Source organism: Mesorhizobium sp. BH1-1-4, assembly GCF_020165665.1.
Classification (GTDB): Bacteria; Pseudomonadota; Alphaproteobacteria; order Rhizobiales; family Rhizobiaceae; genus Mesorhizobium.
This window is the reverse complement of sequence record NZ_JAIUIN010000029.1, coordinates 1-57,671: the sequence shown is the minus strand read 5'-3', so window position 1 is coordinate 57,671 and position 57,671 is coordinate 1. Positions and strand designations below refer to the sequence as shown.

Genomic DNA, 57,671 nt, shown 5'->3' with positions numbered 1-57,671 from the left:
GGTGCAGGCGGCGACGCCGCGCCCGTTGCAGCCCAGCGCCGTGAACAGGCCCGGCGCCAGCATGTGGATATGCGGCATCGTGTCCTTGGTGATCGCGACCTTGCCGCTCCAGACGAACTCGACCGGCGCGCCCGCGGCCTGCGGGAAGATGCGGGCAAGAGCGGCCTTGAGGGGTGCTGCATCGTCCATGGTCGGGTTGTCGTCGACGGGCGAGCGTCCGCCCATGACCAGCCGGCCCTCATGGCCGAGCCGGAAATAGAGCAGGAGCCGCCTGGTGTCGGCGACGCCCTGGCCGCCGGGCAGGATCGTTTTCCTCACCGATGGCGCCAGCGGCTGCGTGGCGATCTGGAAACTGGTCACCGGTATGACGGTCTGGCGCAGGCCCGGCCACAGCTTTCCGGTATAGGCGTTGGTGGCGAGCACGACCTGTCGGGCGCGGATCGAGGCCTGGCCGAGATCGAGCCGCCAGTGGTCGCCGTCCCGGCGCAGCCCAAGCGCCGGCGATCGCGCCAGCACGGTCGCGCCCTCCGCGATCGCGGCCGCGGCCAGGCCGCGCGCATAGCTCAGCGGCTGCAGCACGCCGCCGCGCGGGTCGAACCAGCCGCCATGATAGGCATCGGGCGCCGAGCCGGTGAGCGCGGCCATTTCCTTGACGTCGAGCAGGCGGGCCTCGACGCCCCTGGCGCGCCATTGCCGGAAGCGGGGCGTGACGATGTCGGAAAAAGGTCCCGGCCCGTGCGCGCCCTGGATCCAGCCGGTGCGCCGCGCATGACAGTCGATGCGGTATTTTTCGATGATGTCGAAGACCAGATCGCCGCCGGCGCCGAAGGTCTTGCTGATGGCCGCGCCCAGCGCTTGTCCGAATTTGGCTTCCAGCGTGTCGGGGTCGTGTTTCAGCCCGGCGATGATCTGGCCGCCATTGCGTCCGGAGGCGCCCCAGCCCGGCTCGCTGGCTTCCACGACAATCACCCTCCGGCCGGCTCGCGACAGATGCAGGGCCGTGCTGAGACCGGTATAGCCGGCGCCGACGATGGCGACATCGGCCAGGGCATCGCCCTTGGCCTCGGCATAGGCGGGCGCGGGGGTGGCGGTGGCCGCCCAAAGGCTGGCCGGCAAGGCCTGGGGTGCGTCAGCGGACATGGCCGATCTCCGGGAAAGAATGCGATGCGGCGCCCCGGCCGGTCGTCCGCCGGGGCGCCTGGGCTCGAGCCTGGCGGCTCACTGCAGCATCAGCTGGTTCCATTTTTCCTCATAGGCGACGGAATATTTGTTGGCCTCGCCCTCGTTGAGGATCAGCATGTCCTTGATGTTGTCGGGTGCCATGACGAGGATTTTCTTCGTCTCGGCGTCGGCGCCCGATGTCGCACTGGAAAGGACCGGGCCGTAGATCTTCAGGTCGAGCAGCTTCGCCTGCTGGGCTTCGGCAAGCGCGAAGTCGATCGCTTCATGCGCCAGCTCGACATTGGGCGATCCCTTGGGAATGACCCACCAGTTGGCCCAAGCAATGCCGTCCTTGTAGGTGAAGCCGACCGGCGCGCCTTCCGCTTCCGCCGCCAGCACGCGGCCGCTCCAGGCCGATGACAGCGCCAGCTCGCCCGAGGAGAGCAGCTGCGGCGGCTGCGCGCCGCTGCCCCACCAGACGCTGACATGCGGCTTCAGCTCCTTGATCTTTGCCATCGCCATGTCGGCTTTCTCGGTGGTGTAGGGAAACACCTCGTCGTGCTTCAGGCCCGAGGCAAGCAGGGCCGCCTCATAATTGTAGTAGAAGAAGCGGTAGAGGCCGCGCGGTCCGGGAAAGCGCTTCACGTCCCAGAAATCGGCCCAGGATTGCGGACCGGCGTCCGGGAAAGCCGTCTTCGACCAGGCCATGATGGTGGCGCCTGTCGAGGTGGCGATGCCGTTGGGCGCCACCCAGCCTTTTTCGAGCGCGGCGGCGTTGGGCACCTTGGCGACGTCGATGGGTTCGAGGAACCCTTCATCGGCGCCTTGCCAGACCGTGCGGCCGCCGACATCGACGAGGTCCCATTCGACCGCCTTGGCCTGGACCATGGCCTTGATCTTGGCGGTCTCGGTCGGCGAGGTGTTGACGACCTGGATGCCCTTGAGCTGGCCGAACGGATCGATGAAGGCCGCTTTTTCGGCATTGGACAGCGCACCGCCCCAGGAGGTGAAAGTGAAGGGCCGGCCATCGGCCCGCGCCAGCCGCGGAAGACCCGTCGCGCCGGCCAGCAGGCCGCCCGCTGCCGTCAGAAGGAAAGTACGCCTATGCATCAGCTTTCTCCGTTTTGGTGGGTTTGGATGGGGAATGGGGGACGGCGCGGGCGTGGCCCGGTTTCCACGAGACATGAACCCTGGCGCCGGCCCGCAAGGTCCGGTCGGTGATCTTGCGGGCGGCGAGCGTCTCACCGCCGTCCAGCCGCAAGGTGAGCTGGGTCAGTTCGCCGAGATAGATCACCTCGACGATCTCGGCGGCGACGCCGTCGCCGCCGAGGCCAAGCTCGATATGCTCGGGGCGGATCAGCAGCCGTGCCGGTTCGCCTGTCGCCGTGCCAGGGGCGGCGTCGACGGCGATCGTCCTGCGGAAGGCTTCGACGTCGACCGAGGCCTGTCCGCCCGATGTGGAGAGGACGCGCACCGGCAGCAGGTTGGATTCGCCGATGAAGCCGGCGACGAAGGCGTTGAGCGGGCGGTCGTAGAGGTCGTCGACCATTCCCACTTGCTGGATGCGGCCGCCATCCATCACCGCGATGCGGTCGGAGAGCACCAGTGCCTCCTCCTGGTCGTGGGTGACGTAGATGGTGGTGCGGCCAAGCTTCTGGTGCAGCCGGCGCAGTTCGAGCTGAACCGAGCGGCGCAATTGCTTGTCGAGCGCGCCGAGCGGCTCGTCCATCAACAGCACGTCGGGTTCGATGACCAGCGCGCGGGCCAGCGCCACACGCTGCTGCTGGCCGCCCGACAGTTGCTGGACAGGCCGGTCGGCAAAACCGTCGAGCCGCATCAGGGCAAGGATCTCGCCGACGCGCCGCGCTATCTCGGGCTTTGGCAGCCGGCGTACGCTGAGCCCATAGGCGACGTTCTCGCCGACGCTCATATGCGGAAACAGCGCGTAGTTCTGAAACACCATGCCGATGTTGCGGTGGCGCGCCGGCATATGGGTTACGTCGCGCGCGCCGATGCGGATCTCGCCCGCCGTCGGCTCGACATAGCCGGCGGTGAGGTTGAGCAGCGTCGTCTTGCCCGAGCCCGAGGGGCCGAGCAGCGTCAGGAATTCGCCCGCCTTCACGTCGAGGTCGGTCGGCTCCAGCGCCCGGAAGCCGCCATAGGTCTTCGACACGCCGGCGAGGCGCAGCGACTGTCCCGATTGGATAGGGGTCATCGGCTCGGGCTCCCGGTTTTGCGGCTGAAGATTTGCGCGAGCGCGAACAGGACGATGGCGAGCGCGATCATCACCGTGGCGGCGACCGCGATGACGGGCGTGAATTCCAGACGGATCGATTCCCAGATCTTCACCGGCAGTGTCTTGGAGGCGTAGCCGGCCATGAACACGGCGATGATCACCTCGTCGAAGGAGGTGATGAAGGCGAAGATGGCGCCGCCGACGATGCCGGGCGTGATGTTGGGCAAGGTGACGGTGCGGAAGATCCGCCACGGGCCGGCGCCGAGGCCAGCGGCGGCGCGCAGCCAGTTGTCGTCGACGGCACGAAGCGCGATGCCGACATTGATGACGACGAAAGGCAGCGCCAGGATGGCATGGCCAAGGCTCATGCCAAGGATGGTGCCGCTCAGGCCGACATCGAGTGCGCTGCGGTAGAGCGCCACGGCGGTGACGATGACCGGCACGATCATCGGCGCCAGGAACAGGCCGGTGACCAGGGCGCGCCAGCGGCCGTCGATGCGGCGCAGGCCGATCGCCGCCAGCGTGCCGAGCGCCACCGCGATGATCGTGGCCAACGCGGCGACCTCGACGCTGTTGACGAGCGACGTGCGCCACTCCGGATCGGCGAGAAAGCGCTCGTACCAGACGCCGGACCAGGCGCGCGGCGGCAGATAGATGAAGCTCGCCTTGTTGAAGGAGGCCGGCACCACGGCCAGGATCGGCAGCACAAGGAAGGCCAACACCAGGCTGGCGCCGGCATTGGCCGATATGCGCAGGACGAGCGGCAGCCTGTTCATCGCGCGAACAACCCCCTCTCGATCGGCAGCAGCCGGGCGGTCAGCGCCATCAGCACCAGCACGATCGCCAGCAGCACCAGCGAGCCGGCGGCCGCGAGCGACCAGGCAAGGCGGTCGTTGACGAAGCTGGCGATCAGCATCGACAGCGTGATGGCATTCGAGCCGCCAAGCAGGGCAGGCGTGATGAAGAAGCCGAGCGACAGCAGGAAGACGAAGGTCGCGCCACCGGCGAGGCCGGGCAGGCAGAGCGGCAGATAGATGCGCCGGAAGGTGTCGACGAGGCTAGCGCCGAGCCCGTCGCTGGCCAGCAGCAGGCGGCGGTCGATGCGGACCATGGCACCGTAGAGCGGCAGGATCATGTAGGGCAACAGGACATGGATCATGCCGACCAGCACGCCGACATTGTTGAACAGCAGCGCCAGCGGCGCCTCGGTGATGCCCGTTGCCATCAACAGCCGGTTGATCGGCCCGTTGCGCTCCAGAAGCAGCATCCAGGAAAAGGTCCGCACCAGCACCGAAATCCAGAAGGGGAACAGCACGCCATAGAGGGCGAGGCCGAACCAGACGCCTTCGAGGCGCGACAGGACATAGGCGACCGGCCAGGCGAGCAGCACGCAGAGCGCCGTGACCATGAGCGCGACGACGAAGGTGTTCCACATCACCTGGCGATAGACGGCGCTGTCGGCGAGCACGCCGAAGGTCGCGAACGGACCGGCCGGATCGGTGAAGGCGAGCGAGAACAGACGCCCCAGCGGCACCACGAAAAGCAGCGCCAGCACGACCAGTGCCGGGCCGAGCAGGCATGCGGTCTCCAGATGCCGGCGCGCCATCACGACGGCACGCCCCTGCTGTCTTGGCGGGACGAGGGCATCAGGCGACCTCGCTGAAGACGCCAATGCCGCGCTTGCGGATCTGGCCGGCCACGATCACGCGCTGGATTTCCGAAGTGCCTTCCCAGATGCGGTCGACGCGGATGTCGCGGTAGAGCCGCTCGACCGGGTTCTCGCGCATGTAGCCGCGCCCGCCGAGAACCTGCAGCGCCTTGTCGATGACTCGGCCCGCAGCCTCCGAACAGTAGAGTTTCAGCGCGCTGGCATGGGCGTGCACGCGCTTGCGGTCGAGCCCCTGGTCGATCTCCCAGGCGACACGGTAGAGCATCGACTTGGCGGCGAAGATCTCCACCGCCATGTCGGCCAGCATGAACTCGACGCCCTGGAAATCACGGATCGGCCGGTCGAACTGGTGACGGGAGGTGGCGTAGTCGTTGGCGATTTCGGCGGCGCGGGTCGCGGCGCCCACGGCATGCGAGGCGATCTGCAGGCGGGCCTCGACGAACCAGTCCTTGGTCAGTTCCAGCCCCTGGCCGATCTTGCCCAGCATCTTGTCCTCGCCGACCGTGGTGCCCTCGAAGCGAAGCTCGGCATGGTCGAAAGCGAAATTGTGCATGAATTTCGGCGAGCGCAGATGCACCATGTTGTTCACCGGCTTGTCGACCAGGAACAGTGTCGGCTTGTCGGGGTCGTCGTCGACGTGGGCATGGACGATGACGAAGTCAGAGGCGTTGTAGGAGGTGACGAACCATTTTTCGCCGGTCAGGTGCCACTCACCGTTCTTCAGCACGGCGCTTGTTTTCACGCGCCGTGGGTCGGAGCCGGCCTCCGGCTCGGTGATGGCGAAGGCGCCGCGGCGGTGGCCGTGCGAGGAGGGGATCAGATAGTCCTGCTTTTGCGCCTGCGTGCCGAATTTCAGGCTGACCGGCGGGCGCCAGACGCAGCTCCACAGGCCGTTGGTGACGCGGCCGAGCTGTTCCTCGATCGCCGTCTGCTCGACCATGGTCAGGCCCAGCCCGCCATTCTCCCTGGAGTGGTTGATGCCGGCCAGGCCCCAGTCGCGCACCTGCTGGCGCACGGCCTCGCGGCGCTCCATCGGCAGTTCGCCATGTTCGTCGGTGACGGCTTCCAGCGGCAAGAGCACCTGGTCGCAGAAGTCGCGGCCCTTTTTCGAGAGTTGCTTTTCGCGCGGGCTGAGGTCGAAATTCATGGCAATCCCCTAATGCAATTCATCGTGTTTACGACCGGCATGGCGACCAATCAGAAGCGCGTCGACGGCCATGCAGCCACGGTCTGAAACCATGAGCGGATTGACGTCCATCTCGTCGATGAGGTCGCCGAGATCGGCGGCGAGCATCGAGAAGCGCGCCAGCGCGGTGGCAAGCGCCCGCCGGTCGGCCGGTGGCTGGCCGCGCCCGCCATCGAGCAGCGGACTTGTCTTCAGCCGGCCGATCAGCGCTTGCGCCCGTTCGAGGCTGAGCGGCGGCAAGGCGACCGCGCGGTCCCTCAACACCTCGATCCAGACGCCGCCGGAGGCGACGACCAGATAGGGTCCGAACTGTGGGTCGCGGATCAGGCCGAAAGCGATCTCGACACCCTTGGGCGCCATCTCGGCGACAAGCACCTCCGGGCCAAGCCGCGCCGCCATGCCGGCATAGGCATCCATCAGCGCCGTCGCGTCGCCAAGGCCAAGGCGGACACCGCCGACGTCCGATTTGTGCTGGATGCCCGGGACGGCGGTCTTCAGCGCGACAGGAAAGCCGATTTCCCGCGCCGCGGCGAGAACTTCATCTTGTGTGGCGGCGGCGATGACGCGCGGCGTGGCGATGCCGTAGTCGCCGAGCAGCGCCAGCGCTTCGCTTTCGCCAAATGGCCTGGATTCGCCGAGGCGGCGGCGCCAGCGTTCGCGGACATCGCGCGTCACGGCGGGCGCAAATGTGTGGGTCGCGGCGCGCCGGTCGCGGAACGCCAGCAGGTTGCGGATGGCGTGCAGACCTTCCTCGGTGCCGTCGATGACCGGCACGCCGGCCTCCGTCGTGGCCAACGCCAGCGCGCGATGGTTCACCGTGGCGTAGTTGCTGACCACGGCCACCGGCTTGCCGGTCTTGGCGCTGGAGCGGATCACGGCCCGGGTGAAACCCTCGGCGATGTAGGAACCGTCGCGTATGTCCTGGAACAGCACGCAGATGGCGGTATCGGGATCGGCAAGCATGGCGTCCATGCAGGCCTCGACATGGATTTCGAAATCGAGGCCCGAGCCCCAGACGTCGAGCGGGTTTGCCGGTTGCAGGCCGCTGTCGAGATGCAGCCGCAGCCCCTCGCGGGTGTGCTCGGAGATGGCGGCAAACGGGACGCCGGCCTTGGCCGCGAGGTCGGCGACCATTTCGCGTTCGCCGCCGGAATCGTGCAGGCTGGCAAGGCCGCCTTTCGCCGCCGGCCTGCCGGCCGAGAACAAAGTGAGATTGGCGGCGAGCTGGTCCAGCGTGTCGACGCTGAAGACGCCCCATCTGTCGAACAGCGCCTCATAGGCGGCATTGTCGCCGGCGATTGCACCGCTATGGCTGGCGGCGAAGCCGGCGCTCAGCTCGGTGCGGCCGACCTTCAGCGCCACCACCGGAATGCCGAGGCGGTCGGCCTTTTCCAGGCAGCGGGCGAAATCGTCCGGCCGGCGCGCGGTTTCTAGGAACAGGCCGATGACTGTCGTGTCGGGTTGGTCGAGCGCCCAGTCGACATAGTCGGCCGTCGTCGTCGTCAGCTCGCGGCCGCTGGACACGCAGAGCTGGAACTTCAGCCGCTGGTCATTATAGGCGAGCGCCGAGAAGGCCGAACCCGACTGCGTGACCAGGGCCACACCACCGGGCCTCATGGCGAGATTGGCGGCGAAGCCGGAAACGCGCAGGCCGATCCGCGGGTTGCAGAAGCCCATGCCGTTGCCGCCGCAAATGACGATGCCGGCGTCGCGGGCGATGTCGGTCAGGCGGGCGGCGAGCGGGTCGTTGGCGGCTCCGGTCAGGTCGCAGCTGGCAAAGATGGTGACCGCCCTGGCGCCGTGCCGCGCGGCGGCCAGCAGATTGCTTTCGAGATAGTCGTTGGCGACGCCGAGCACGACATGGTCGACCGTCTCAGACAGGCCCGCCAGATCGGGGAAGCAAGGCACGCCTTCCACCTGATCGTATTTCGGATTGATGGCGTAGACCCGGCCCCGATAACCGTCCATCGCCGCCGCCCGCACCATGGTATTGCCCGGCGTGTTGGGGCGCACCGAGGCGCCGACGAAGGCGATCGATGCCGGCCGCAGCAGCGCATCGAGGCGATGCCCCGTCTGTGTCATGCCGCCAAGGGCGGCGATGGTTCCGGCCAAATGTCTGCTCCCACGGCTCGTTCCCGAAGCCTCTTGCCGCCCCCGCTTGTTCAGTCTTCGCGGGGTTCGGATCGGAGCGACTATAAGGCCGGCAAATGATCGCGCACGGTCCGAATAGTCACGAGCCGATGATCTGTAGTCATGGGGTGCAAGCGGGACAGCGACTTAGCCGGCCAGGATTTCCCGCTTCATCACGGCCATTTCGTCGAGCAGCCAATCGCGCACCAGCACGGCCGGCTTGCGCAGGGGACGCCGTGCCGTTGCCACCAGGTAATAGTGATCGCCGGTGCGCAGTTCATGCCTGGCGCCCTTGACCAGTCCCTTCTGCAGCAATTCATGCGCCACGACATGCCACCAGCCGAGCGCCATGCCACGGCCCTTGATCGCCGCCTGGATGACCAGCGTGTAATCGGAGAATGTCAGGCTGCGGCTGCCCGCCGGCTGCGGATAGTCGAACCGCTGGAGATAGCGTTGCCAGGGAATGCGCAGCGAGCCGGAGAGATGGGCAAGCGTGTGCCGGCCGAGATCGCCGCAATCGTCGAGGCTGCCATGCTCGGCCAGGTAGCCGGGGCTGCAGACCGGCAATACCACCTCTTCCATCAGCTCCCAGCTCTGCTGTTCGGCATTGGACGGCTGGTTGTAGCGGATGGCGAGATCGACATCCTCGATCGGCCCGGTCGGTTCGCCGCGCACCAGCTGGAAGCGCAGGTCGATGCCCGGGAAGGAGGCCTGGAAGCGGTCGAAGCGCGGCATGAACCAGTGCATGGCGAAGGCCGACGAGAGCGACAGCGTCACCGTGCCGGCTTCGCCCTGGCGTGCCCTGATGTCGTCGAGCGCGATTTCGATCTGCTGGAAGCCGCTGCCGACGGCACCGTAGAGCAGGCGGCCGTCGTCGGTCAGGTCGATGCCGGTCGGGGCGCGGACGAACAGCTTGACCTCGAGATGGCTTTCGAGCCGGGCGATCATGCGGCTGATCGCCGACTGGGTGACGTTGAACTCGCGCGCCGCACTGGTGAAATTAAGATGACGGGCGGCGGCCTCGAACATGAAGATGGCGTTGGGGGAAGGCAGAAGCTTGCGCAGAGTCATGGCCGCCAGTCCGTTTCGGGTCCGAAACTTTTCGGAAAGAAGGCGCGGAGATAGGCCCGACAGGTGGCGCGTGCGCGGCTCCAGTCCGCCCCGCCGGGCCCGCCGGTCTGGCTATCGATCCACAGCCCGTCGAAGAGCGCGCTGAGCCCACCGGCGATCAAGCGATGGTCGGTGCATGCCGGCTCGGCGGCGGCGAGTGCCGATATAAGCGGTTCCAGCCGCGCCAGATAGGCGCTGTTCAATTCGCTGAACCGGGTCCTGTAGTCGGGATTGCGCGGCGTCTCGGCCCAGAACGCGGTCCACACCGCGATGTGCCTGCCATCTGCGACATCGGAGCCGAGGTCGAGGTCGATCAGCGCTTCGAGCTTGGCGGCCGGGTCATCATGGGCGTCGCTGCGCGCATGCCATGCCGCCCGGTATTCCTCGACAAGGGCATCGAGCGATGCGAGCAGCAGCCGTTCCTTGGTCTCGAAATGGAACGACACCAGGCCGTAGCCGCAGCCAGCCTCGCGCGCCACGTCGGCCAGCGTCATGCCCGGCAGGCCTTTGCGGGCGATGACGGTGATGGCCGCTTCAATCAGGCTCTGCCGTCGCCTGGCGACCTTTTCGGCATCGCGGGCTTTCCTGTCTGGCGTGCTCACCCGTCCGGTCCTCTTTCCTTAGCCCTGAGGTCCCGCAGCTCGGTCTCGCGCGGCCAGGTCATCATTCGGGGGTGCCGCTCCCTGGCTTACCGGTCGCAGCGACGGTGCTCAGAACATGCAACCACGATTGACTGATCAATCAGTCTACGCGAATATCGGGCCGCCGCAACTCGAAAGACGGGCGACGCGGCGCGCCATAAGGACGGGAAAGACGGACCATGCCCAATGCGCGACTGAAGGGCGGAACCGGCATGGCGGTCCTTGCGTCGGACGATCCGGCCGGCTGGGCCGGACTGATGGCGGCGCTGCCGGCTGATATCGCCGAGCGCCTGGCCGGGCTGCAGGCGATTGCCGGCGTCACATGCATCGCGCAATACGGTGCCGAAGGGCACCCGCTGGCGATCGTGGTTGGACAGCGGCGGCCGGCGGCGGCGATGATGCGCATTGCCTTGGCCTGGACCGCCGGTGGCTTCATGGCGGCCGATGGCCAGCGCCTGCTGGAGGCGCTGGAGACGGACGCCCTCGCGCAAAATGTGTTCTGCCTGCGCGCCGACGAGGACACGGCGTCGCGCCTCGGCGGCCAGTGGCAGCGTCGCGACGGTTTCCTGCAACGCTGGATCGGCATCGAGCCGAGCCGCCGGCAGGATCGGATACCGCCCTCCTGGCCGCAGACGGCGGGCTTCACCTGCGGGCCGTCGGCGCTTGCCATGGCCATGGCCGGCCTCGATCCGGCCTTGCTGCCGGACCGGGCGCTGGAAGTCGAACTCTGGCGCGAGGCGACGACCATCATCGGTCCGAGCGGCCCGGGCGGCTGCGACCCCTATGGCCTCGCGCTGGCGGCGCACCGGCGCGGGCTGCGGACGGAAGTGTTCATGAGCAGCGCCGAGCCGATCTTCCTCGACCGTGCCAGCTCGGAGGAACGGCGCGGCCTGATGGCGTTCGTGCAGACGGGATTCAGGCGCGAAGTCGAGGCCGCGTCGCTGCCCAACGCGGCGCGCGCCTTTGCCGTCGAGGAGCTGGCGCAGGCGCTCGATCGCGGGCTGCTGGCGCTGGTGCTGATCGATCAAGCGCCGATGATGGGCTACACCTGCCCGCACTGGGTGCTCGTCCACGGCCGTGGCGACGGGGTGTTTTTCCTCAACGATCCCTGGATCGAGCCGGACCGGGCAGAGCAGGCAATGGATGTCGTCGATCTGCCGATCCTGGAGGCGGAACTCGACCGGATGGCGTGGTACGGCAATCCGGCGTATCGGGCTGCGGTGCTGGTAGGGTCGGGGACTTTCCGGGCTTAGCGGAGACTTCCCATCGTTTCGTTATCCTGGGGCGGAGCAAGGAGCGAAGCGACGCGGCGCAGACCCCAGGATCCATGCCGGGACCTCAAAGCGCTGCCACGGTGCAGAATTTCGCTCCGCTGCAACCTTCGATGGAGGTCACGGAATGGATCCCAGGGTCTCCGCGACGGAGCTTCGCTCCTGCTCCGCCCTAGGATGACGAAGTTTTGAGGCTTCGGCCAAATGTCCATGCTCATCTACGGGAGCGAACGATAGAACTAGCTTCCCAGCGGATAAGGCATGTAGCCGACGAAGCCTGATATCTTCCAGCCCGCGCCGACCTTGCGGCAGAAATACAGCGTCTGCCATTTCAGCCGGTCGACGCTGCCATCGGCCTTGGCGACGCTGCCGTCGAACTTCTTGTGCAGCACGGCGCGGTCGCCGTCGACATCGATGTCGCGCAGATTGGTGACCCGAAACAGCGCCTCGCGCAGCGGCTCGGCGAATTTGGTCGCCGCCGTCTCCTTAGCCTGACGCAGCCACTCGTCGCGATAGATTTCCAGCCTGGGGAATTGCAGCCGCCAGGCATCGGCATTGGCCAGGAAATGCGCATGCATGCCGAAGAAGCTTTCGGCGATGAAATCGTTTTCGACCATGGCCCAGTCCTGGCCGATAAAGGCATCGATGTCGCGCCGCACCAGCATTTCCCAGAGCGCGTGGCGGTCGGCGTCGCCTGAAGGAAACGGGTTCTTGTCGAAGGTCATCGTCGGGTCTCCGGTCTCGCAATGGCGTCTGTCCGTCGTGGCGCGTCGAGCCCGTCCGGTAAGTCCGCACGATGCAAGCGCTTCTGTAATAAAGCAACACGGATTCTAGAGAATGTTGCTTTCCAACAAGGCCTCTATCGTGATCGCCCCGATCGCGGTAAATCTCCTCGCAAAGCGGGCGCCGCCTCGGTGTCCGACCATGTCGTCGGAGGAGGCCGTCCCTTGCCCAAGCAGACTTTTGGAACATCCCATGTGCCGCTGTCGCCCGCCGTGCGGGCCGGCGATTTCGTCTTTGTCTCGGGCCAGGTTCCGGTCGGCGGCGACGGCATCGTGGTCAAGGGTGGCATCACGGAACAGACCGAGCAGGTGCTGGCCAATGTCGAGGCGGCGCTGGCATTGGCCGGATGCACTCTGGACGATGTGGTGAAGACCACCGTCTGGCTGGAAGATGCGCGTGATTTCGGCGCCTTCAATGCGGTGTATGGCCGGCACTTCCCGAAGAACCCGCCGGCGCGCACCACGGTCGAGTCGCGGCTGATGATCGACATCAAGATCGAGGTCGAGGCCGTCGCGTACCGGCCGGTCTGACAGCAGATCATGAAGGCGGAGGCTGCCATGCAATTCGACCTCCTGGTGAAGGGCGGACGGCTGATCGACCCGGCGGCCGGCGTCGATGCGCCGCGCGACGTCGCCATCGCCAATGGCCGGGTCGCCGCGATCGACGCCGACATTCCAGCGACCAGCGCCGCCCAGGTGATCGACGCCACGGGTTGCATCGTCGCGCCCGGTCTCGTCGACCTGCACAGCCACGTCTATTGGGGCGGCACCTCGCTCGGCGTCGATGCCGACAGGCTCGCCGCCAAGAGCGGCACGACCACCTTCATCGACGCCGGCAGCGCGGGCGCCGGCAATTTCCTCGGCTTCCGCCGCCATGTCATGGAGCGCTCGAAAGTGCGCATCCTGGCCTATGTCAACATTTCCTTTGCCGGCATTTTCGGCTTCTCGCAGACGGTATCGGTCGGCGAATGCGGCGATCTCCGGCTTTGCGAGCCGCGCGAGGTGGTGGCTGCGGCGCGCGAGCACGCCGATGTCGTGGTCGGCGTCAAGGTCCGCTCCGGCAAGCATGCCGGCGGCACCAGCGGCATCGCGCCGGTCGATCTGGCGCTGGAAGCCGCCGACAAAGCCGGACTGCCGCTGATGGCGCATATAGACGAGCCGCCGCCCGGCCGCTCGGAAGTGCTGCCGCGCCTGCGCCGGGGCGACATCCTCACCCATTGCTTCCGGCCGTTCCCCAACGCGCCGGTCTTCGCCTCCGGCGCGGTGCGGCCCGACATGCGGCTGGCGCGCGAGCGCGGCGTCATCTTCGATCTCGGCCATGGCATGGGCTCGTTCGATTTCGAAGTCGCGCGCGCGATGCTCACGGAAGGGCTGGCGCCCGACGTCATTTCGAGCGACGTGCATCTCTACTGCGTCGACGGGCCGGCCTTCGACATTCTGGTCTGCATGTCGAAGCTGATGGCGCTGGGCATGCCGCTGGTCGAGGTTCTGCGCGCCGCCACGCAAGCGCCGGCGCGGGCGATCGCGCGGCCCGATCTCGGCACGCTGGCTCTCGGCACCGTCGGCGATGTCGCCGTGTTACGGCAGCGGACGGGCCGGTTCACCTTCGTCGACGCGGTCGGCGCCTCGCTGGTTGCTGATCAGAGGCTGGTCTGCGAAGGCATCGCCATCGGCGGCACATGGTGGCCGAACGAAGCGGCGAATGATTTGAGCGAGACCGAACGTTTCGAGCCACATGCAAACCATACGCATGTCGAGGTGGCGGCCCGGCATTTCGGACACCGGCATGAGTGATTAGCCGATCTCCCCCAAGAGGGGGGAGATCGGCAGCTTCACCGCCGCGAATTACTGACGGCCCCATAAACCGGCGTCGCAATCCCCTCCATCCGCGCCTTGATCTGCAGCGCCACGTATTTCGAATAAAACCGCGACAGGGCCAGATTGCCGCCATGGAACCATAGCGCTTCCTGCGCCGTCGGTTTCCACATGTTGCGCAGTTCGCCTTGCCAGGGGCCGGGGTCGCCCTTGACGCCCGAGCCAAGGCCCCAGCAAGGGCCGACCTTGTCGGCGACCTCGCGCGAGACGAGTGCCGCGACATTCTCGTTCATCGACTGGTAGCCGGTGCAGGCGATGATGGCGTCGGCCTCAAGCTCGGTGCCGTCCTCGAACAGGATGCCTTTGGCCGTCAGCGCCTTGATCGCCACCCCGCCGCGGATGCCGACCTTGCCGTCGATGATGAGGTCGGAAGCGCCGACGTCGATGTAATAGCCGGAGCCGGTGCGGTAGGCCTTCATCAGCAGGCCGGTCTCGTCGTCGCCGAAATCGAGCGCGAAGCCGGAGGCGGCGAGGCGCTCGTAGAAAGCGGCGTCGCGGGCGCGGATGACGTCGTAGAGCGCGCGCTGGCCCTTGGGCACCAGCGCGAAGGGCGTCGAGGCGACGATCATGTCGGCCTTCTCGGTGGTGATGCCGCGCGCCAGCGCATCCTCCGAGAAGATCTCGAAGCCGACCTGCATCAGCGTGTCCGACTTGACCACGGTGGTCGGCGAGCGCTGGATCATGGTGACCTCGGCGCCGCTCTCCCAGAGATCGACGCAGACGTCATGCCCCGAGCTCGCCGCGCCGATGACGGCGACCTTTTTGCCGCGGAATTTCTCGCCGCTCGCATATTGGCTGGAGTGCAGCAGCTCGCCCTTGAAGTCACCGGCTCCGGCTAGGTCGATCTTGCGCGGCGGCCCATAGGCGCCGGTGGCGAAGACGATGTGCCTCGGCTTCAGCGTGATGCGCTGGCCGACGCGGTCGACCACCACGGTCCAGACCTTCTCCGCATCGTCATAGGAAGCGCTGAGGCACCTGGTGGCGACCCAGTAATTCAGCTCCATCACCCGCGTGTACATCTCCAGCCAGTCGCCCATCTTGTCCTTGGGGGTGAAGACGGGCCAATTGTCGGGGAATGGGATGTAGGGCAGATGGTCGTACCAGACCGGGTCGTGCAGCACGAGCGTGCGGTAACGGTTGCGCCAGGAATCGCCCGGCCTGGCATTCTTCTCGATGACGATGGTCGGCACGCCGAGCTGCCTGAGCCGCGCGCCCAGCATGATGCCGCCCTGGCCGCCGCCGATGACCAGGCAATAGGGCTGCTCCGACGCGCCGAGTTCACGCGTCTCGCGCGCCCGCGCCTCCGACCAAGTCTCGCGTTCCGGGTCGGCCATGTGGCGCACGCCGAGCGGCCGCGCCGCGCCCTTGCGCTCCTCGAACCCCTTCAGGTCGGTCATCGCCGTGAACAGTGTCCGGCAGCGCCCATCGCGCAGCCGCATGATGCCCTGGCCGGACGCCACGGCGGTCTCGAAGGTGAACCAGGCCTCGATGGTGCCTTCATCCGAAGTCGCCTCGCCGGAGAGGCGCCAGGCGGTGGGCTTCGTCGCCGCCAGCGTCGCCTTCAGCATGGCGGCGATGGCCTCGCGGCCTTCCATGGTGGTGACGTTCCAGGTGAAGGTCAGCAGGTCGCGCCAGTAGCAGTCGTCGACGAACAGGTTGCTTGCGGCGGACACGTCGCCGGCTTCGAGCGCCTGCGCCAGGGATTGGAGCCATGCGGCCGCCTGTTTGGATGGTGCCATTTCGAGCATTTCTTCTCTCTTGCTGCATGCGCCCAATTGTATCGGGCGGTATTGTTGAACCCGGCGCTGCCCCTCATCCGCCTGCCGGCACCTTCTCCCCGTGAACGGGGAGAAGGGAGCTAGTCTCCGAGCGGCTCCATTTCCTTGCCCGTGCGGTGGATCTGGGCGTTGTATTTGATGCGGCGGACCGTCTCGCGCGCCGAGCCGTCGAGCTTGTAGGCCGAGGCCACGGCCAGAAGGTCGATCATCGCCAGGAAGGCGAAGCGCGAGGCGGTCGGCTTCAGCGTGTCGGGATATTCGGGCACGGCGACCGTCAGCCTGACGTCGCAGGCGCGGGCGAGTTCGGTATCGGGTGCGGTCACGGCGATCGCGTTGGCGCGGTAGTGCTTGGCGAGTTCGACGGCCTCGATCACTTCGCGCGTGCGCCCGGTCGCCGAGATGGCGATGACCAGGTCGCCGGGCTTCAGGGTCGAGGCGGTCATGCGCATCAGATAGGGGTCGCATTGGGCGCTGATCGAGATGCCATAGCGAAACAGCCGGTACTGGGTTTCCTGCGCCAGCGCCGAGGAGCTGCCGCCGAGCCCGAACACGGTGACCTGGCGCGCCCGGGCGATCAGCTCGGCGGCCTTTTCCAGCTCGCCGGGATCGAGCTGCCGCTCGGCCTCCTGCAAGGCACGGCGCGCCTCGCCGAACACGGCGTTCCAGAACGGCATGCCGGTGCCGCTCTCCCTGGCCGGCGACGTGTCCAGATAGAGCGCGCCGACGACCAGGCTCTGCGCCAGCTTCAGCTTGAAGTCGCGCACGCCCTCGCAGCCGATGGCGCGGCAGAAGCGGGTCACCGTCGGCTCGCTGACGCCGGCGCGCTGGGCCAGCGCCGCATTGGAGGCGTCGACTGCGTATTTGACGTCATCGAGCACGACGTCGGCGACGCGGCGTTCGGCCGGGCGCAATTCCGCGTAGGAATCCTTGACCAGCGAGATGATGTCGGGAATGCGCCGGACAGGCTCGCCCCCGGCTCCCTCTTCGTCCGCGATCGGATGGCTGGCAGCTTCGGTCATGAAGGCGGTCTTCCCTAGCCCGTTTTCGACCTGACCTCTTATCATGTTTGCGCGCTGTCGTTCCATGCGTCCGGCCCTGCTGCAACCGTTACGTGCCGCTGGGGCAGTTGTACATGCACCTGCTCAACTATGTAGGAAAGCAACACAGATTTCAAGCTGTAGAAAACAACTTAAAAACAAACAGATACCGTAAGATCGCAGTTTCCGTGGTACGCTTACCACCGCGAGCGCTTGACAGCAAAGTAGGATAGTTACACACTGATTTCTGGCAGTCTGGTGATCTATTGGATCATCACGCAATCTCCGAGGGGCGGATGAACGCGGGCGAGATAACAACGCCGAAGCTTGGCGTGCAGGCAGCGACCAAGATCTACCACACGGCGTCCGGTGACCTGCTGGCGCTGGACCGCTGCAGCCTCGACGTCAGGGCCAATGAGATCGTCTCGATCGTCGGGCCGTCCGGCTGCGGCAAGACCACGCTTCTATGGTCGATGTCGGGCCTGCACGGCCTGACCAGCGGCGAGATCCGGCTCGATGGTATCAAGATCACCGGACCGCATCCCGATATCGGCATCGTCTTCCAGGAAGCCAACCTTCTGCCGTGGCGCAATCTCGACGCCAACATCCGTTTTCCCTTCGAGATCAAGGGCGAGAAACCCGACCGCGCCTGGATCGCGCATCTCCTGAACCGGGTCGGCCTCGACGGCTTCGGCGGCAAGTTTCCGCGCGAGCTTTCGGGCGGCATGCAGCAGCGCGCGGCGATCGTGCGGGCGCTGGCGCTGAAGCCTTCGGTGCTGCTGATGGACGAGCCGTTCGGCGCGCTCGACAGTTTCACCCGCGAGGAGATGAACCGGCTGGTCGAGGAGATCTGGCTCGACACCAAGACCACCATCGTCTTCATCACCCACTCGATCGAGGAAGCGATATTCCTCTCCGACCGCGTGGTGGTGCTGAGCGCCCGGCCGGGCAGGGTCGCCAAGGAATATCGCGTGCCGTTTCCGCGGCCGCGTTCGCTGGAGATCATGGCGACCAAGGAGGTCTTCGACCTCACAAACCGGATCAAAATGGACATTGTCGGCGAGCGCACCAGGCCGAAGGCGCCGGAACGCCCGAGCGCTGAGATCGTGAGGATCAGGCCGTGAGCGACGCCATCCCGGAATTCTCCAAATCGAAATCAGGCGATGGGCAAGACGTCAGCCTGACCAACCTCTCGGCATTCGCCAGCGGCCCCGGCATCAAGTCCGGGAAAGAGGTGGCGGCCATCCTCGCCGTCGCCGTCATCATCATCGGCGGCATCGAACTGGCGCTGCGGCTGTTCCACGTGCCGCTCTACATCATGCCGCCGCCGAGCTCGATCGCCTACGCGCTGTTCGACGAGTTCCCGCTGATCGCGCCGCATCTCGGCTACACGCTGGTCGAGCTGGTGTCCGGCTTCGCCATCGGTGCCGCCGTCGGACTGGTGCTGGCCGCCGTCATCACCCAGTTCCCTTTCGCGGAAAAGATCGTCGCGCCCTACATATTGCTGCTGGTCACCACGCCGATGCTGGCGCTGGTGCCGCTGCTCATCCTGCGCTTCGGCTTCGGTTACACGCCGCGCATCATCGCGGTGGCGCTGGCCGCAGGGCCGATGGTGATGATCAACGCCGCCACCGGCTTTCGCCGCGTCGACAGCGCCAAGATCGCGCTGGCGCGCTCCTACGGCGCCAGCACCTTGCAAATCTTCTGGAAAATCCGCGCGCCCATGGCGCTGCCGATGATCCTAGTCGGGCTGATGATCGGCGCCATCTTCGGCCTGCTGACCGCGGTCGGCGCCGAGATGGTCGGCGGCGGCTTCGGCCTCGGCAACCGGCTGACCACCTATTCGTCGATGATCCAGATGCCGCAATTCTTCGCCGTGGTGCTGATCCTGTCGATGCTCGGCATCCTGATCTACGTGCTGTTCTTCCTGATCGGCAAGAAATGGGCGAGCTGGGAGGCATAGCCAAAGAGGAAAAAAGCGCCCGGGAGGCGGGCGGCAGACCGACATCAAACAAAAAGGGGAATGCCATGACCAAAGACAATTTCATCCACCAGGCCGAAATGAGCCGCCGTACCTTCCTGCAGGTCACCGGCGCCGGCCTGGTGACGGCGACCGCGCTCGGCGCGTCGGGCCTCAAGGCCAAAGCCGAGGCCTATGGGAAATTCACCTGGATCTCGCCGCGCGGCACGCTCGAAGTGCTCGACGACTATCCCTATTGGGCGGCCAAGAAAGCCGGCTATTTCGACGGGCTCGACACCGACATGCAGCCGGGACCGTCCGACGGCACGGCAACGGTGAAATTCGTCGATGTCGGCCAGGCCGATATGGGCTTTCCCTCGCCCGGCGTGTTCTCCTTCGCCATCCAGAACGGCATGAAGCTCAAATCCGTGTTCCACATGGGCGCGCGCGATACGTTCTCCATCGCCTTTCGCAAGGGCGAAGGCTCGAACGACCTCAAGAAGCTCGAAGGCAAGACCATCCTGCTCGGCTCCGCCGCCTGGCAGTCGATCACCGACCCGCTGCTTGCCGCGCAAGGCGTCGACATCAAGAAGGTCAAATATGTCGAGGCCGGCTGGCCGACCTGGGGCACCGCGCTGGCCGGCGGCCAGGGCGACGCGGCTTTGTCGTGGGAAGGCCTGCGCGCCGAATGGATCGCCAAGGGTCTCGACTTCGAATACTGGCTCGGCGTGAAGAACTCAAAGCTGCCGGCCAACACCTTTGTCGTGCGTGCAGCCGATCTCGAGGATCCCGACAAGAAGGCGTTCCTGGAAAAATACCTGCGCGGTTGGGCGATGGGGCTGGAATTCGGCTACCAGAACCCGCGCGCGGCGGTCGAAGCGGTGTTCGAGCAGTTCCCGACGCTGGCCAAGAACCTCGGACCGGAGCTCGGGACCACCTCGATCCTGCAGCAGATCAACGTCTTCCGTGGCGATATGGACAAGCGCGGCGGCTGGGGCTCGCACGACATGGCGAGCTGGCAGGGCTTCTTCGACGAGATCCATAAGATCGGCCAGATCACCAGCCCGGTGAAGGCCGAGGATGTCTGCACCAACGACCTGATTCCGGCCGCCAACGACTTCGACAAGGCCAAGGTCAAGGCGGATGCCGACGGCGTCAAACTGTCGGAAGGCTTCGCCGCGCTCGATGTCGAGAAGATCAAGGCGCATCTGTTCGATTCGGCGGTGAAGTAGGGGACGCAATTGCCAAGGTCGGCGCTGCCCCTCATCCGCCTGCCGGCACCTTCTCCCCGTATAGTGACGGGGAGAAGGGAAGCGCTCCAACGCTGGCGATTGGCGAAAATCGGTGATGACAGCGTCTTTCTCCCCGTCACTATACGGGGAGAAATGCCCGGCAGGGCAATGAGGGGCTGCGCAAACCTAAGATGATTGCCCGGGCAAGCGATCAACCCGTGCGGCAACTGAGCCGTCGCACATGGTTTTAATGAATAAGGAACGGGAGGCTGAGATGGCCGACAAGGTAAAAGTGCTGGTGGTGGGGTTGGGCAATATGGGTGCGTCGCATGCCAGCGCCTATCATCGCTCGGAGGGTTTTCAGATCGTCGGGATCATGAGCCGCTCGATCAAGAGCAACACGAAAATCCCGGCCGAACTTGCCGGCTATCCGCTCTACGAGGATTTCGACCTGGCGCTGAAGGAAACCATGCCCGATGCCGTCTCGATCAACAGCTGGCCGAACACCCATGCCGAATACGCGCTGAAGGCGATCGCGGCCAATTGCCATGTGTTCATGGAAAAGCCGCTCGCCACCAACATCGAGGATGCCGAGAAGGTCGTGGCGGCGGCGCGGGCGAAAAACCGCAAGCTGGTGCTCGGCTATATCCTGCGCGTCCATCCCTCCTGGATCAAATTCATCGAGGTCGGCAAGACGCTCGGCAAGCCGCTGGTGATGCGCCTCAACCTCAACCAGCAGAGCAGCGGCAGCGCCTGGCACTGGCACAAGAACCTGATCGATTCGCTGATCCCGATCGTCGATTGCGGCGTCCACTATGTCGACGTCATGTGCCAGCTGACCGGCGCCAAGCCGGTGCGCGTGCACGGCATCGGCGCGAAACTCTGGGCAGAGGCCGACAAGCAGAATTACGGCCATCTGCACGTCACCTTCGATGACGGTTCGGTCGGCTGGTACGAGGCCGGCTGGGGTCCGATGATGAGCGAGACGGCCTATTTCGTGAAGGACGTCGTCGGTCCGAAGGGCGCGGTGTCGATCGTCGCCGGGCAGCAGGCAAGCAGTGCGGGTGAGTTGGCCGAAGTGTCGAACTCCGCCGACATCGACCGCCACACAAAGACCGATGCGCTGAAGATCCACTATGCCGCCGTCGACGGCGACAAGAACTTCAAAAAAACCGACGAGATCGTCAGCATGGAGGACGAGCCCGGCCATCAGGAATTGTGCGACCGCGAGCAGGCCTTCTTCCTGCGCGCCATCCGCGAGGACCTCGATCTGACCGAGCAGATGGATGCCGCGGTCAACAGCCTGCGCATCGTGCTCGCGGCCGAACAGAGCATCGAGCTGGGCCGGACGGTCGAGCTGGCCTGACGTTGCGCCAGCCCCCTCATCCGGCCGCTTCGCGGCCACCTTCTCCCCGAGGGGAGAAGAGGGAGGCGCCAGCGCCGGACAGTCTCCTCTCCCCTCGGGGAGAGGTCGGCCGAGCGAAGCGGAGGCTGGGTGAGGGTCACTCAGCCATAGATCCATAAAAGGAGCAATATATGGCCGCCGTCACCGACAGTCTGTTGAAAACCTACGCGGACTCCGACGCGCTCGGCCTCGCCGCCTTGGTGCGTGGCGGCCAGGTTTCGCCGGCGGAACTGGTCGAGGCGGCGATCACGCTGGTCGAGCGGCTCAACCCGGCGCTCAACGCGGTCATCCACCGTCTCTACGACATGGCGCGCGCGCAGGGCGCGACGGTCGACAGATCGGCGCCCTTTGCCGGCGTACCATTCCTGCTCAAGGAACTGGCCTCGTCCTGGACTGGGGCGCCCAACACCAATTCGTCTTTCTACCTGAAAGATGTCGTCGCCGATTTCGACACCGAAGTCGTGCGCCGCATGAAGGCGGCGGGCCTTGTGCTGGTCGGCAAGTCTAACGCGCCCGAAAACGGCTGGTCGATCACCACGGAGCCAAAACTCTACGGCACGACGAAAAACCCCTGGAAGGACGGCATCACACCCGGTGGATCGAGCGGCGGCGCGGCCGCGGCCATCGCCTCGCGCATGGTGCCGATCGCGGAGGCCAGCGATGGCGCCGGCTCGATCCGTATCCCCGCCTCCTGTTGCGGCATTGTCGGCCTGAAGCCCTCGCGCGGCCGCGTCAGCCTGGCGCCCTTCGGCGATTATTGGTATGGGGGCGCCTATTTTCTCTGCTGCTCGCGCACGGTGCGCGATACCGCGGCCTATCTCGACGCGGTGGCCGGCGCGCTGCCGGGCGACCCCTACACGCCGCCGGTTCCCGATAGTTCTTGGCTCAGCCTGTCGGCGCGGGCGCCGAAACGGCTGCGCATCGGCTTCACGGTCACGCCGCCCAATGGCACGGCCATCGATCCGGAGGTGAAGGCGGCGGTGCTGGCAACCGTGGCGACGCTGGAGCGGCTTGGCCATGATGTAGAGGAGCACGACATGCCGCTCGACGCCAATGGCGTGTGGGCGACCTACACCAACATGACCTGCGTGCAGACGGCGGCGACCTTCGATTATCTGGAAACGGTGATCGGTCGGCCGGCGACGTCAGGCGATGTCGAGGCGGTGACCTGGGCGATCATCGAGCGCGGCCGCGCCACCAGCGGCATCAGGCACATCTCCGATGTCGAGCAGCTCAGGCAGGTCGGCCGCGACATTGTCGGCGACCTCAATGGCTACGATCTTTTCGTCACGCCCACCTTGACGCAACTGCCGCGCCCATTCGGCTATTACGACATGTCGGAGACGGACATCGACCGCTACAACGCCAAATGGGCGGACGCCGTCTTTGCCTTCCCCTTCAACATTTCAGGCCAGCCGGCGATCTCGCTGCCGCTCGGCTGGTCGAAAGGCGGCGTGCCGATCGGCGTGCAGCTCATCGGCCGCTATGGCGACGAGGCGACGGTGCTGGCGGCGTCGGCGCAGCTGGAGGAGGCAATGCCGTGGAGGGATAGGCGGCCGCCGGTGAGCGCTTAGGGATGCGCCGATATTCAGGTGATGCCGGCCTGCAAGCGGTGATTTCCTGCGCTTCCGGTGCTCATGTACTTCAAGTACGCTCCGCTCCGGTTCTCGGAAACCACCGCTGTCGTCTCGGCCTGACCCGAATCTCGGCACATCCCGCCGCATGGCGCCAAACTTCACGCAGCGGTTCAGCAACGACTACCCAATCACCTCCAGCCGTCTCGGCAAGCGGTTCATGGCGACCGGTCCATCCGGCGTGATCAGAAACTGGTCCTCCAAGTTAAAGCTGGCGAGGCCGTCGATGTAGAGCGGGATCTCGAAGGCCAGCACCATGCCGGGCTTGATGACGACATCGCTGCCGGCCTCGATGAACGGCCATTGCTCGGAAAAAACCGACTGGCCGACGCCGTGGCCGAAATGACCGCGACGGTAGGAGCGCAGGCCTTGGCGCGCCAGGCTTTCGGTGGCGATGCGATGCACATGCCCAAGCGTGTTTCCAGGGACGAGCTCGGCCAGGCCGTCCTCGAAGGCGCGCTCGGCAATGGCGTGCAGTTCCGCCTGATCCGCCGAGGGTGCTCCAAAGGTGAAGTTGCGCGACATGTCGGAGGCGTAACCGCCAACGGTGCAGACCATGTCGCACTTCAGCGGATCGCCGGCCACGGCCCTGGCGTCGGCGCCCTTGGCCCGGGCGCCGAGCGTCACATATTCGGCGGTGACGACCGGATGCGACAGCCCGGCGGCGGCCGTGGCGACGCCTTGCCGGTAGAGCGCGATGAGGTCGGCCTGGCGCATGCCGGCCATGGCATTGACCTGCAAGCGCAACAGCCCGGCTTCCGAGAGAAAAATGCCTTGCTGCAAGAGATCGCCTTCGCGTTGCGACTTGATCGCCCGCAACCGGTCCAGCACGGCCGAGCCGTCGACCATGGTGCAATCCGGCAGCAGCGCCTGCATCGCCACAAAATCGGCGGCGGGAATGAAGTCGAGGTCGAAGCCGAGCGTGGCGCGCTCCAACCTGAATTCTTTCAGCAAGGCCTGCAACTGCCGCACCGAGCCGGCGAGGTCGAAGGTGGCGGGACGCGCGAAATCCGGCGCGCGGGCGAGCGAAGCGAGGCCGGCCTCGATGCGGCCGGCCAAAGGCAGGTCCTGGGCCCCCGGGTCGAGCGGCGCGGATTCGATCCAGATCGGATGCGAACGTACGACCGCTTCAGGCATGGCGCGCCGCGTCTGCTCCGCATTGAAATCGGCGACGACGACGCCGATCGGCAGGTCCTGTTGGGCCGGAATGACGACGAAGCCGGCGCCGGTGCGCCGGAACAGGCCGGCCGGGCCGCTCGACGCGCCGGTCGCATAGTGGAAAGCTTCGGGTGCCGAGAGCACCAGCGCCCCGATGCCGGCGCGCTGCATCAGCTCAGCGGCGCGCTGGCGGTCGACAAAGCCGGTCATGAAGCGTCTCCATATGCCTGAACCGGCAACGGAGCATTGTGGGCGCTGACAATCAAGCAGCCGGCAAGGGCTACTTGATCGATTCCAGCTTGGTGAGCGCGGCGGTGAAGCCGGCCAGCGACACCGGGATGGTAACCGGTTTGCGGGTCACCGACTCCATGCCGATGTTGAGATTGGTTCCGGCCTTCATCGCCTTGATCAGCTCTGGCGGCAGCGGGGTGGCGGCATAGGCGCCGTTCTGGTCGCTGGTCTGGATGGCGATGGTCGTCTTCTGCCCCTGGTCGATCTGATAACTCGCGCCGGACGGCAGGAACAGGCCATGCGGCAGCGCGAGCAACATGGCGAGGCTGCCATTGGCATTGTCGCGGCGCACCGTCACGGTGAGTACGCGCTGGCCGGTCTTGGCTTCGGTCAGGTTCTGCGACACCTGGCACTGAAGCTCGGTGCTCGCCGAGCCGCTGGAGCAGTTGACCGCCCAAGGATTTGCGTCGGCAGGCTTTGAGGGGGCCGGCTTTGACTGGGCCGATTGGGGCTCGGCCGGTTGGGGCTGGGCCGACTTGGCGTCCTCTGCAAGCGCGGAACCGGTGGCGGACAAGATCAACCACAAGGCGCCCAATCCAGCGGCCAGATCTTTTCTATTAGCTTTCGCTAATCTAGACGTCATGTCTTCCGCGCCCCTTGGGTTTCCAGCTCCGTACATGTATTCGAGCCGGCAAGAGCTTGATACTACACCGGGAACTGTTGTGAAAGGCGAGCTCGGGCGAGACAGTCGGCAAAATTACTGTGACCGTCATGCCACACATAAGAACTTTAGCAGGCAACAACTGAATTCCAGACAATAAGCGCTCGCTATACAATAGAATCTGCGTAAAAATTCCTACACGTGGGACGTGCAAGTCCCGGAAGGACTCGCCAGGGATGGGAACTACCGAGAAGTCTCGGCAAGTTGGTGGGATGGCGGCGCGTGGGGAGGGTTTCCACGTGCGCGCCGGCTATCGCCGTTCGAGCATTGCAAGGCATCTGTGGAAGACGACGGCGCTGACGTCGCTGGCGCTGGCGCTTTCGGGCGCGGCCGCCCATGGCGACGACGCCGGGCTCTGGCAGCCGCAGATACGCGCCATCGTTGGCGCCGACAACAATGGCGGCAACGCCGCGCTCGAGGGCTTCATCCCGATCAAGCAGACCGCCGAATCGGTGCTGTTCCTGGATGTCCGGGCCAAACACGATTTCAGGGATGCCTTCGGCCAGGATATCGGCCTCGGCATCCGCCGCATCGTCAACCCGGACCTGATGCTCGGAGGCTACGCCTATTTCAATGCCGAGAGCTACGGCGGTACCCAGTTCACCGGCGGCACGCTGGGCGTCGAGGCGATCACGCCGAATTTCGACGCGCATGTGAACGTCTTTATCCCGATCAAGGGCGACTCGACCGACCACTCGACCAGCTCGACCCTGTCGATGGTCTCCAACCAGCTGATCGAGCAGATCTCGGTGCTCGACCATCGCGATTACGCGGCCTGGGGCATCGAGGGCGAGGTCGGCGCCAAGGTGCCGATCAACCTGCCCGACAAGCATTCGCTGCGGCTGGACATTGGCGGCTACCATTTCGAGGATCCGCACGGCGATGACGGCAGCGTCACCGGCGCCAAGGCCGGCATCGAATATGAGATCGGCGATGTCTTCGGCACCGGAACGTCGCTGACCTTCACCGGCGAGGTGCGCAACGACAATCGCGACGACACCCAGTTCGCCGGCAGCGTGCGGCTGAACATCCCGTTCAATCCCGGCGGCGGCTCGGACAATACCGCGGCCATCGGGGCGGATCCGGTCTATCCGGTCAGCGAAGGCCTGCGCAAGCGCGTCAACGAGCGGGTGCGCGGCGATATCGGCGTCCGCATCCAGAGCCAGGAACTGACCGGCGGCTCGACCACCCGCGTCGCCATCAACGCCGCCACCAATGCGGCGTTCGGCAAATTCTACTTCGCAGATGGCGGCCTGGCCGGTGCGGGCACGTTGGCCGATCCGACGACGCTTGACGACGCCGTTACCAAGGCCGGCAGCGGCGGCTATGTGGTGGCGCTTGGCGGCAACGGCAATTTGACGACCAATGGCGTGACGTTGGCCACGGGCCAGACCGTCATCGGCGGTGGTGCGAGCGTCACGGCGAAGCTTCTCAACGGTGGCACCACCACCTTCAACCTCGGCGGCAGCGACGGCACCATTCAGGGCACCAACGTCGCCAACAACGTCATCACACTCGGCAATGGCAACACGCTGAACGGCATCACCATCACCGGCGGCGCCGACGGCATCTTCGGCAACAACGTCACCGGCACGACGTTGACCAAGGTCACGGTGACGGGTGCCGGCGGCAACGGCGCCGAGTTCACCGGCAATTCGACCAACGTCAAGGCGTCCGATTTCACGTCCACGAATAACGGTCTCGACGGCCTGCATATCGAGGACAACGGCACCTATAATTTCACCGGCACGACGTTGCTGTCGGGCAATCTCGACGACGGCCTCGATATCACCGGCCAGGGCACCTACACCTTCGCCACGGTCAATGCGCTGAACAATACCGACCGCGGCATCACCGTGCAGGGCACGTCGAGCGGCGGCAGCTTCACCACCACCGGCGGCAATATCTCCGGCAATGGCGGCATCGGCGTCTACATCGACCCGATCACCGCCCATGTGGTGCTGGATTCGATCTCCCAGGATGGCGGCACGTCGGGTGTCGTGCTCGACCATGTTTCGGGCAGCTTTACGGTCAACGGCGCCACGACGATCTCGAACACGACCGGACCGGCGATCGCCATTTCCGATTCGCCGGCAACGATCCGCTTCGGCGACATCAACATCACCAATCCCGGCGCCGACGGCATGTCGTTCAGCGGCGTCAACGCGGCGGTGGTGGCTGGCAACATCGTCGTCTCCGGGCTCGGTCTCGGCCACACCGGCCTCGACTTCTCGGGCAGCCAGACGACCTTCACGGCCCTGTCGGCCAACATCAGCGGATCAGGCGCCGGTTCGATCGGCATCGACCTCTCCGACACGACAGGCGGTGCCTCGATCATCATCACCAATGGTGGAACCATTTCGGGCGTCGACACCGGCGTGCGCCTGGGCGTTGCCGGCTCGCTGGCCCACTCGGCCAATGCCCAGTTCACCTTTGGCGGCGGCTCGATCGCCGGCGTCACCGCCTCGCTCGACGCGCGCGGGCTCAACCAGACACTCGGCCTCTATGCCTTCGGCTCCACGTCGTTCAGCGGGCCGCAGCTGTTCGACGTGCAGAACGTCATCTTCGTCGGCGCGGCGGCCTCGGGCGTCGGCGACGGTTCCTCGCTTGGCAACCTGGCGTCGGTCGGCACCGCCGACGGCATCACCGACGCCAATGCGATCTTCGTGCTGGTCAACGACGCCGGCAACACGCCGATCGACACCACGGGCGGCTTCTCGCTCAGCGATGACCAGACATTGGCGTCCTTCGGCAATGGCCGTTCCTTCTCACTCGGCGGCGTGCCGATCAATGTCACCGGCGACAACATCCAGCACGATGTCGTGGTTTCCGATCCGGGCACGGGCGCCGCGACGCTGACCAATCCCGGCGCCGGCGACGTCGTCACGCTGGGCAACGGCAACTCGTTGCTCGACTTCAACATTTCGGGCGGCAGCGGCGCGGCGATCAGTGGGGCGGGCATCGCTGGCCTGACGGTCCAGGGCGTGTCGGTCAGCAATGTCGCGCTCGGCCTCGTTCTCGATAGCGTGACCGGCGCCGTGACGGTCGACGATCTCGACATCCAGAATGTGAGCCAAACCGGCATCGCGCTTGCCGATTCGAGCGCAACCGTCAATTTCACCGGCAACACGACCATCGCCAACGCCACCAATGTCGGGTTGTTCGCCAACAATTTCGACGGCACCGCCACTTTCGACGACCTCGACATCACCGGCGGCGGCATAGGCGTTGGTGTCGTCGGTGGCTCGAGCGGAACCTTGACCTTCGGGGCTGGCAGTTCCATCGCCGGCACAGGCGGCAATGCCTTCTCCATCACCAGTTCCACGCCCAACGTCACCTACAACGGCACCATCAATCAGACCAGTGCGGCAAGCGCGGTCAAGATCAGCAACATGACCGGCGGCAGCGCGATCTTCGGCGGCAAGATCACCGCCAGCACGGGCGCGGCCAATGCCATCGACCTGACCGGCAACACCGGCGGCACGATCAATTTCACCGGCGGCCTCGACCTGACCACCGATGGCGGCTACGCCTTCAGCGCCGTCAATGGCGGCACGCTGACGGTGACCGGCTCCGGCAATACCGTCAACACCGGCGCTGGCGTGACGGAAAACGGCATTCATCTTGGCGGCGCCGGCGGTCTGACGATCGGCGCGGCGGGCGTGACGTTCGCCAGCGTCACCGTCGACGGTTCCGGCGGCTCGGTGCCAGCCGGCATCGTCATCGAGAACACCAGCGGCGGCAACGTCACCTTCGGCGGTGTCGACATCAGCCGCGCCAATGGCGACGCCATCCGTCTGACCAATGTCGCCAGCGGCATCTATTCTTTCAACGGAACAACGACGATCGCCACCGTCGGCGGACCGGGTCCCGGTTTCGTGGTGCAAAACAGCGCCGCGACGGTCAATGTCAGCAATCTCGTCACCACCAGCGTCTCCGGCGCCGATGTCAGCCTGACCAACAACACCGGCACGTTCGGCATTGGCGGCACCATCACCAATTCCGGCACCGGCGATGGCGTCGTGGTCTCCGGCGGCAGCGCGGCGATCACCGTCTCGGCCGCCATCTCCAGTTCGGCGACCGCGCCCGGCACCGCGGTCAAGGTCGACGGCATCACCGGCGGCTCGGTAACCTTCTCGGGCAACGTCACCTCGACCGGTACAGGCAACCTCTTCGCCATCGGCTCGACCACCGCGCCGACGGGCGGCGCGATCAGCTTCACCGGCTCGGCGCTGACCGCCAGCGGCGGTGGTGGCGCGGTCATCGCGGGCCTCGGCGCGGCCGCGACCTTCAACGCCACGGCGCCTTTGTCGATCACCAACGCGACCGGCAATGGCGTATCGGTCTCCAACGTCGCCGGCAGCGCCACTTTCGGCGCCGTCACCGTGACCACCGCCGGCGGCAACGGCATCGACATCTCTGGCAATTCCGGATCGGTGACCTTCGGCACGACCAATGTGACGCTGGGCTCGGTCGGCAGCACCGCCGGCATCAATTTCAGCGGCACCAACGCCGATGTCAGCTTCGGCACGACGACGGTGACGATGGGCGCGGGCGCCAACCAGACGGGCATTGACTTCAGCGGTTCATCGACGACGGCTGATTTCGGCGTGACCACGATCACCGGCAACGGTGATCTCACCTCGCGCGGCATCGACCTGTCGTCGACGACGGGCAACAAGACCATCGCGTTCCTGGGCGGCTCCAGCATCAGCAACGCCGGCGTCGGCGTCGAACTGGCATCGGATCACTCGACCGCGACTTCGGCCAACGCCAATTTCACCTTCGGCGACGGCACCTCCGCCAATGGGCTGCAATCCTCCATCACTGCGGCGGCGGGCGGCTACACAGTCAACACGGTCGGGCTCGATCCGGCGCTCGGCAATTATAATTTCAACGACGTGTTCTTCACCGGCAGTGCCAATCTTGCCTTGGCTGCCGGCGGTGTCATCATGGTCTCGCAGACGGGCGGCGTCATCAACGCCGGCACGGACGGGCTCAGCGCCAATGTGGCCACGGTCACGGCTGCCGAGGCCGATGCGATGACCGGCACGCTGAGCTTTGCCTTTGTCGGCACCGTCGATCTCAGCGGCACGCCGTTCACGCTCGATGCGGGGCAGTCGATCGTCGGCTTCGGCAACGGTTCCTCCATCGTGACGTCCGGCACTATCCAGCCGGTGAATGTCCAGGGCAATCTCGGCGCCACGGGCGCGACCGTCACCGGCAATGAGGGCGTTGTCATGAGCACGGGCAGCGATACGCTGCATCTGCTCGGCGGCAACCAGGTGAAGGACACCGCTTTCGATTTCAGCGGCGGCAGCGGCTCGGTCTTCACCATCGACTCGAGCGCGGCAACCTTCGACAACACTGGCGGCATCGTCATCAACGGCGTTACGGTCAGCAATGTCGCCGTCGGCCAGACAGCGTTCAAGGTCGACGGCGCTACCGGCACTATCGGCAATGTCTCAATCACCAACAACAACATCAACGTCGCCGGCACGCTGCTCGATGCCAATGGCGGCAACGGCGACATCACGGTCACGCGCGGTACCCTGCCCAACAGCGGGCCGGCCGGCACGCTGACCGGCGGCGGCATCACAACCGCCAACCGCACCGGCGGCACGGTCGATTTCACCGACCATGTGACGGTCGACGGCAATGGCGTGTCGCTGACCAACAACACCGGTGCCGCGATCACCTTCGCCGACGTGGACATCACCACCAACGGGTCGACGGCCTTCACCGCCACTGGCGGCGGCACGATCAAGGTCGACGCCGGAACGATCAATGCCACGAACGCGCAAGCGGCGGCGCTCGACGGCGTCACGGCCGACATTCATTTCACGTCGACGAGTGCCACGTTCGGCGCCGGCAACGGCATCGACCTGCAGAACGTCGGCGGCACGGCTGATTTCGGCACCGGTACGCTGACCAACACCGGTTCGGACACGTCCTTCAATGTCGGCTCGACCACCGCCGCCAGCGGCGGCACTGCAGCCATGTCCTACAGTGGCACGATTGCCACCAACGGCACGGGCGCCGCGGTCTCGATCCAGAGCATGACTGCCGGCTCGGTGACCCTGTCGGGCAATTTGACCGACAACAATGCGGCCGCTGGCGGCAACATTTTCGTTGCCGGCAACGATTCCACCACCATCACCTTCTCGGGCACGACCAAGCAAATCAGCTCGGGCGCGGCCGACGGTGTCAATCTCGGCCTCCCCGGCGGTTGGCCGCTGGGCACGCCGACTCCCAACACGAACTCGGCCATCAACTTCACCAATGGCGGCCTCGACATAACGACGACGACAGGCGCGGGCTTCATAGCCATTGGCGACCTCGGCTCCTCGGCCTTTACCGTCACCGGCAGCGGCAACAAGATCAATTCCGGTGGCGACGGTCTGCTGGTGAACGGCGCCGATGTCGGCGCCGGCGGTGTCACCTTCGACAGCATCTCGGCGGTATCCACAAGCGCCGACGGTGGCGGTGCTGGCGTGTTCCTGTCAGGCATGACCCTCGCGGGCGATGTCAACATCGGCGGGTTGAAGGATACCGGCTACATCGGCGCCTCGCTGTCCGGCCTGTTCGGCCCCGGCGTGGTCAATTTCACCGGCACGACCGATCTCGACACCAGCTACGAAGGGTTCGAGATCAGCGGCCAGGTCGGCACCATAAACATCGCCAATGTCGCCGGGTCCACCCTGACCATCGATGGCAGCCAGGTCGGCCTTGCGCTGGCCGTCCTGCAGACCGGGACCGTCAATGTCGGCGGCAATGGCGGCGTTGCCAGCATCGGGGCGACGACAAGCACCACCGGCTCGGCCATCAGCCTCTCCGGCGGCAACGACCTTATCAATGCGACACTGAACTACAACGGTTCGATCAAGGTCGATACGGGCTCGGTGCTGCAAGCCACCGGCGACTGGACCCATTTGACCATGAGCGGTTCGGTCGTTTCGACCACGGCATCGACGGCCTTCAATTTCTTCGGCCATGCCGAAGGCATATACGATATTTCCAGCACCATCGATCACAGCGGCGGCACAGGTGTTTCTATCGGCGGCTCGGCCAACGGCACGGTCACCTTCTCGGGCACGTCGAAGACATTCGACACCGGCGCCAACGATGCCATCTACAAGGCACCAGCGTACGTGCCGGATCCGCAGACCCAAGGCACGCTCAACTTCACCAATGGCGGCCTCGTCATCACCACCACCAGCGGCGCCGGCTTCATCGCCAGCACTTTCGGTCCGGGCACGGTCAGCGTCACCGGCGACGGCAACACCATCACCACCGGCACAGGCACCGCGCTGAAGCTGGGCGACGCGACAGCGATCGTGGCGGGGGCGACAGGCGCGACGGTTGGCGTGGATGGCATCAAGTTCGATTCGATCTCGGCCACTGGCGCGGCCACCGGCATTTCGCTCAACAATGTCAGCGGCGGCGCTCTCGATATCGGCGTGGTCAACCTGCAAGGCATCACCGGCGCCGGCGTCCAGATCTCCGGCACGCTCGGCTCGACGCTCGATTTCACCAGCCTCAATGTCGGGCTCGCTGCCGACAACGCGATCGGCCTCGATCTCAACGGCGCCGCGCTCGGCGCCAGCACCATCACGGCAGGCGATTTCGACGTCGATGGCGGCAGCTTCGCCGGCACGATCGGCATCGACATGGCCGGCACGACCGGCACCGGCACGATCCAGCTCGGCGACCTCGTCAACAACAATCCGGCAGGCCAGACCTCGAAGATCGAAAATGTCGGCTATGGCGTCCAGTTCTCCAGCACCACCAACGCCAAGCTGGTGTTCGGCGACGGCCAGGGTCCGGCCGAATCGACGATCGCCACCACTGGCGGTCAGGTCATTCACGCCACCGACAGTTTGCCGACCAATGGCGACTATAATTTCAACGACGTCATCTTCTCCGGCGACACGTCGAATCTTTCCAGCTCGATCTCCTACTACTATGTCGACAACACCGTTGACGGCACCGACGACGGCACGCGCGCCCATCCAGGCACGATCGCCGGCGCGCTTGCCTCGTCGGCACAGGTCATCGTGCTGGTCAACAATGGCGGCACCATAACAGGCGGCACCACGCTCACCCTGGCCGATGGCCAGGCCCTGGTCGGCTTCCGCGACGGCGGCACCGTCGATCTGGCAACGCTCGGCTTCACCGCCGGCGGCGCGCCGAGTGCCTTCCAATTCACCACCATCGCCGCCGGCGGCACGACGGTGACCGATCCCACCGGCAACGGCGCGGTGACGCTGACGACGATGGCTGCCGGGGCGACGGTAACGCTCACCGGCACCAACGGCATCAGCGGCGTGGTGATCGGCAATGGCGGCGGCGGCACCGGCATCATCGGCACCAACATAGCCGGCTTGACCTTGCTCAACAGCACGGTTCGCGGCGACATCGGCGTACCCGCCGTGTCCATCACGTCGAACACAGTGACCAATCTGGCACTGTCCAACCTGACCTTGAAATCCGGTACGGGCGCGGCGGCCCTGTCGATCGACGGTACGGGCGGCACGACCACGATCACCCGCTTCGACGGCCTGACCATCGAAGGTGGCGCCGGGTCGGGGTCCGGCATCGCCATCAACACCGCGACGTTCGACGCGACGCCCGGCGGCGCCATCAATCCGGTCAACGGCGGCAACTCGACCATCGGCACCGCCGCGGCCCGCGTCAATGGCAACGGCATTTCGTTGACCCAGGTGTCGGGCGAGCTCGACTATGGCACGCTGAACATCGCCAATGACAGCGGCACCGGCCTGCTCGTCGATACCAAGGGCCCGCCAGCCACCATCTTCACGCTCAACAGCAGCGGCGGTTCGGTCGACACCACCAACGGGACCGCCCTCAATCTCGACCCGCTGACGGTCGGCATGACGCTCGACAGCGTCACCGCCACGGGCGGCGCGAGCGGCATCATCTTCGACGGCGTGGCGGGCGCCTTCACCGTTACCGGCGCCACCAACATCTCCGGCACGTCGGGCGCCGGCATCAGCGCCATCAACACCAACGCCGGCACCTTCACCTTCAACACGGTGACGGTGGACAACACCAGCTCGACGGGCGGCGGCATCGGCTGGGCGTCAGGAACGCTCACGGTCACCGGCCTTGCCAATATCGACACGACGAGCGGCGCCGGCCTGTCGCAGACGGGTGGCGTCACCAACTTCAACAATGGCCTGACCATCGACACCGGGGCCGGCATCGGCATTGCCGGCGGCAACGCCACGATGAATATCCTGGCCACCGGCGCCAGCCAGACGGTGAATTCCACCCTCGGTCAGGCGATCGTCCTGGACTCCGTCAACGCCAACATCGCGCTCGACTCGACCTCGTCAGGCGGCGGCTCCAACAATGTCGCCCTGACCTTCGTCACCGGCGCCGTCAGCCTCGGCAGCGGCAAGCTGAGCGGCGCGTCAGCCGCATTTGTTATCGGCCACCCGATCTTGCCTGGTTCCGGCGGCACGGCGACCATCAGCTATGGCGGCACGATCACCGGCAGCGGTCCAGGCCGCGCCGTATCCATCTACAATCGCCCCGTCGTCGCGGGCGACATCACATTGTCCGGCAACATCAGTTATAACGGGAGCGGCGAAGGCATTGCCGTCGCCGGCAACCAGTCCGGCACCATCACCTTCTCGGGCGCATCGAAGTCGATCACCGCCACGGGCGGGAACACCGGTGTGACGCTGCTCAACAACACCGGCGCGACGATCTCCTTCACTGGCGGCGGCCTCGTCGTCAACGCTGCGAGCGGCACCGGCTTCACCGCCACCGGCGGTGGCACCATCAACATCGCGGGCAGCGGCAATTCGATCGGCACGACCCTCGGCCAGGCGATCAACCTGGACGGCGTCGCCGCCAACATCACGCTCGCTTCGACCTCGTCGGGCGGCGGCGCCAACAACGTCTCGCTGACCAATGTCACCGGCACGGTCGGCCTCGGCGGCACCGGCGCGCTCAGCGGCGCGACGGGCACCGCGTTCAACATCAGCGGCGGCACGGCCAGCGTCACCTATGGCGGCGGCATCACTCAGGCCAACAACGCGGCGCTGGTCGGCATCACGGGCCACACCACCGGGACGGTTACCTTCACCGGCACGCTGTCGGCGACCGGCGGCACCGGCCTGCAATTCGACAATGCCGACGGCACCTACAATTTCAACGGCACGACGACGCTCAACGGCGGCAATGCCAGCGTCGACATCCTCACCGGCTCGAGCGGTACATTCAGCTTCGGCACCGGGACATCAATCACCAGCCCGAGCGGCACCGCGTTCAATGTCAGCACCGGCAGCGCCAACGTCACCTATGCCGGTACGATCACGCAGGGCACGGCCGGCCAGCGCATGATCGTCGTCGCCGACACCACCGGCGGCGCGGTCAATTTCACCACAGCCGTGGCGAATGGCCTCAACGACACCGCCGGCACCGGCATCGTGATCGACGGCGCGGCGGGCAATGTCACGGTCAACAATGCCAGGCTGGTCGGCACGGCCGGCATCACGATCCTCGGCGACGCCACGAACAATGCCACTGGCACCTACACCTTCAACAATGTCGCCATCGATACCGTCGCCGGCGCGAGCAACCACGCCTTCGTCATCGATGGCGACCAGGGCACACCTGGCAATGATGACGTCAGCGCGATCGTCAATCTGAACAATGTCGACATCACCAATCCTGGCGGTAATGTCGCCAACATCCGCGGCATGGCTGGCGGCTCGGTCAATTTCGACAGCGCCAGCTCGATCACCCGCAACGATGGCGGGCTGGGCATTGCCATCCTCAGCAATGCCGGCGGCACGATCAACTTCGGCGGCACGACGAAGACGCTGTCGACCGGCGTCAACGCCGCCGTCATCATGACCAGCAACACCGGCGCGGCCATCAACTTCACCGGCGGCGGGCTGGCGATCACCACCACCAGCGGCCAGGGCTTCAATGCCACCGGCGGCGGCACGGTGACGGTGCAGGGTGCCGGCAATACGATTACCTCGACCACCGGCACGGCGCTCAACATCGCCAACACCACGATCGGCGGCAGCGGACTGACGTTCAGGAGCATATCGACAACCGGCGCGGCGAGCGGCATCATCCTCAACAACACCGGCGCCAGCGGCGGACTGACCGTAACCGGTACCGGCACGGCGGGCACTGGCGGCACGATCCAGACCTCGACAGGCGATGGCGTCAGCCTGACGGATACCCAGAACGTCAGCCTGAGCAACATGATCATCAGTGACAATGCCGGCAGCGGCATCCACGGCCTGCGGGTTAACGGCGTCGTGCTCAACGGCCTGACCTTGAACAGCAATGCCGATGCCAACACCGAATCCGGTATCCTGTTCAACGAACTTACCGGCGACGCCTCGCATGTCACCACCTTCACCAACCTGACGGTCTCCAACTCGTTCACCCACAACGTCCAGGTCATCAATTCCGGCGGCACGCTGGCAAACCTGGTGGTGAGCGGCGGCACGTTCTCGAACGACGGCGCCTCCCAGAACGCCGGCAGCGACTTCATCTTCGAATCGGATACCGCCGGGGTCGCCGGCACGCCGACGATGACGCTGACCGTGAACGGCGCGACCTTCACCGGCAACAACGCCTATCCCGGACCGGGCGTCATTCCCGGAACCGGTTTGTTCGTCATCGCCAATGACGGCACCGTCAACGCCCATATCGGCGAGACGACGGGCAACACCTTCAACAATCTGAACAACGGCATCAACCTCACCCAGAGCAGCAATGCCGGTGCCGGCACCGGCGGCAACCTCAACTTCACGGTCAAGAACAACACCGTCACCAACAGCGACTCGACGGCGATCAACGTGTTCAGCAGCGGCGATCTCGCCCGCACGTTGGATGGCATCATCCAGAACAACACTATCGGCATCCAAAACGTGGCAACCTCGGGATCGCGGGTCGGCTTCGGCATCCGGGTCGGGCACGAGAGCCTCGGCGTCGCCAAGGTGCTGATCGACGGCAACACGATCCAGAGCATCGGCGTCAACGGCGTCAGTGGCGGCGAGAACATCATTGTCACGCAGCTCGTACAGCCGGGCACCGTGAACGCGACGGTGACCAACAATATCATTCGCGATAATGCCGACAGCCGCGGCATCACATTCAACGCAGTGTTTGCCGGCGCCATCATCAACGCCGATGTGCATGCCAACACCATCACCAACGTCAACAACGCAAATGCCATGGGCTTCCTCCAGGATGGCATTGGTGCCAACGACGGCACGATAAACCTGCTGCAAGCGAGCGATGCCGCACTTGAGGCCGCCAATGGCGGGGCAACTGCCACGGAAAGTGCCGGCACTCTCTTCGGCCAGCCCGCTCCGCTGCTGCCCGCAGCCACGCCGTAATTCGCAACCCTGGGTTTGTCGCCAGAAATAAATTTTGCGACTATGATGTAGACTTGTTGTATTACTCAGGCATAATGCAAGAATTCAGACAGTAAGTCGCGAACCGAGGAGGACCAGGATGAGTGAACCTTACTTGGGTGAAGTCAAGATCGTATCCTGGAATTTCGCGCCGCGAGGCTGGGCTTTTTGCAACGGCCAGTTGTTGCCCATCAATCAGAACCAGCCATTGTTTTCTATCCTTGGCACAATGTATGGCGGCGACGGCCAAACCAACTTTGCGCTTCCGGATATGAGGGGGCGCGCGCCGGTCCATAGCGGCGGGCCGATCGGCGCGGAGGTTGGCGGTCGCGGCGGCGAGGAGTTTCACACCCTCGTGCTCAACGAAATGCCGGCACATAACCATTTCGTCATCGCATCGAACACGGCCGGTAACGTCAACAATCCTTCCGGCGATCTGCTGGCGGCAAACGCCAGCCCGGTCTATCAGCCGCCGGGCAGCCCGGTGTCGATGGCGACGGAGAACATCACGTTGGTCGGCGGCGGTCAGCCGCACGAAAACAGGTCACCCTATCTGGTCTTGAATTTCATCATCGCCCTGCAAGGCGTTTTCCCGTCGCGAAATTAGGAGGACGCTTCGATGAGCCAAGCTTTTATCGGCGAGATTCGCATGTTCGCCGGCAATTTCCCTCCGAACGGCTGGGCATTCTGCCAGGGGCAGACGCTGGCGATCTCCCAGAACGACACGCTCTTTCAGTTGATCGGCACGACCTATGGCGGCGACGGCCAAGAAACGTTCAGCCTGCCCAATCTCGCCGGTCGCATCCCCATCCATGCCGGCAAAGGTCCTGTCATCAGCCAGACCTATACGATCGGGGAGCCGGGCGGCGTTGAATCCGTTACCGTGACGACCCAACAGATGCCTAACCATACCCATATCTGGCAGGGTTCGTCGAACATCGGCACCAACCCTGGTCCGTCTGGCGGTGTCCTGGCGACATCGAGCCTGCTGACGCCGTATGTCGGGATCTCACCCGATGGCATCATGGCCAACGCAGCTATTTCGCCGACCGGCGGGAGTCAGCCTCACGACAACATGATGCCATTCCTGACCATCAGTTTCATCATCGCGCTGTACGGCATCTTTCCCTCCCAAAGCTAGAGATTTGCCATGACCAATCCCTTCGTCGCCGAAATAAGAATCTTTGCCGGCAATTTCGCCCCGACCGGTTGGGCGACCTGCGATGGCCAGATCCTGCCGATCTCGCAGAACACGGCGTTGTTCTCGCTGCTGGGTACGACCTACGGCGGCGACGGCAAGTCGACCTTCGCCCTGCCTGACATGGCGGGCTCCGCCCCGGTGGGACAAGGCCAGGGCAGCGGCGGGTTGTCGGAGCGCTTTCTCGGCGAAACCGGCGGCGAGCCGAACATTAGCCTTCTGACGTCGGAAATGCCGCAGCATAATCACTTTGTCGCCATATCCACCGAGAATGGCGCTCAGGGTACTCTGACCAATGGGGTTGTTCTGGGAAAGTCCGGTGGCGGAACGCTGTACCAGAACGGTATCTCGCAAAACCTGGTCCAGATGAACCCCCAGGCGCTTGGCATGACGGGCAATTCCTTGCCTCACAACAACCTGCCTCCCTACCTCGCGATGACATTCATCATCGCGTTGCAAGGCGTTTTCCCGCCGCGACCGTAAGCGCCGCGAATGATCCGGTTTCCGATCGCGGATGCCGCGCCAGTTCCGTTCGGCTGGACGCGCGCGGCCCAGGCTGGTTTGACGTTCCGCCGGATCGCGGACGCCGATCTGGCGTTCCTGGCGGCGCTCTATGCCTCGACCCGCGAGGAAGAGCTTGCCGTCACGCCGTGGAGCGACGCGCAGAAGGCCGCCTTCCTCGCCATGCAGTTCCAGGCGCAGCACGCGCACTACCAGAAATACTATCCCGATGCCGACTGGCTGGTGATCGAGCAGGCCGGGCGAGACATCGGCCGTCTTTATGTCGAGCGCTGGGCAAGCCAGCACTGCATCATCGACATCGCCCTCCTGCCGGCGCATCGCGGCCAGGGGCTCGGCGGCGCGCTGCTTGGCGACCTCCTCGACGAGGCCGCCGCCGTCGGCAAGTCGGTGTCGATCCATGTCGAGAAGAACAATCCGGCGCGGCGGCTCTACCAGCGGCTTGGCTTCGCCGTCGCCGAGGACAAGGGCGTCTATGACCTGATGGTGCGTCCGCCGTCCTCGTGAGACAGCCAGTCTTACGTCACGCGCCGCGATACCAGGAGACGATGGTGAAACGCTCGTTGCGGGTGACCGGGGTGACTTCGTGCGTCGTTTCCGATCGGAAGGCTATGAGCGAGCCCGGCAATGCCGGCATGGCGACCCGCAGGTGCGGCCCGCTATAGGGACCGTGCAGGACCAGTGAGCCGCCGGCGTAGCCTTCGGACTCATCCGATTGGCGGTTGAGGAAGATCACCGCCGAAATCCTTCTGAAGCGCGACTCGTCGTAAATCAGCGGCGTGTTGCCGTCCTGATGCGGCACGAAGAAGTCGCCTTCCTGATAATGAAGAAACTGGGGTCTCTCGGCACAGTCGAGCGGGAGCCCGAAATGCCGCTCCAGGGTCACCTTCTGTTCGGCCAGGAGCAGATTCACCCGCGCCTCGGTGGCCGGCGAGACCTCGGCGCGCCTGGTCCTGCGCACTTCCGGCCACACCGGCTTCTGGTCTGGACGTCCGAGCAGGCCGGCCGGACGACCGCTGGCCTCGCGGATTTCCGCGCACAGGGCGCCGCACGCCGCCTCGTCAAGCACGCCGGAGATTTGGACATAGTCGATCATGTGTCGAGCCGCCCTCTCCAAACCGCCCTGATCGTCGCCCCGACCGGCCGCTGAAAAATCAGTTGAACACCGCCTCGTAAAGCAATCCCACCGCGTCGGCGGCAATCGGCACGATGAAGATGTCGTGGACGCCGCCGGCGCCGGCAAGGCTGTAGGTCGCCTGCGGCAGCGCGATCTCGGGCGGCCCCCGAAACAACAGGGAAAAACCGCCGCCCGGGCGCGGGCTGGACGCGATGCGGTTGACGGCGCTCAGTTCGAGCGAGACCCGTCCAGATCCGGTCTCGACGATGAACGCCTGTCCGATCGCCTGTTCGAAATCCGCCGCCGCCGCCGCCATTGCGTTCGCCCCAAAACCGTTTGCGGGGCACTGTCGCCGCTTCGCCTCGGGCTGTCCAGAGCTCTTTGTCCGAGTCCGCTGAGACCAAGCCGACGAACACTTCGCCACCTTTGCCCGCCGCGCTTGGAGCCAGCGCGCAAGACATTTCGCGACCGTAAATCCAAAAATACAGCAGTCCATGTCCTTTTATGCGCGCCATCGACACTATAGTACTTGGTTCGGGCGCGGATGTTTACGAGCCCGGCGCGACAAGACGGAAGTTTCGGCAACGATGCCTGACGCGGATTGGCCGGCCTGGCCGGCTTGCGGGAGAAAAAGGACGGACGATGGCTGAGGGTGATGCGAAAACAGGGACGCCGCCGGCAACGGGGGGCGACGCCTTGCCGTTGTTCTATTCGAGGCCCGAGGCGCTCAATCCGGCCCGGCACGGCTCGCTGGGGCTGACCGCGCGCAGCGACTTTTCCTTCGCGCGCCGGGCGCATGCCATTCCGGTGGTGGCGTCGGAAATGCCGGCGGCGATGCGCTCCTATCCAATCGTGTTCATCGGTGCCGCCAAGGCGCCCGTGATCATCGCCGGCGTGCGCCAGGACGAGAACCTGTTCGTTGACCCCGACGGCAAGTGGAGCGCGCCGCACTATATCCCGGCCTATGTCCGCCGCTACCCCTTCATCCTGGCCGAGGACCCGAGTTCGGCCGGCCGGCTGACATTGTGCGTCGACCGGGCGAGCGAGCGCGTCGTCGACCAGCTCGCCGCGCCGTCGCGCGACGACAAGGTGCTGCCTTTCTTCAGCGGCAATGAAGCGACCGAGGCGACCAAGCAGGCGCTCGCCTTCTGCAACCAGTTCCAGATCGACTTCAGGGCGACCCGCGAGATGGTCGACAAGATCGACGCCCACGGCCTGTTCGCACCGCGCCAGAGCAAGGTGACGCTGGAAGGGGGCGAAGTGCTCAACCTCACCGATTTCCAGGTGATCGATGAAGCCGCCTTCAACAAATTGAGCGACGCGGCCTTCCTCGACCTGAGAAAATCAGGCGCGCTCAGCCTGCTCTACTGCCACCTCGCCTCGACCAACAGCTGGACCTCGCTGGTGCATCAGGCCTCGGTGCGCAAGGCGGAGGGGGCGGGAAGCTGAGAAGGCGGCTCGTCGTCAACAGGCGAGCTATGCCGCTGCCCGCCGGTCGTGGGCGCCCTCCCTGATCTCCTCGGTGAGCTTGTCGCAGAACGCGTCGAGATCGCCGGGGTTGCGACTGGTGACGAGCCCCTGATCGGTGACGACGGCACTGTCTTCCCAAAGACCGCCGGCATTGATCACATCGGTCTTGACCGACTTGTAAGACGTGACGCGGCGCCCCTTGGCGATCCCGGTCTCCACGAGAAGCCAGGGCGCGTGGCAGATCGCACCGACGACCTTCTTGGCGGACCAGAATGATTTGACGAAGTCCAATGCCTTCTGCTCGACCCGCAGCAGGTCGGGGTTGATGACGCCGCCAGGCAGAACGATGGCATCGTAGTCGTCCACCCGCGCTTCATCCAGGGTCTTATCGACGGGAACGCTCCGTCCCCAATCCTTGTGATCCCAGCCTCTGATCTCGCCGCTTGCGAGCGACACGACATCCACTTGCGCACCCGCCTCGCGCAGTTTTTTCAACGGAACTTCCAATTCGGACTGTTCAAAGCCGTTGGTGGCGAGAACGGCGATGCGCTTGCCAGAAATGTTCTGCATCATTTTCTCCATCTTTGGATTGATGGAGGCTAACGAGGCCCGGCGGGAAGCGTTCCTGCTGTAATTTTATGTGACTTCCGGGAATCCTGGGGCCTCGGCCGTGGCGACGAGACCAGCGTCCGCCCCAAACGGAAAAAGCCGCGGCGGACCGCGGCTTTTCGATGCTTGATTTCCCTGGAGGAAACTGGAGCGGGTGAAGCGATTCGAACGCTCGACCCCAACCTTGGCAAGGTTGTGCTCTACCCCTGAGCTACACCCGCTCACACGGCGTCTTGGCCGCAAGCCGGGCCTATATGGCTGAAGAGCGCGGCGATTGCAACAGGGAAATAGCAGGCTTTTTGCAACCCGGCGCAATGAAGCCGGCAAGCCTGTGCGGACAAGGCGCCGGCCGGATTTTGCGCCTTCCGCCAGGCAATGGCGCGGGCGGCCACCGCATTGCGGCGCGCGTGTCGGCGCGGCGTGCGCGGGAATCGCCGGCTTTCGCGGCTCAGCGCTTCGGACTTGCGCAAAAACGATTCCGATTCTCCGGGCAATGCGATAAACGGCATGGCCTCACACCGAGCCGAGAAGAAAACCAATGCCGAAGACCGAAGCCGAGCTTTTCGCCTTTCTCGCCGAACTGGGCATCGCCGTTTCGACGATACGCCATCCGCCGCTCTACACGGTCGCCGATTCGCAGGCGTTGCGCGGCGAAATCGCCGGCGGGCACACGAAAAACCTGTTCCTGAAGGACAAGAAAGACAATTTCTTCCTGGTCACCGTCGGCGAGGACGCGGTTGTCGATCTCAAGCAGATCCACCAGCTGATCGGCGCCGCCAGCCGGGTCTCCTTCGGCAAGCCGGAGATGCTGCTGGAGCTTCTGGGCGTCACGCCGGGCGCGGTCACCGTCTTCGGCGTCATCAACGACACGGCGAAAAGGGTCAAGCTGGTGCTCGACAAGGATCTGATGGAGCATTCGGTCATCAACGTGCATCCGCTGACCAATGAGGCGACGACGTCGATCGCGGCGGCCGACCTCATCAGATTCGTCGAGGCAACCGGACACGATGCTGCTATCTTGAAAGTCTCGGCTTGATCGCCACATGGATGGCGAAGCCGATTTCCAACACGACATTGCGCGGAGCCGCGGGCCGGCGGGCGCGACCGAAAGGGTGACGAGATGAGCGACAACAATCCGTTTGGCGGATCATTCGGGAACAATGGCGGCCAGTATGCCACCACGGTCCAATATGGCGGAACGGCGCCGGCCCCGGCGAAGGCCGCGCTTGGCGAAGCGCCCGCAGGCCCCGTCGGCGAGGTCATCAAAGACACGACGACCGCCGCCTTCGCCGCCGACGTCATCCAGGAATCGCGCCGCCAACCGGTGCTGGTCGATTTCTGGGCGCCGTGGTGCGGGCCGTGCAAGCAACTCACCCCGCAGCTGGAAAAGGCGGTCAAGGCCGCCGGCGGCAAGGTCAAGCTGGTCAAGATGAATATCGACGACCATCCCTCGATCGCCGGCCAGCTCGGCATCCAGTCCATACCGGCCGTCATCGCCTTCAAGGACGGCCAGCCGGTCGACGGCTTCATGGGCGCCATTCCGGAGAGCCAGATCAACGAATTCATCACCAAGGTCGGTGGCAAGGGCAATGGCGCCCAGGCCGTGGCCGAGGCGCTGGCGGCGGCGACCGAAGCCCGCGACGCCGGCGACATGCAGGGCGCCGCCGACATTTATGACGCCGTCCTGGCGCAGGCGCCGGAAACGGTCGAGGCGATTGCCGGGCTGGGCGAGCTGCTGTTCGAGGCCGGTGACACGGGAGGCGCCGAGGCGCTGTTGGCCACGGCCCCGGAAGCCAAGAAGGACGCGCCTGTTCTCGCCGCGCTGCGCGCTAAGATGGCGCTTGCCGCGCAGGCCGCCGAACTCGGCAACCCGACCGAATTCGAACGGCGCCTGGCCGAAAATCCTGGCGATCACCAGGCGCGCTTCGATCTGGCCATGATCCAGAACGCCAGGGGCGAGCGCACGGCCGCCGCCGACAATCTGCTGTCGATCATCAAGGCCGACCGCGCCTGGAACGAGGATGGCGCCAAGACGCAATTGCTGCAGTTCTTCGAGGCCTGGGGCATGACCGACGAGGCGACGCTCGCCGCGCGGCGGAAACTGTCGTCGCTGCTGTTTTCCTGAGCCGGCTGCCGGTTGTTTTGTCGCATGGGCTTGTGTCGCCAAGCCTGTGCGCCAGATAGGACAGGGCGACGCGGGATTGACGCTTCCCGGCGGAAGCGATCGGAGGAATGAGGTGCAAGCGGGAAACGCGCATTACCGGCTCGCCAAGGATCTGCCGTCGGCGATCCCGATCTTTCCGCTCGAGGGCGCGCTGCTGCTGCCGGGTGGCCGCATGCCGCTCAACATCTTCGAGCCGCGCTACCTGCAGATGCTGGACCAGGCGGTCGCCGGCTCGCGCCTGATCGGCATCATCCAGCCCGCTCTCGATGGGGCCTTGCGCGAGGATGGCGAACCTGAACTTTGCAATGTCGGCTGTATCGGCCGCATCATCGCCTTTTCCGAAACCGGCGACGGGCGCTACCTGATTTCGCTGCAGGGCGTGTGCCGTTTCCGCATCGCCCATGAGCTGCCGGCCAAGACGCCGTTTCGCCAGTGCAAACCGGCGCCATTCCTGACCGATCTCGACGAGGATCAGGCGGCCGAGGAAATCGACCGGCCGGCGCTGCTCAGGGCATTCCGCGCCTATCTGCAGGCCAATGATCTGGAAGCCGACTGGGAAAGCGTCAGCCGGGCCGAAAACGCCATGCTGGTCAACGCGCTGTCGATGATGGCGCCCTACGGGCCGGCCGAGAAGCAGGCGCTGCTCGAAGCAGCGGACCTGAAAACGCGGGCCGAGACGCTGATCGCCATCACCGAGATGACGCTGGCGCGCGAGAATGAGGATTTTGGCTCGAGCCTGCAGTAGGATGAACGCAGGCCTGGAGCTGGAAAGGGGCGTGCGATGGCGGATGGGCGTGACGGCAAGAAAACCAGTGTCGACCCGAAGCTCCTGGAATTGCTGGCCTGCCCGCTGACCAAGGGGCCGCTGGCCTGGAATCCCGAGCGCGGCGAGCTTGTCTCGCGGGTCGCCAAGCTCGCCTATCCCGTGCGCGACGGCATCCCGATCATGCTGCCCTCGGAGGCGCGGACCATCTCGGCCGAGGATGTGCTGTCGCCGCCGAAGCCGGGCGGGCAGGGCTGAGGGGGGCGCTGTCCCGCCAGCGTTTGATGGGAAGGGCCAGTCCCTCGCCTACTGAAAATTGCGCCCCTTCGGCATGACCTTTTCCGCTTCTTCCGACAACATGGCGAGATCCTGTCCGACTTTCCGCAGTGCGGGCTGGCTGGAACGATCCGGATCGTTCGCCTTGGCGGCAGGGTCCGACGGATCGGCGGCCGGCGGTGCGCCCGCACTGACCTTTTCCAGCAGCACGGTCAGCCATGGCGTCAGATCCTCGATCTTCTCGGCGACGATATGCACCACACCGGATTCCGACTGCAGTTTGCCGCTGACCTTGACGAAGCGCGCGCCCATGACGATGGGCCGGAAGCGGGTGAAGGTCCGCTCCCAGAAGATGACATTGGCGACGGCCTTGTCGTCTTCAAGCGTGAGGAAGATCGCATTGCCCTTGCCGGGGCGCTGGCGCACCAGCACCAGACCGGCAACGGAGACCCGTCTGCCGTCGCGCACGGAGGGCAGGCTGGCATTGGGGATGACGCCGGCGCGATCGAGCCGCTCGCGCAGGAAGGCCACCGGATGCGCCTTCAGCGACAGGCCGAGCGAGCGGTAGTCGTGGATGACATGCTCGCCGAGCGGCATTTTCGGCAGCTTCGTTTCGGGCTCCAGCTCGCGCAGGCGCAGCGCCGGCTGGTCGAACAAAGGCAGCTTCTCGGCGGCACTCCTGGCGCCCAGCGCGCGGACCTCCCAGAGTGCCGCGCGGCGATCGAGGCCGATGGACCGGAAGGCGTCGGCCTGCGCCAGCTTCTCGATCTCGTCGACATCGAGGCCGGAGCGCAGCCAGACGTCCCGGACGGTTTCGAAGCCTGAACCGCGCCGCGCGACGAAAGCCGCCATGCGCTCCTTCGACAGGCCCTTGATCTGGCGGAAGCCGAGCCGCAGCGCATGGCTTGTCTCGATGACGCCGCGCATCTCGGCATGGCGCGGCAGGATGCGGCCAGGATCGAAAGGCGCTTTTTCGAGCGTGCAGTCCCAAACGGAGAAATTGACGTCGACCGCGCGGATGTCGACGCCATGGTCGCGCGCATCGCGCACCAGCTGCGCCGGCTGATAAAACCCCATCGGCTGCGAGTTCAGGATCGCGGCGCAGAAGACGTCGGGATAGAAGGTCTTGAACCAGCAGGAGGCATAGACCAGCAGCGCGAAGGACGCGGCATGGCTTTCGGGAAAGCCATATTCGCCGAACCCCTCGATCTGCTTGAAGCAGCGCTCGGCGAAGTCCTTCGTGTACCCATTTCCGACCATGCCTTTGATCATACGCTCTCGATAATTGCCGATCGTGCCGGTGCGCTTGAAGGTGGCCATGGCACGTCGCAATTCGTCAGCCTCGCCCGGTTTGAACCCTCCGGCAACGATGGCGATATTCATCGCCTGCTCCTGGAACAACGGCACGCCAAGCGTCTTGCCGAGGATCTTTTCCAGCTCCGGCTTGGGATATTCTGGTTTCTCCTTGCCTTGCCGACGGCGCAGGTAGGGGTGGACCATGTCGCCCTGAATGGGACCTGGCCGGACGATCGCCACCTCGATGACAAGGTCATAAAACTCTTCTGGCCTGAGGCGCGGAAGCATCGACATCTGGGCGCGCGATTCGATCTGGAAGACGCCAAGCGTATCGGCCCTGCAGATCATCTTGTAGACCTGCTTGTCCTCTTCCGGCAGGGTGGCCAGCACATAAGGCCGTCCATACGGGTCACGCGCCTTCGGATAATGGTCCGTGAGCAAGGTGAAGGCGCGTTGCAGGCAGGTCAGCATGCCGAGCGCCAGAATATCTACTTTCAGGATTTTCACCGAGTCGAGATCGTCCTTGTCCCATTCCACCATCTTGCGCTCATCCATCGCCGTCTTGACGATGGGCACGATCTCGTCGAGCCGGTCCCTGGTGATGACGAAACCCCCGACATGCTGGGACAGGTGACGGGGAAAACCCATGATCTCGTTGGCGCGCTCCATCACATGCCGCGACACCGGATCGCTGCGATCGAGGCCGCCGGCCCGGGCTTCCTTCTCGCCGAGTTCCGAGGTCGACCAGCCCCAGATCGAGCCGGAGAGCGACGCCCTGACATCTTCCGACAGGCCCATCGCCTTCGACACCTCGCGCAGCGCCGAGCGGCCGCGATAGCTGATGACGGCGGCGGCGAGCGCGGTGCGCTTGCCGCTGTATTTCTCGTAGATGTACTGCATCACCTCCTCACGTCGCTCATGCTCGAAGTCGACGTCGATGTCAGGCGGTTCGTTTCTCTCCTCGGAGATGAAGCGCTCGAAAAGCGAGTTAATTTTTTCCGGCCCGATTTCAGTGATGCCGATGCAGAAGCAGACCACCGAATTGGCGGCCGACCCACGGCCTTGGCAGAGAATATTCTTGCTGCGAGCAAACTTGACGATGTCATAGACGGTCAGGAAGTAGCGGGCATAGTTGAGGCGCTCGATCAGGGCGAGTTCCTCCTCGATGCGGCTAATCACGGAGGCGGGCACACCCCCCGGATAGCGGTTGAGCGCTCCCTCCCGAGCCAATCTTTCCAATTCGGCCTGCGGCCCGAGGCCCGATTCCGTCGGCTCGTCCGGATAATTGTATTGGAGGTCGCTGAGCGAGAAGCTCAGTTCTTCAGCAAAACGCAGCGTTTCCGCCAGCGCCCGCGGATGCCTGCGGAACAGGCGCGCCATTTCCAGCGGCGGCTTCAGATGGCGTTCGGCATTGGCGGTCAGCTCCAGCCCCACCTCAGCGACCGGAACATTGAGGCGGATCGCGGTCAGCACATCCTGCAAGGGGCGGCGTTCGGCGGTGTGGTAGAGCACATCGTTGGTCGCCATCAGCGGGATACCGGTGCTTTCGGCCAACGCCGCCGCCTGCTCGATCCGGAAACGGTCATGGCCGGCATAACAGGGCGAGACGGCAACCCGCAGGGCGCTGCCGAAGCGGTCCTTGAGCTGGCGTAGCAGGGCAAGACTGTCCTGCGCGCCCTGCGCCAGATCGGGCAGGACCGCCAGCGCCATCCGGTCCCCCCATTCGAGCAGGTCGTCGCGCCGGAGCAAGGTGGCGCCCTTCTCGGTCTCGTCGCGCAGATTGGCCTGGGTGAGCATGCGGCACAGATGCCCCCAGCCGGCGCGGTCCCTGGGATAGGCAAGAATGTCCGGCGTGCCGTCGCCAAAAACCAGCCGGCAGCCGGGGTGGTAGGCAAGCTTTTCGACCTTGGCCTGCTGCCAGGCGCGCACCACGCCGGCCACGCTGTTGCGGTCGGCGAGCCCGATCGCGGAAAAGCCCAGGAGCTTGGCGGCGACCACCAGCTCCTCCGGCTTGGAGGCGCCGCGCAGGAAGGAGAAATTCGACTGGATGCCGAACTCGGCATAGGGGAAGACGGTCAGCGCGTTCATGCGAAGACCCCGTGCATGAACCAGCGTGGCGGTACTTGCGGGTTGCCGTAAAGGCCTTGCCGGTAGAGCCAGTAGCGGCGGCCATCGCCATCCTCGATGCGGAAATAGTCGCGTGTCGATGCCGCCGGATCGCCTGGCGCCTCGCGCCACCATTCGGCGGCGATGCGTTCGGGCCCTTCGGCGCGGGTAACGCGGTACAGCGCGCGGCGCCAACGAAAATGCAGCGGCGGTCCCTCCGGCATTTCGGTGACCGGCACCTCGATGGGCTCGGGCGCGCGGAACAGCCGGATCGGCCGTTCCGGCGGAAAAATGGTCATCGGCGCCTGCATCCTGTCCGGCTTCTTCGGCGGCGTGGTCCGGCGCGGCGCCTCGGCGAAGGGGACGATGGCGACGGCGCGTTCGGGCAGATGGCTTTCCACGGCGACCGGCTGCAGGACCGCGCCCTCGCCGAGGCGGGCGCGGATGCGGTCGGCGAACAGAGCGATGTCGGCGCCGTCATCGGCCGCTTCACCGGTCAGATCGGTCTGCTGCGTATCGAAAGCGGCAACGGCCAGCACCGAGAGGCGCACCAGGTCGAAGCCATAGCCGGCATCGATTTGCTGCTCCAGTGCCGCCAGCCGCTCATGGAACAATTTCTTGATCAGCAAGGGTTCGCGCATGGGCCGCGAGGTGCCGAGCGCGATGCGGCTGACGGCGCCGTCGACGCGAAAGAGCAACAGCGCCAGGCTCCTTGCGCCTTCGCCGCGGCGTTCGAGATCGGTTTTCAAGGTCGTCGCCAGCATGCCGACCAGTCGTTCGATCTCCTCCGTCAGCGTGACGGGCTCGGCGAGGTGCCGTTCGACCGAAAGCGGCGCGACGGGAAGACGTGGGGAGATCGCCTCGTCGAGACGGCCAAGCGCCTGGTCGAGGCGCTGGAGCAGCAAAGCGCCGAAGCGGCGGACGAGCGGCGCGCGCGGTGCGGCCATGACGGCGCCCGCCGTGCGCAGCCCGACACTTTCCAGGCTGGTACGGATTTCCTGTGCTATGCGAAGGGCGGCCAGCGGCAAGGGGGCAAGCAAGGCTTCCTCCTCGCCCGATGCGACGATGCGGTCGCCACAAAAGCGGGCCGCCGCCCAGGCGGCTCCGGGGGTGCCGGCAAGTCCGGCGCGGACATCGAAACCCTGCTGGAGGAAGCGCGACAGGATCTCGTCCAGCATGGCGCGTTCGCCGCCGAACAGATGAGTGCAGCCGGTGACGTCGAGGAACAGGCCGTCAATGCCATCCAGCGCCACCAGCGGCGTGTAGCGGTCACACCAGTCGGCAAGGCCCTCGAGCAGGCGCCGGTCGGCCTCCGGATCGGCCTCGACGATGTCGATCGAGGGATGCATGGCGCGCGCATCGGCAATGCCCATGTCGCGCTTCAGGTGTAGCGCCTCAGCTCGCTCGTCGAGGGCCGAGATGCGTTGCGCGTTGCCCTGGCGGTGGCTGATTACCAGCGGTGGGTGAGATGGGTGATCCGACGGCCGGGAACGCCAGGATTTCCCCAGCCGCGGCCGCAGGATCCTTTCGGCCGCCAGATAGGGAAACCACAGGGACAGGATTCTCTGCCCTTCTTTCCTTGTCCCTTCTTTCTTCGAATCCGCGTTCATCGGGGTTCCACTCCAGTGTGAATTGTCCGGGCAGGGCCGTGCGGCTCTTGCCGATGCTGATGGTGAAGGCGGGGCGGCCGATCGAACCGGCGAGCGGTCCGGCGACCGTTTCGCGCGGCACGGCCGGCGCCGACGCGGCGATCAGACGGACAGGCGCCGCCGTCGGTTCCGGCCCGGCCGCCTGCCGCATCAGGACCACCGGTCGGCCGGCGCCCTGCGCCCGCGCATGCAGGCGGCGTGTCGCGGTCAGGTCCAGCCGCTGCGGATTGCCGCGGATTTCCAGGATGACGGCGGCAAGCGCGGTCATGCGGGCCGCCTCCTCGGCGACCCACAGCGCATCGATAAGCCTTGGCGCCTCGGAAAACAGCAATTGCCCGGGCTCGATGCCGAAGGTGGCATGCAGCCCCCTGGCGTAGGGAAAGCCGGCCTCGTGGAAAATTTCCGATGTCCCGATCCACAGGATGGGCAACCCTTGCGCCTGGTTGAGCATCAGGCTGACGAGCGACAAAGCGAAGCCGGCCACGGCTCCCGCATCGCGGGTTTCCAGCCCATGGATTTCGGTCAGCGCGGCTTTCGGCAGGCCGCCGCCGAGCGCGGCATCGAGCCGCTCGACGCCGATGGGCAGGAAAGCATCCGGCAAGGCGGCGGCAAGACCGCGCCGGACGATCGTCAGATCGCCGCCGGGGCCAGCGCCGGCGTCGGCATCAAGGGTCGCCGGCGCCGACGCCTGCAGGCGCTCGGGCAGCGTTCCCTCGATTTTCGCGATCTGGCGGCGCAGGGCAAAAACAGTCTCCCGCGCCACGGCTGATATCGCCATGACGGTCAGCTTCCACTCACAATTGTTCCTGTTATGTTCACATAGATTCCAGAGGCGCCTGGAAGAGTCAAGCAGAGTCATAAGGAATTTATTCCTGCCGCTGCGCAACGCCGACGTATAGGGGATATTTGCCTCGACCGGTGCGAACGCCTATATGCCGGGATCAAAGGACAAAGCATGGCCCGCATCTACAAGACCCGCACATGGCATGGCGAACTCGCGCCCTCGATGGAAGAGTTGGAGTTCCTGGCCCTGGAGGCCTACGCCCATCTGCCGGAGGATTTTCGCCAGCTGACCGGCGAGATCGTCATCCAGATCGCCGAATTCCCGACCGACGAGATCATGGACGATCTGTCGCTGGAAACGCCGTTCGACCTGCTCGGCCTGTTCGAGGGGCGCGGCATCGCCGAACGCTGGAACCCGCAGACCGGCGAAGGCCCGAACCGCATCACGCTCTACCGCCGTGCCATGCTCGACTACTGGGCCGAAAACGAGGAGACGCTGGGCGACATCGTCACCCACGTGCTGATCCACGAGATCGGCCACCATTTCGGCCTGTCGGACGATGACATGGAGAAGATCGAAGAGGCTGCGGAGTAGCCTCGGGTTTTCGTCATCTCAGGGGCCTACGCCGCTCCCTGCTTCCCCTTGGAATGACGAAAGAAGGAGGCGCCTAACCCGGCGCCGCCAATGCCTTCTCGATCCGAGGCAGCAGCAGCGTCCGCGCCGACTCCGCCGTCAGCGGCCCGACATGCTTGTAGGCTATCTTGCCATCCTTGCCGATGAGGAAGGTCTCCGGCACGCCATAGACGCCCCAGTCGATCGCCGTGCGGCCGGCTTCGTCAACGCCGATCGCCTGGAACGGATTGCCGAGATCGCCGAGGAACCGGCGGGCATTTTCCGGCCGGTCCTTGTAATTCAGCGCCGCCATCGTGAACCGCTTGTCCTGCGCCAGCCCCAGAAGCACCGGGTGCTCTTCCCGGCATGGCGCGCACCACGACGCAAAGACATTGACCAGCGTGACCTTGCCGGCGAAGGCGTTCGAGTCGAGTCCGGGCAGGTTCGACCCCTCCAGCGCCGGCAGGCTCGTCCGTGGCGCCGGCAGGCCGATGAGCGCCGAGGGCACTTCCGAGACATCGCGTCCCGACAAGAGCTGCGACAGGAACAGTCCGGCCAGGCCGAGGAAGACCAGCAGCGGCAAAAACACGAACAGGCGGCGACGCGTCGGCGTCGGCGTTTCGATTTCGCTGCTCACGGCTTTCCCGCCTTGGTCTTGTCGGAACGGCGGCGCACGCCGGCCGCCTCGAGCTCGGCGAGTTCGCGCTTGCGTGCCCGCTGGTCGATGAGAATCCAGCCGATCAGTCCGGCCAGCACGATTGCCGTGATGGCATAGGCGGCGGTGACGTAGAGTGCGTGCGGGCTCATGCCGGCCGCCTTCCTGGCCTGCCGCCCGCCAACCCGGTCCGTTCGCTGCGCTTGCTCATGCCTTCCCTTAACCTCGCGCCACGGGCCGCGCAATCGGCCGCCGCGCCGCAGCCTCCGCCGCTCGTGGCCGCCTCAATCCGTCCCATGGCGCAGCGCCAGCGCCGCCGCGGTCGGCCCCAGCACGCCAAGAAACATGGTCAGCGCGGCAAGAATGAGGAAAGGCTGCAGGAACGGATCGGGATTGGCCGTCGCGCCATAGCTCGCCGAGACGCCGAAGATCAGCACCGGGATGGTCAGCGGCAGCACCAGCACCGAGATCAGGAGACCGCCACGCGGCAGCGCCACCGCCACCGCCGCGCCCACGGCGCCGATGAAGGTGATGGCCGGCGTGCCCACCAGAAGCGTCAGCGCCGTGGCGCCGATGGCGAGCGGCTCCATATTCATGAACAGGCCGAGCAGGGGAGCGGCGATCACCAGCGGCAGGACGCTGCCCGCCCAATGCGCGACGCATTTCACCAGCACCGTCAGCGCCAGCATGTGGCGGTCGTGGCCGAGCACCAAGAGGTCGAGCGAGCCATCCTCGCGGTCGGCCTGGAACAGCCGGTCGAGCCCGAGCAGGCAGGCAAGCAGCGCGCCGATCCACAGGATCGCCGGACCGATGCGGGCAAGCAGCTTGAGGTCCGGGCCGACGCCGAACGGAATGGTGGCGATGACGGCGAGGAAGAAGATGACCCCGGTCAGCGCGCCGCCGCCGGCGCGGATATTGAGGCGGATGTCGCGGGCGAAGAGGCTTAGCATGATTTGAGATGCCTGCGCCCAGGCCCCCCCCTCTGGCCTGCCGGCCATCTCCCCCGCAAGGGGGGAGATTGGATGTCATCTCGGCTTTCGCCAATCACAACAGGTGAAAGATTGGCGTAACGTTGAAGCTGCCAATCTCCCCCCTTGAGGGGGAGATGCCCGGCAGGGCAGAGGGGGGCGCCTCGCACTGTCATCAACCCGTTTCCCCCATTCTCAACTCTGTCCCCTCCAATCCCAGCGGCAGGTGCGTCGCCGCCACGATCATTCCGCCTTCCGCGCAATACCCGCGCATCAACCCCGCGAACCGCCCCTCCGAAGCCTTGTCCAGACCTGCCGTCGGCTCATCCAGCAGCCACAGCGGCCTATGGCTGACCAGGAGCTTGGCGATCGCCGCGCGGCGCCTTTGCCCGGTCGAGAGATAGCCGAACGGCAGATGGCCGATGCCGCCCAGTCCGACCGTTTCCAGCGCCTCCTCGACATCGAGCCGGCCTTCGCCTTGAAACGCCCGCCAGAAGCGCAAATTCTCCGCCACGCTCAGCGCCGTCTTCATTGCGTTCTGGTGGCCGAGATAGTGGCAGGCAGAGGCGATCGAGGGAAATTCGTCGCCGCCGCCCTCGAGCAGCAGCCGGCCTTGCATCTTCGGCAACAGGCCGGCGACCACCCTGAGCAAGGTCGATTTGCCCGAACCGTTCGGCCCGGTCACGACCAGCGCCTGCCCGGCCTCCAACGCAAACCCGATGCCGGAAAACACCGGCTCGCCGCCGCGCTCGCCGCCCAGATTTTCGGCGATCAGCCGCATCCCTTGCCTGTCCCTCGAACGAAGCGGCACGGTCGCTGCCGCATCGCACAAATTTGCTTTGCAACTGTCTAGAACTATTCCAGAAAATTCTCTATATGCGGGTCATCCGTGCCAGCGGTCGGCACGGGAACAGAATTAGCGCCGAACCAGCGCACGCGCCGCCTTGAACGGCTCGGGTTGCTTGGGAGCGGACAGCGGAAATGGCCGTACCCGCACCTTTGCGCGTGATTGCATGCCATCGGCGTCCGTTCCCTTTCAGGCTGAACAGACAAGGATCGCACGTGTCAAAATCCCTCGACAATTTCAATTGCCGCCGCACGCTGAAAGCGGGCGACGCCGAGTATGTCTATTTCGACCTCGTCGAGGCCGAGAAGAACGGCCTCACCGGCATTGCCCAGCTGCCCTATTCGATGAAGGTGCTGCTGGAAAACCTGCTGCGCAACGAGGATGGCCGCTCCGTCACCAAGGAGAGCATCCAGGCGGTGGCCGGCTGGCTGACCGACAAGGGCACCGCCGGCGTCGAGATCGCCTATCGCCCGGCCCGCGTCCTGATGCAGGATTTCACCGGCGTTCCGGCCGTGGTCGACCTTGCCGCCATGCGCGACGCCATGGCCTCGCTCGGCGGCGACCCGCAGAAGATCAACCCGCTGGTGCCGGTCGACCTCGTCATCGACCATTCCGTCATCGTCGACGAGTTCGGCACGCCGATGGCGTTCGCCCGCAATGTCGAACTCGAATATGAGCGCAACGAAGAGCGCTACAAGTTCCTGAAATGGGGCCAGCAGGCGTTCCGCAACTTCCGCGTCGTGCCGCCCGGCACAGGCATCTGCCACCAGGTCAACCTCGAATATCTCGGCCAGGTGGTGTGGACCAACACCGAGGACGGCGAAACGACGGCCTATCCCGACACCTGCGTCGGCACCGATTCGCACACCACCATGATCAACGGCCTTGGCGTGCTCGGCTGGGGCGTCGGCGGCATCGAGGCCGAGGCGGCCATGCTCGGCCAGCCGGTCTCCATGCTGCTGCCCGAAGTCATCGGCTTCCGCCTCACCGGCAAGCTCAAGGAGGGCGTCACCGCCACCGACCTCGTGCTCACCGTCACCCAGATGCTGCGCAAGAAGGGCGTCGTCGGCAAATTCGTCGAGTTCTTCGGCCCTGGCCTCTCCAACATGACGCTGGCCGACCGCGCCACCATCGGCAACATGGCGCCCGAATACGGCGCCACCTGCGGCTTCTTCCCGGTCGATTCGGAAACCATTCGCTACCTCACAATGTCGGGCCGCGAGGAAAGCCGTATCGCCCTGGTCGAAGCCTATGCCAAGGCGCAAGGCATGTGGCGCGAGGCGGGCTCCACCGACCCGGTCTTCACCGACCTGCTCGAACTGGAACTCGACAGCGTCGTACCGTCGATGGCCGGCCCCAAGCGTCCGGAAGGCCGTGTCGCGCTCGAAGGCATTCCGGCCGGCTTCGCCAAGGCGATGGACACCGAGTACAAGAAGGCTGCGGAAATCTCCAAGCGCTACGCCGTCGAAGGCACCGACCATGATCTCGGCCATGGCGACGTCGTCATCGCCGCCATCACGTCCTGCACCAACACCTCGAATCCATCGGTGCTGATCGGCGCCGGGCTGCTTGCCCGCAACGCCAACCGCCTCGGTTTGAAGCAGAAGCCGTGGGTGAAAACCTCGCTGGCCCCCGGCAGCCAGGTGGTGGCCGAATATCTGGAGAAGTCGGGCCTGCAGAAGGAACTCGACCAGATCGGCTTCAACCTGGTCGGCTTCGGCTGCACCACCTGTATCGGCAATTCCGGCCCGCTGCCGGCGCCGATCTCCAAGACCATCAACGACAAGGGTTTGATCGCCGCCGCGGTGCTCTCCGGCAACCGCAACTTCGAAGGCCGCGTCTCGCCCGACGTTCAGGCGAACTACCTGGCCTCGCCGCCGCTGGTCGTCGCCCATGCCTTGGCCGGCACGGTGACCAAGGACCTGACCACGGAGCCGCTCGGCGACGACAAGAACGGCAACCCGGTCTATCTCAAGGATATCTGGCCAAGCTCGGCCGAGATCCAGGAGTTCATCGAGAAGAACGTCACCCGCGAGCTGTTCGCCCGCAAATATGCCGACGTCTTCAAGGGCGACGAGTACTGGCAGAACGTCAAGGCGCCGGAAGGCCAGACCTATGCCTGGGACAACAATTCGACCTATGTGCAGAACCCGCCCTACTTCGCCGGCATGACCACGGGTTTCGGCAAGATCGGCGACATCAAGGGCGCCCGCGTGCTGGGCCTGTTCGGCGACAAGATCACCACTGACCACATCTCGCCGGCCGGTTCGATCAAGGCGGCGTCGCCGGCCGGCAAATACCTCACCGACCATGGCGTCGGCGTTGCCGACTTCAACCAGTACGGCACGCGGCGTGGCAACCATGAGGTGATGATGCGCGGCACCTTCGCCAACATCCGCATCCGCAACCACATGCTGGGCGAGAATGGCCGCGAAGGCGGCTACACCATCCACTATCCCACGAAGGAAGAGGAATCGATCTACGACGCGGCGATGGAATACAAGAAGGAAGGCGTGCCGCTGGTCATCTTCGCCGGCGTCGAATACGGCAACGGCTCGTCGCGCGACTGGGCGGCCAAGGGCACCAACCTCTTGGGTGTCCGCGCCGTCATCGCCCAGTCCTTCGAGCGCATCCACCGCTCGAACCTGGTCGGCATGGGCGTCATCCCCTTCGTCTTCGAGGAAGGCACCTCATGGGCTTCGCTCAACCTCAAGGGCGACGAGCTGGTCGAGATCGACGGCCTGGACGCGATCAAGCCGCGCCAGACGATGACCGCCAAGATCACCTATGGCGACGGCACGGTGAAGAACGTGCCGATCATCTGCCGCATCGATACGCTGGATGAGCTCGACTACTTCAAGAACGGCGGCATCTTGCAATACGTGCTGCGCGATCTGGCTGCGTAGAAAGTAGGTAGGGAGTAAGGGAATAGGGGAGTAGGGGAGTAGGAATAGGGCGGGAACGGGTAAACTTTCCCCTACTCCCCTACTCCCCTACTCCCCTAC

General features: G+C 65.3%; 45 protein-coding genes, 1 tRNA gene and 1 pseudogene (1 of these 47 running past the window's edge). 20 read left to right on the top strand and 27 right to left on the bottom strand.

Features of this window, described 5'->3' with window-relative positions:
* The 10 genes and pseudogenes from LB569_RS29030 to LB569_RS28990 all read right to left on the bottom strand — a co-directional run.
* A protein-coding gene (locus tag LB569_RS29030) for an NAD(P)/FAD-dependent oxidoreductase (RefSeq protein ID WP_224695018.1) crosses the window boundary here: on the bottom strand, positions 1 to 1,140 show its 5' portion. Its footprint begins 165 nt before the window's first position; 1,140 of the gene's 1,305 nt are visible here — the first part of the coding sequence; it begins with the start codon at positions 1,138 to 1,140; its stop codon lies beyond the left edge, outside the window.
* Positions 1,141 to 1,218: 78 nt separating this feature from the next.
* Positions 1,219 to 2,271, bottom strand: coding sequence for an ABC transporter substrate-binding protein (locus LB569_RS29025; protein WP_224695017.1), 1,053 nt, complete (start codon positions 2,269 to 2,271; stop codon positions 1,219 to 1,221).
* Entirely contained in the window at positions 2,264 to 2,710 is a 447-nt protein-coding gene (locus LB569_RS32050; protein ID WP_411970261.1) for a TOBE domain-containing protein, read from the bottom strand. Before LB569_RS32050 ends, LB569_RS29025 begins: the two co-directional genes overlap by 8 nt.
* A 225-nt stretch (positions 2,711 to 2,935) precedes the next feature.
* Positions 2,936 to 3,259 (bottom strand): annotated as a pseudogene (locus tag LB569_RS32045) (ABC transporter ATP-binding protein); the annotation flags it as partial.
* Positions 3,260 to 3,372: 113 nt separating this feature from the next.
* Positions 3,373 to 4,173, bottom strand: a complete 801-nt coding sequence (locus LB569_RS29015; protein ID WP_224695015.1) for an ABC transporter permease — start codon at positions 4,171 to 4,173, stop codon at positions 3,373 to 3,375.
* Positions 4,170 to 5,003, bottom strand: coding sequence for an ABC transporter permease (locus tag LB569_RS29010; protein WP_224695014.1), 834 nt, complete (start codon positions 5,001 to 5,003; stop codon positions 4,170 to 4,172). Before LB569_RS29010 ends, LB569_RS29015 begins: the two co-directional genes overlap by 4 nt.
* 40 nt (positions 5,004 to 5,043) lie before the next feature.
* On the bottom strand, positions 5,044 to 6,213 hold the full coding sequence (locus LB569_RS29005; RefSeq protein ID WP_224695013.1) for an acyl-CoA dehydrogenase family protein: 1,170 nt from the start codon (positions 6,211 to 6,213) through the stop codon (positions 5,044 to 5,046).
* Between the two features lie 9 nt (positions 6,214 to 6,222).
* Positions 6,223 to 8,364 carry an acetate--CoA ligase family protein gene (locus LB569_RS29000; RefSeq protein WP_224695012.1) on the bottom strand — a complete coding sequence of 714 codons (2,142 nt, stop codon included), beginning with the start codon at positions 8,362 to 8,364 and terminating at the stop codon, positions 6,223 to 6,225.
* A 165-nt stretch (positions 8,365 to 8,529) separates the two neighbouring features.
* Complete coding sequence (locus tag LB569_RS28995) at positions 8,530 to 9,453, bottom strand: LysR substrate-binding domain-containing protein (RefSeq protein ID WP_224695011.1); 924 nt, start codon at positions 9,451 to 9,453, stop codon at positions 8,530 to 8,532.
* Complete coding sequence (locus tag LB569_RS28990) at positions 9,450 to 10,094, bottom strand: TetR family transcriptional regulator C-terminal domain-containing protein (RefSeq protein WP_224695010.1); 645 nt, start codon at positions 10,092 to 10,094, stop codon at positions 9,450 to 9,452. Before LB569_RS28990 ends, LB569_RS28995 begins: the two co-directional genes overlap by 4 nt.
* A gap of 218 nt (positions 10,095 to 10,312) precedes the next feature.
* Between LB569_RS28990 and LB569_RS28985 the strand changes: the two genes are divergently transcribed.
* On the top strand, positions 10,313 to 11,386 hold the full coding sequence (locus LB569_RS28985) for a peptidase C39 family protein (protein ID WP_224695009.1): 1,074 nt from the start codon (positions 10,313 to 10,315) through the stop codon (positions 11,384 to 11,386).
* Positions 11,387 to 11,643: 257 nt separating this feature from the next.
* On the opposite strand, the gene LB569_RS28980 is transcribed toward LB569_RS28985, so the two are convergent.
* Complete coding sequence (locus LB569_RS28980) at positions 11,644 to 12,129, bottom strand: hypothetical protein (protein WP_224695008.1); 486 nt, start codon at positions 12,127 to 12,129, stop codon at positions 11,644 to 11,646.
* A 222-nt stretch (positions 12,130 to 12,351) separates the two neighbouring features.
* On the opposite strand from LB569_RS28980, the gene LB569_RS28975 reads away from it, so the two are divergent.
* Entirely contained in the window at positions 12,352 to 12,717 is a 366-nt protein-coding gene (locus tag LB569_RS28975; RefSeq protein WP_140703987.1) for a RidA family protein, read from the top strand.
* Between the two features lie 27 nt (positions 12,718 to 12,744).
* Positions 12,745 to 13,980, top strand: a complete 1,236-nt coding sequence (locus LB569_RS28970) for an amidohydrolase/deacetylase family metallohydrolase (RefSeq protein WP_224695007.1) — start codon at positions 12,745 to 12,747, stop codon at positions 13,978 to 13,980.
* Between the two features lie 38 nt (positions 13,981 to 14,018).
* Here LB569_RS28970 and LB569_RS28965 read toward each other — a convergent pair whose 3' ends face one another.
* Together LB569_RS28965 and LB569_RS28960 are read right to left on the bottom strand one after the other, a co-directional pair.
* Positions 14,019 to 15,809: an NAD(P)/FAD-dependent oxidoreductase gene (locus LB569_RS28965; protein WP_224695006.1), complete on the bottom strand. Its 1,791-nt coding sequence runs from the start codon at positions 15,807 to 15,809 to the stop codon at positions 14,019 to 14,021.
* A gap of 110 nt (positions 15,810 to 15,919) precedes the next feature.
* Positions 15,920 to 16,858 (bottom strand): MurR/RpiR family transcriptional regulator, encoded by a 939-nt coding sequence (locus tag LB569_RS28960; protein ID WP_140703695.1) that lies wholly within the window; start codon positions 16,856 to 16,858, stop codon positions 15,920 to 15,922.
* Between the two features lie 314 nt (positions 16,859 to 17,172).
* Between LB569_RS28960 and LB569_RS28955 the strand changes: the two genes are divergently transcribed.
* The 5 genes from LB569_RS28955 to LB569_RS28935 all read left to right on the top strand — a co-directional run bounded on the left by LB569_RS28955 (position 17,173) and on the right by LB569_RS28935 (position 23,047).
* A complete protein-coding gene (locus tag LB569_RS28955; protein WP_224536923.1) occupies positions 17,173 to 18,000 on the top strand; it encodes an ABC transporter ATP-binding protein in 828 nt (275 codons plus the stop codon).
* Entirely contained in the window at positions 17,997 to 18,839 is an 843-nt protein-coding gene (locus LB569_RS28950; protein WP_140618204.1) for an ABC transporter permease, read from the top strand. Before LB569_RS28955 ends, LB569_RS28950 begins: the two co-directional genes overlap by 4 nt.
* 65 nt (positions 18,840 to 18,904) lie before the next feature.
* Positions 18,905 to 20,068: an ABC transporter substrate-binding protein gene (locus LB569_RS28945; RefSeq protein ID WP_224695005.1), complete on the top strand. Its 1,164-nt coding sequence runs from the start codon at positions 18,905 to 18,907 to the stop codon at positions 20,066 to 20,068.
* A gap of 274 nt (positions 20,069 to 20,342) precedes the next feature.
* Entirely contained in the window at positions 20,343 to 21,434 is a 1,092-nt protein-coding gene (locus LB569_RS28940; RefSeq protein WP_224695004.1) for a Gfo/Idh/MocA family protein, read from the top strand.
* A gap of 170 nt (positions 21,435 to 21,604) precedes the next feature.
* On the top strand, positions 21,605 to 23,047 hold the full coding sequence (locus LB569_RS28935; RefSeq protein ID WP_224695003.1) for an amidase: 1,443 nt from the start codon (positions 21,605 to 21,607) through the stop codon (positions 23,045 to 23,047).
* 183 nt (positions 23,048 to 23,230) lie between these two features.
* On the opposite strand, the gene LB569_RS28930 is transcribed toward LB569_RS28935, so the two are convergent.
* Both LB569_RS28930 and LB569_RS28925 read right to left on the bottom strand, forming a co-directional pair.
* Positions 23,231 to 24,475 (bottom strand): M24 family metallopeptidase, encoded by a 1,245-nt coding sequence (locus tag LB569_RS28930; protein ID WP_224695002.1) that lies wholly within the window; start codon positions 24,473 to 24,475, stop codon positions 23,231 to 23,233.
* Between the two features lie 70 nt (positions 24,476 to 24,545).
* Complete coding sequence (locus tag LB569_RS28925; RefSeq protein ID WP_224536940.1) at positions 24,546 to 25,082, bottom strand: invasion associated locus B family protein; 537 nt, start codon at positions 25,080 to 25,082, stop codon at positions 24,546 to 24,548.
* A 374-nt stretch (positions 25,083 to 25,456) separates the two neighbouring features.
* Here LB569_RS28925 and LB569_RS28920 point away from each other — a divergent pair, with 374 nt between their 5' ends.
* The 5 genes from LB569_RS28920 to LB569_RS28900 all read left to right on the top strand — a co-directional run bounded on the left by LB569_RS28920 (position 25,457) and on the right by LB569_RS28900 (position 39,857).
* Positions 25,457 to 37,615: a hypothetical protein gene (locus LB569_RS28920; protein ID WP_224695001.1), complete on the top strand. Its 12,159-nt coding sequence runs from the start codon at positions 25,457 to 25,459 to the stop codon at positions 37,613 to 37,615.
* Between the two features lie 118 nt (positions 37,616 to 37,733).
* Positions 37,734 to 38,240, top strand: a complete 507-nt coding sequence (locus tag LB569_RS28915) for a phage tail protein (protein ID WP_224695000.1) — start codon at positions 37,734 to 37,736, stop codon at positions 38,238 to 38,240.
* A gap of 12 nt (positions 38,241 to 38,252) precedes the next feature.
* A complete protein-coding gene (locus LB569_RS28910; RefSeq protein ID WP_224694999.1) occupies positions 38,253 to 38,774 on the top strand; it encodes a phage tail protein in 522 nt (173 codons plus the stop codon).
* Positions 38,775 to 38,783: 9 nt separating this feature from the next.
* A complete protein-coding gene (locus tag LB569_RS28905) occupies positions 38,784 to 39,314 on the top strand; it encodes a phage tail protein (protein WP_224694998.1) in 531 nt (176 codons plus the stop codon).
* Between the two features lie 9 nt (positions 39,315 to 39,323).
* A complete protein-coding gene (locus tag LB569_RS28900; protein WP_224694997.1) occupies positions 39,324 to 39,857 on the top strand; it encodes a GNAT family N-acetyltransferase in 534 nt (177 codons plus the stop codon).
* Positions 39,858 to 39,873: 16 nt separating this feature from the next.
* Here LB569_RS28900 and LB569_RS28895 read toward each other — a convergent pair whose 3' ends face one another.
* Both LB569_RS28895 and LB569_RS28890 read right to left on the bottom strand, forming a co-directional pair.
* Positions 39,874 to 40,446: a 2OG-Fe(II) oxygenase gene (locus LB569_RS28895; RefSeq protein WP_224694996.1), complete on the bottom strand. Its 573-nt coding sequence runs from the start codon at positions 40,444 to 40,446 to the stop codon at positions 39,874 to 39,876.
* Positions 40,447 to 40,504: 58 nt separating this feature from the next.
* Positions 40,505 to 40,783, bottom strand: a complete 279-nt coding sequence (locus LB569_RS28890) for a DUF6916 family protein (protein ID WP_224694995.1) — start codon at positions 40,781 to 40,783, stop codon at positions 40,505 to 40,507.
* Between the two features lie 326 nt (positions 40,784 to 41,109).
* Here LB569_RS28890 and LB569_RS28885 point away from each other — a divergent pair, with 326 nt between their 5' ends.
* Positions 41,110 to 41,916, top strand: a complete 807-nt coding sequence (locus LB569_RS28885; protein WP_224694994.1) for a SapC family protein — start codon at positions 41,110 to 41,112, stop codon at positions 41,914 to 41,916.
* Between the two features lie 27 nt (positions 41,917 to 41,943).
* On the opposite strand, the gene LB569_RS28880 is transcribed toward LB569_RS28885, so the two are convergent.
* The 3 genes from LB569_RS28880 to LB569_RS28870 all read right to left on the bottom strand — a co-directional run bounded on the left by LB569_RS28880 (position 41,944) and on the right by LB569_RS28870 (position 43,055).
* Complete coding sequence (locus LB569_RS28880) at positions 41,944 to 42,507, bottom strand: type 1 glutamine amidotransferase domain-containing protein (RefSeq protein ID WP_224695024.1); 564 nt, start codon at positions 42,505 to 42,507, stop codon at positions 41,944 to 41,946.
* A gap of 185 nt (positions 42,508 to 42,692) precedes the next feature.
* A tRNA-Gly gene (locus LB569_RS28875) sits at positions 42,693 to 42,767 on the bottom strand.
* A complete protein-coding gene (locus LB569_RS28870) occupies positions 42,768 to 43,055 on the bottom strand; it encodes a hypothetical protein (protein ID WP_224694993.1) in 288 nt (95 codons plus the stop codon). It lies immediately after the preceding tRNA gene.
* A 29-nt stretch (positions 43,056 to 43,084) separates the two neighbouring features.
* Between LB569_RS28870 and LB569_RS28865 the strand changes: the two genes are divergently transcribed.
* The 4 genes from LB569_RS28865 (at position 43,085) to LB569_RS28850 (ending at position 45,731) form a co-directional block, all read left to right on the top strand.
* Entirely contained in the window at positions 43,085 to 43,582 is a 498-nt protein-coding gene (locus LB569_RS28865) for a prolyl-tRNA synthetase associated domain-containing protein (RefSeq protein WP_224694992.1), read from the top strand.
* Positions 43,583 to 43,666: 84 nt separating this feature from the next.
* Positions 43,667 to 44,671, top strand: a complete 1,005-nt coding sequence (gene trxA, locus LB569_RS28860; protein ID WP_224694991.1) for a thioredoxin — start codon at positions 43,667 to 43,669, stop codon at positions 44,669 to 44,671.
* A gap of 112 nt (positions 44,672 to 44,783) precedes the next feature.
* Positions 44,784 to 45,455, top strand: coding sequence for an LON peptidase substrate-binding domain-containing protein (locus LB569_RS28855; RefSeq protein WP_140703722.1), 672 nt, complete (start codon positions 44,784 to 44,786; stop codon positions 45,453 to 45,455).
* Between the two features lie 36 nt (positions 45,456 to 45,491).
* Positions 45,492 to 45,731 carry a Trm112 family protein gene (locus LB569_RS28850; protein WP_224694990.1) on the top strand — a complete coding sequence of 80 codons (240 nt, stop codon included), beginning with the start codon at positions 45,492 to 45,494 and terminating at the stop codon, positions 45,729 to 45,731.
* A 48-nt stretch (positions 45,732 to 45,779) separates the two neighbouring features.
* Here the strand turns inward: LB569_RS28850 and LB569_RS28845 are convergent, their stop codons facing one another.
* From LB569_RS28845 to LB569_RS28835, 3 genes are read right to left on the bottom strand one after another with little or no spacing between them, the layout of a single operon-like run.
* Positions 45,780 to 49,133 carry an error-prone DNA polymerase gene (locus LB569_RS28845; protein ID WP_224694989.1) on the bottom strand — a complete coding sequence of 1,118 codons (3,354 nt, stop codon included), beginning with the start codon at positions 49,131 to 49,133 and terminating at the stop codon, positions 45,780 to 45,782.
* The gene (locus tag LB569_RS28840; protein WP_318013146.1) at positions 49,130 to 50,572 is read right to left on the bottom strand and encodes a DUF6504 family protein; all 1,443 of its coding nucleotides are present in this window, start codon (positions 50,570 to 50,572) and stop codon (positions 49,130 to 49,132) included. Before LB569_RS28840 ends, LB569_RS28845 begins: the two co-directional genes overlap by 4 nt.
* A complete protein-coding gene (locus tag LB569_RS28835) occupies positions 50,547 to 51,578 on the bottom strand; it encodes an ImuA family protein (protein WP_224694988.1) in 1,032 nt (343 codons plus the stop codon). Before LB569_RS28835 ends, LB569_RS28840 begins: the two co-directional genes overlap by 26 nt.
* Positions 51,579 to 51,755: 177 nt before the next feature.
* Here LB569_RS28835 and LB569_RS28830 point away from each other — a divergent pair, with 177 nt between their 5' ends.
* Complete coding sequence (locus tag LB569_RS28830) at positions 51,756 to 52,178, top strand: metallopeptidase family protein (protein WP_140703729.1); 423 nt, start codon at positions 51,756 to 51,758, stop codon at positions 52,176 to 52,178.
* 73 nt (positions 52,179 to 52,251) lie between these two features.
* Here the strand turns inward: LB569_RS28830 and LB569_RS28825 are convergent, their stop codons facing one another.
* From LB569_RS28825 to ccmA, 4 genes are all read right to left on the bottom strand, one after another.
* The gene (locus LB569_RS28825) at positions 52,252 to 52,833 is read right to left on the bottom strand and encodes a DsbE family thiol:disulfide interchange protein (RefSeq protein ID WP_224694987.1); all 582 of its coding nucleotides are present in this window, start codon (positions 52,831 to 52,833) and stop codon (positions 52,252 to 52,254) included.
* The gene (gene ccmD, locus LB569_RS28820) at positions 52,830 to 53,003 is read right to left on the bottom strand and encodes a heme exporter protein CcmD (RefSeq protein ID WP_140703732.1); all 174 of its coding nucleotides are present in this window, start codon (positions 53,001 to 53,003) and stop codon (positions 52,830 to 52,832) included. The genes LB569_RS28825 and ccmD overlap by 4 nt, the downstream gene beginning before the upstream one ends.
* Positions 53,004 to 53,135: 132 nt before the next feature.
* On the bottom strand, positions 53,136 to 53,801 hold the full coding sequence (ccmB, locus tag LB569_RS28815; RefSeq protein WP_224536977.1) for a heme exporter protein CcmB: 666 nt from the start codon (positions 53,799 to 53,801) through the stop codon (positions 53,136 to 53,138).
* 193 nt (positions 53,802 to 53,994) lie between these two features.
* Positions 53,995 to 54,600, bottom strand: a complete 606-nt coding sequence (gene ccmA / locus LB569_RS28810) for a heme ABC exporter ATP-binding protein CcmA (protein WP_224536979.1) — start codon at positions 54,598 to 54,600, stop codon at positions 53,995 to 53,997.
* Between the two features lie 281 nt (positions 54,601 to 54,881).
* On the opposite strand from ccmA, the gene acnA reads away from it, so the two are divergent.
* The gene (gene acnA, locus LB569_RS28805) at positions 54,882 to 57,572 is read left to right on the top strand and encodes an aconitate hydratase AcnA (RefSeq protein ID WP_224694986.1); all 2,691 of its coding nucleotides are present in this window, start codon (positions 54,882 to 54,884) and stop codon (positions 57,570 to 57,572) included.
* The last annotated feature ends 99 nt before the right edge of the window (positions 57,573 to 57,671 follow it).

Coding starts and splice junctions, on each gene's coding strand:
- LB569_RS28940 (WP_224695004.1), top strand. CDS start 20,343: ATGGCCGACAAGGTAAAAGTGCTGGTGGTGGGGTTGGGCAATATGGGT.
- LB569_RS28880 (WP_224695024.1), bottom strand. CDS start 42,507: ATGCAGAACATTTCTGGCAAGCGCATCGCCGTTCTCGCCACCAACGGC.
- trxA (WP_224694991.1), top strand. CDS start 43,667: ATGAGCGACAACAATCCGTTTGGCGGATCATTCGGGAACAATGGCGGC.
- LB569_RS28915 (WP_224695000.1), top strand. CDS start 37,734: ATGAGTGAACCTTACTTGGGTGAAGTCAAGATCGTATCCTGGAATTTC.
- LB569_RS28930 (WP_224695002.1), bottom strand. CDS start 24,475: ATGACCGGCTTTGTCGACCGCCAGCGCGCCGCTGAGCTGATGCAGCGC.
- LB569_RS28870 (WP_224694993.1), bottom strand. CDS start 43,055: ATGCCGTTTATCGCATTGCCCGGAGAATCGGAATCGTTTTTGCGCAAG.
- LB569_RS28835 (WP_224694988.1), bottom strand. CDS start 51,578: ATGGCGATATCAGCCGTGGCGCGGGAGACTGTTTTTGCCCTGCGCCGC.
- LB569_RS28900 (WP_224694997.1), top strand. CDS start 39,324: ATGATCCGGTTTCCGATCGCGGATGCCGCGCCAGTTCCGTTCGGCTGG.
- LB569_RS28865 (WP_224694992.1), top strand. CDS start 43,085: ATGCCGAAGACCGAAGCCGAGCTTTTCGCCTTTCTCGCCGAACTGGGC.
- LB569_RS29010 (WP_224695014.1), bottom strand. CDS start 5,003: ATGGCGCGCCGGCATCTGGAGACCGCATGCCTGCTCGGCCCGGCACTG.
- LB569_RS28965 (WP_224695006.1), bottom strand. CDS start 15,809: ATGCTCGAAATGGCACCATCCAAACAGGCGGCCGCATGGCTCCAATCC.
- LB569_RS28945 (WP_224695005.1), top strand. CDS start 18,905: ATGACCAAAGACAATTTCATCCACCAGGCCGAAATGAGCCGCCGTACC.
- LB569_RS28895 (WP_224694996.1), bottom strand. CDS start 40,446: ATGATCGACTATGTCCAAATCTCCGGCGTGCTTGACGAGGCGGCGTGC.
- ccmA (WP_224536979.1), bottom strand. CDS start 54,600: ATGCGGCTGATCGCCGAAAATCTGGGCGGCGAGCGCGGCGGCGAGCCG.
- LB569_RS29005 (WP_224695013.1), bottom strand. CDS start 6,213: ATGAATTTCGACCTCAGCCCGCGCGAAAAGCAACTCTCGAAAAAGGGC.
- LB569_RS28970 (WP_224695007.1), top strand. CDS start 12,745: ATGCAATTCGACCTCCTGGTGAAGGGCGGACGGCTGATCGACCCGGCG.
- LB569_RS28845 (WP_224694989.1), bottom strand. CDS start 49,133: ATGAACGCGCTGACCGTCTTCCCCTATGCCGAGTTCGGCATCCAGTCG.
- LB569_RS28985 (WP_224695009.1), top strand. CDS start 10,313: ATGCCCAATGCGCGACTGAAGGGCGGAACCGGCATGGCGGTCCTTGCG.
- LB569_RS28935 (WP_224695003.1), top strand. CDS start 21,605: ATGGCCGCCGTCACCGACAGTCTGTTGAAAACCTACGCGGACTCCGAC.
- LB569_RS29015 (WP_224695015.1), bottom strand. CDS start 4,173: ATGAACAGGCTGCCGCTCGTCCTGCGCATATCGGCCAATGCCGGCGCC.
- LB569_RS28830 (WP_140703729.1), top strand. CDS start 51,756: ATGGCCCGCATCTACAAGACCCGCACATGGCATGGCGAACTCGCGCCC.
- LB569_RS28890 (WP_224694995.1), bottom strand. CDS start 40,783: ATGGCGGCGGCGGCGGCGGATTTCGAACAGGCGATCGGACAGGCGTTC.
- LB569_RS28850 (WP_224694990.1), top strand. CDS start 45,492: ATGGCGGATGGGCGTGACGGCAAGAAAACCAGTGTCGACCCGAAGCTC.
- LB569_RS28960 (WP_140703695.1), bottom strand. CDS start 16,858: ATGACCGAAGCTGCCAGCCATCCGATCGCGGACGAAGAGGGAGCCGGG.
- LB569_RS29025 (WP_224695017.1), bottom strand. CDS start 2,271: ATGCATAGGCGTACTTTCCTTCTGACGGCAGCGGGCGGCCTGCTGGCC.
- LB569_RS28910 (WP_224694999.1), top strand. CDS start 38,253: ATGAGCCAAGCTTTTATCGGCGAGATTCGCATGTTCGCCGGCAATTTC.
- ccmB (WP_224536977.1), bottom strand. CDS start 53,801: ATGCTAAGCCTCTTCGCCCGCGACATCCGCCTCAATATCCGCGCCGGC.
- LB569_RS28995 (WP_224695011.1), bottom strand. CDS start 9,453: ATGACTCTGCGCAAGCTTCTGCCTTCCCCCAACGCCATCTTCATGTTC.
- LB569_RS32050 (WP_411970261.1), bottom strand. CDS start 2,710: ATGGTCGACGACCTCTACGACCGCCCGCTCAACGCCTTCGTCGCCGGC.
- LB569_RS28885 (WP_224694994.1), top strand. CDS start 41,110: ATGGCTGAGGGTGATGCGAAAACAGGGACGCCGCCGGCAACGGGGGGC.
- ccmD (WP_140703732.1), bottom strand. CDS start 53,003: ATGAGCCCGCACGCACTCTACGTCACCGCCGCCTATGCCATCACGGCA.
- LB569_RS28980 (WP_224695008.1), bottom strand. CDS start 12,129: ATGACCTTCGACAAGAACCCGTTTCCTTCAGGCGACGCCGACCGCCAC.
- LB569_RS28955 (WP_224536923.1), top strand. CDS start 17,173: ATGAACGCGGGCGAGATAACAACGCCGAAGCTTGGCGTGCAGGCAGCG.
- LB569_RS28905 (WP_224694998.1), top strand. CDS start 38,784: ATGACCAATCCCTTCGTCGCCGAAATAAGAATCTTTGCCGGCAATTTC.